Origin of the sequence: Mycolicibacterium canariasense (assembly GCF_002101555.1) — a bacterium.
Lineage (GTDB): Bacteria > Actinomycetota > Actinomycetes > Mycobacteriales > Mycobacteriaceae > Mycobacterium > Mycobacterium canariasense.
The window spans coordinates 53,892-96,017 of the sequence record NZ_LQOL01000036.1 but is presented as its reverse complement, the minus strand read 5'-3'; the positions used below and the strand labels follow the sequence as shown (position 1 = coordinate 96,017).

Sequence of the window (42,126 nt, the reverse complement as noted above, 5' to 3'; positions counted from 1 at the left end):
GTTGTTGATTCTTCCTTGCCCGCAGACCGGGCAACAGAGTCGCACAACGACTGGACCACTACGAAGGGCTCACCTCAACCATGCCAGCGTCTGTGCCGTCACCGACGACCTCGTGAGTCCACGCCTGGCGGCGTCTGGGCTGTGGTGTCGGCCGCGAAGAATGTCGTGGTGCGGGGAGCGCCGGTCACCGGGTGTGGCCGGTGCTCGACGTGAAGCTGTTGTCGCAGCCTCACACCCTCGGCGGACCATTCGACGTTGAGCGCGGGTTCCCGAGACTGCACCGGTACCACGCAGCCAGCGGCATCCAGATGGCCGGCGCAGTGTCGGTCGTCAGCGCCCCGCCTACAGTTCCACCAATGAGGTGGTTCCCGTGGCGCAGAAGCGACCGTCCCGCGCCCGCGCCCGAACCGCCACCGCCGAGCCCCGCGGCCGTCCGCATCCTCGACCAACTCGTCGACCACCATCACGACGGCCCGCCGACGGCGATCGGGTGGTCCCTGCGTCACGAGGGGCCGCCGTGGGAGGCGTTGGAGGAACTTCGCCGGCTCGGCTACTGCGAGGTGACGCGCGACCAAGACATGGTCGAGGTGGATTTCACCGAGCTGGGGCGGCGTCTCTACGTGTGAAAATCGCGCCGCCCCGCACCTACTGATTCGTCGTCGGCGCCAGCACCTGCAGCCCAGTCAGGAGCAGGCCGGCGTCGCGCTGGTAGGTGGGGTTGTCGGGGTCTTTGGTCTGCACGGTGGCGGTGACGAGGTAGGGCTGGGTGCCGCTGGTGGTGAGGATCTGCAGTGCCTGGACGTGCTGGTCGGGTCCGGGTGCGCCCATGCTCGGGGTACGGAACTGGAGCTTCTCAGCGGGCAGGCCGCAGACGGTGACTGCTTCGGTGCTCATGTCTTTGGCGCCGGCGATGCGGGTGAGGTTCTGTTGGGCCTGGCCGTAGACGGTCTGCGCATCACCCGGCGGCGCGGCCTCGATGGTGATGACGATGTTGGGCGCGAACTGCTCGGCGATCAAAGATCGGTTGACCAGGGCGTATCGGATCAGTTCGCTGTCGAGCTGGGTGAACCGTGTCCAGCCTTGCGGCTCGGGCAGCCGCAGCTGCGGCTCAAGGGCGCTGCGGGCAGGCACGTCGACCATCGCCGATTCCGATGTGGCGCATGCGCTGTCGTCGCCGACGGGCGCCATGTTCGACCACGGTGACGCCGGGGCGGGCAGGGTCTTGTCGGCGAAAATGTTGCGCATCTCGTCGATGGTGAGCGGCTTCTCCTCGGTGCCGCACGCCACGGCTGTCGTCGCGGCGAGCGTCAGAATGGCAGCGGTGACCAGTTGGCGGAGAAGAGTTTTCGGACGGTTCATGGTGTCGGAACTCCATCTGCTTTCGTGGTGGGTTTGGACCGCAGCGCGGGTGGCGCGCCACAGGGACGCCCGGTCGGGAGGCGTGACGCTCGCGGGACGTGCTGCGAGTCTGCCTGGTTCCGAGCCTATGCCCGCCGGATGTGGGCGCTGTGCGCCAATTCGACGCCCGGCCGACCTGGCGGCTCAGGACGCTTGAACCCTCGGTTGTCGAGCAAGCGCGAAAGCGTCAGTGCGCGGGGCTGGCGGGCATGGCGCCGTCCTCGGACAGGCAGCCCGCTGTGGACTTGCGGGGACGGGGTTCTGGAACTGGGCGGCTGGCTGCTGGCGCAGCGGGTCGACACGCCCTTTCCGCGGACACCGCCGTGAAGGCCGATGAGAGAATCGAGAGCCATGACCTACCGTGACTTTGCAGGCGGAACAAAAGTGTTCGACAGGCGTGGACGCCGGGGGCTTCTCATCTTCGACGAAGAGCCGGGCAACCCGACAATCGGTGATTGCCGGGGTTGGATCGCCTACCAGATGTTCGGCGGCGGCGAATTCGAGCGCGTGAGCGAGATGACCACGTGGAAACATGCAGAGGCAGTCCTTGGACCCTTACATGCAAGCACATATCGGGGACCGAACATCCCTGCAAGCTACAAAGGTTCTGCGGCCGACCTTGATCTGATCATGGCCCGGCTGTCGAGTGCCGGCCTGGCGGGGTGAGTGACGTCGAAGTCGTCGGTGTCCCGTCTGATTTGCGCGAAGCAGCGCCGGGAACCCGCGTGCTGCCCAGCAGTACGGCTGTGCGCCGCGGCGTCCTCAGCCGTCGAACGCCAGCGCCAGCGTGAACAGTGTCATCGGCGCGAACGGCACCGAGGCGAGCACCACCAGCAGCACCGGGATCACCCGCCGGCTGGTGATCGCGGCTGTCCACGCACCGAGCGCGGCGATGATTCCGCCGATCACCGCGACCCGGTTGCCGACCACGGCAGTACCCGGTGGCGCGATGCCGTTCATGAGCTTGTCGGTCATGTCGGGGTCGCGCAGCACCGCCCAGATCAGCAGGTAGGCGATGGCCATCGCGGCGAGAGCGGTGATCGACAGCAGCACGGCGCGGTCTCGGGCCTGTTCCTGACTCATGGTTCCATCGTCAGTCAAAGCAGCGGCGTCACGAATCGGTAGAACTACTTGGATCCGTGCGAGCGGGGTCGATGTGGCGATGGCTCCCGATCGCCGCGGCGGCATGGCGGGCACAGTCCGGCGTAGACGATGAGCTGCTGGTCTTCGTCGGATGCCCAGGAGACGTGAACGTCGGGTTGATGTTGTCCGCACGCGTCGCAGAGTGTGGCGCTGTCGAACCGCTCCACCCGCAGCGCCTGTCGTTCGGCGCACTCCCAGCACGCGCGTGTGTGGTCCGGGTCCCAGCCGATCACCATCAGCGGGCGCGGGCCAAACGCCGCGTGAAGACAGGTGGATGGATCGATCTGTGTGGCGATGATGCGCGCATAGAGCCGGTATCCGAGGTCGGCTGCGGGGGGCTGGGTTTGGCTGATTGCGGTGCGCCATCGTGTGAATTCGGCGCGGGCTGTTCTCAGCTCCCAGTTGGGGTGTTCGCGGTTGGCAAGATGCTCGCGCAGCGTGCTGCGGTATCCCCGGAAGATTGTCTCGCCGTCGATCGGCTGCACACGAATTCCACCAGCGCCTCCAGCGCGTTCGGTGGGCGTGAGGCCCGAGAAGGGGCCTATGTAGAACCCTTGGCGCCGATACCAGTTGATGGATTCGCGGCGGTGGTTCTCGACGTTGCCGTAGAGGCCTACGTGTCGGCGCGGGAGGCGCCGCACCGTTTCTGCCAGTAGGGATCGCGCGATCCCGGCGCGGCGGTGCTTTTCGGCGACGGCGAGGGCGTGGATCTTCCACCACGGCACGATTGACGGGTCGAACGCTTGCCCGCGTTGCTCGCGCAGGACGCGCAGAGTCGTGGCGGTGGGCTGGCCGGCGCCGAGCACGCCGCAGACCTCCCCGTCGGGTGTGACGGCGACGAGAGTGCTGCGATCCTCTGCGATCCTCTGTGCCGCCGGCTGGCTGAGTCCTGTGTGCGCGGAGATCAGGAGGGCGGCGTCGGTGGTGTCGGCAGGTTGCACCTCATGCACCAAATATGTCTTCCCCACGGGTTCAGCTTTATCACGTGTTGCTGACATCCCGCCTCGGTCAGGCGTTGCCACCGCGGAGTGCGTCGCGTCGACTACGCACGAATTCGGTGAACCGAAACCTGCTTCCGCTGCGTCCAATCAAGCCAGCGTTCGTGGTGAGGTGCTCAGGAGTTGTTCGCCGCCGGTGGCTCAGCGGTTTTGGGCGTGCCGGCGGGACGGACGAGGACGGCTCCGGCGAGCAGGATCCCACCAATGATCAGTGCGGGGGTGCCCCACGCTTTCCGGAACGTGGCTGCGGACTTGCACTCACCCACGTGATCGGTCGGAGTCCGGTTACGCCAGCTCTCGGCGCTCTCTTTGTCCAGGAGCCGCGCATGGCTGAGTTCGATGGAGAACGGTTGGCTGCACCGCACCTCGCTGGATGTGGCTTCGTCATGGAGGTTGATCGGGAGCAGGAGGGCCAGCGCTCCGGCGATGAGGCCGACGGCACCCACCAGTCCGAGAAACGTCCGTAGCGGCATGTACTGCTCCTGTTCGGTTGGCTCAGCGGCGGCGTGAAGTATATGCAAGTGCGTCAGCACGGATCGCCGGTGCCTGGGCACCCGCGAGTTCGATCCACAGCGGCGCAGCCGCCAGCGACTGTCACGTCCGTTGTGCAGCAGCTCGGCCACGGCTTCGGCCCGCCGGGAATCGGTGCCCCACACTGTGGACACGGCCTGGCTGGCAGCGACGGCGACAGCAGCAGATCCACGAGCGCGAGTCCGAGCTGACCGATCCCGCCGAGTGTCGGACCAGTCGCGGTGGCTCGGCGCGGCGTGGCTATATGCATAGTGATCAGCTGGCCTGGCTGGCGGCGGCGCCGGCCGCCTGGATCTCGGTGGCCTCTTTGATCAGCGTCTGAGGTGACAGCCGCAGAGCCCGCGCAATGCTGACCATTTCCGGCACCCGGCAGGGCCGCTGACCCAGTTCGATGCGTGACATGACTTTGAGGTTCACCCCGGCTTTGTCGGCGAGCTTGTCGAGCTGCATCCGTGCGCCGGTACGCCGCCGGCGGATGGCTGCGCCGATCGCGACGTCGGTGACGGTGCTGCTGTAGCGCAGTGGCTCGGCAATGGTGCCGTTGGTGTTGTCGCCCATGACTCCTCCTCACATAGTTCTCTAAAATGGAGAATAGCAGGAGAAGTTGTGTGACGGTCTGGCGCTGCATCGCGCAAGCCGGATTCGGCGTGCCGGTGTTCATGCGTCTGGGTGCCGGTGACGCGGCCTTGCGTTGACTGGCCGGCCATGGCTGAATACCGTCGGCTGGCCTGTGTCAGTCGCGCGCTGCTGCCTGCGCCTCTGGGACGGACCGGCACCGTTCGTCACGGAGCACCACGTGCCACGCGTGTGCACGCCCAGCCGCGGCCTCGAATTGCGCCGTCGGGGCGCTGTACACGGCGGCCAGCGCCCGCGAGTACGCCTGCAACGCCTCGGTGTGGGATGCCGGAAGCTCCTCGATCGCCCGCAACGTCGCGAGGTATTCCGCGGTGAACTCCTGCAGTTCCTCGGGGACGTCGCTGTCGACGGTGTCGGTCCAGCGAGACAGCGCCGGTGCCGCATCGAACTCGGGGGCGTACCCGACCACGCCCAGGAAGTTGCCCATGCAGGCATGGATCTCGTCGGCTGCGACCTTGTCGTAGGTCGGGTTCTGGTCGCTGTAGCCGGCGCTATAAGCGAATCCGTGCTCGCGGATCAATCTGTGCTCGGTGAGCACCGCGCCGCGGTGGGCTCGCCGTTCCTCTCTGGCCGCAGCGAATTCGAAGAACCGGTAACTGCCCACCACCGCGCACACCCGTGGCCGCACGTCCGGGTCAACGTCGACGGCGGTCGCCCCGGGGAACAGCACCACCCGCAGATCGAACTCCGCGATCAGCCATGCCAACGCATCCGCCCGCAGAGTCTGACCGGCGGCACGCGCGTTGCGCTCGTGGCCGCTCAGCCAGTCGGTGTCCGGGCCGGCGTCACCGAACCCGACGGTGGAATCGGCGCCGATCACCGCAGGGGCGCAGCTGAACCGGCGGCTGCTGCTATTCATGCGCGCACCGTATCGATCGCAGACGACTCTCCGGACAGCTGCGGCAGACACGCCGAGGGACGCCGGCGCAGGCCGGGGCCCAGTCGCGCCCCAGCGGCGTGTTCTTTTGCCGATTGGCCACCCTCGGAGCCGACAAGGTCCCGCGAGCAGCTGCGGGCCGGACAAGCAAGGAGACATCAGGTGCCGTGGTATCTGACAACCCCACGCCAGATCAAGGGGTTCAAGCGCGAACTCAATCGCGTGGACGAGGCGCTCTCACGCCAGGACGTGCGCGGGCTCGGTTCGCCGCTGACCCGGCTTCGCGGCGGCATGAGCGTCGGCATGGTGTTCGGGGTGCTGATCCTGGTCGCAGCATTCGTCGCGTCGTTGATCAGTCCCAAGCCTGATGCCGGTGTCGCGTCGATCATGACCACCCGAAGCGGAGGCATGTTCGTTCAGTTCAACGGCCGCCTGCACCCGGTGACCAACCTCGCATCCGCGAGGTTGATCGTCGGCAACCCCGACGAAGCCAAAGTTGTCACCGACACCGCGCTACGCAGCATGCCGACCGGGCCCCTCATGGGGATTCCGAACGCGCCCAACCTGCTCACGCCGCGCACCGACGACACCGCGACATGGACGGTGTGCGACTGGCGCGACACCGCCGTCCCGCTGTCGCTGCTGCGTTCCGGCGACATCACCACCGCGGTGATCGCCGGCTCGGACATGCTCGACGGCGGAACCGATCTCGGTGACAACCGCGCAGTGTTGGTCAAGCCGGTGACCGACCCGTCCAAGCTGTGGTTGCTCTACCGCGACACGCGAGCCGAGGTTGGCCGCACCGACTACGCCGCGCAGGCAGCGCTCGGTCTGACCCCGGCGCTGATCGATACGGCGGTGACCGTCTCCTCGGCGCTGCTTGGAGCGATCAGCCCGTCACCGGTGCTCACCGCGCCGGCGCTCGTCGACCGCGGACAGCCCAGCCCCGTGGTAACCGGGTCGGCGATCGGAGACGTGCTGACCGTGGCCACTGCCTCCGGCGCTCGCTCGTTCTATCTGGTCGGATCCTCCGGGGTGCAGCAGGTCTCCCCGGTGCTGGCCCAGATGATGATCAACACCGGCTCGGCACAGCGGCTCGTCGACGATCCGGCCACGGTACAGGCTCAGCCGCACGTGACCATCGTCGATGATTCCCGTTTCCCGTCGGCGGTGCCGACCATGATCGCCGAGCCGGCACTGTGCTGGAGCTGGGCGAAATCCCGTGGCGAACTGACTGCTTCGACGCGGATCTTCACCAACGCGCGGATGCCGCTGACCGAAGCGGGACGCGCGTCGGCGGTGAACCTGCTTCCCAACGACGGAACCGCTGAACAGGCCTCAGATTCGATCACGTTGCCCGGGTTCGGCTGGTATGCCCGCACCACCGGTGATGCCACCGATTCCGTGGCAGCCGAGCAGCTGATGTGGATCGATCCGAACGGCACCCGGTACCCGATAGATGCGGTGGTCGGATCTTCGGCCGGTGAGGTGTCCTATGACCCCACGGTCAAGGCGCTGGGATTCGACACCATCGCACCAACCCCGATCCCGTGGGCAGTGGCCAAGCTTTACGCACCGGGAGCCACCTTGTCGATCAAGAACGCACAGGTGATGCAGGGAACGCTTGTACCGCACTCACAGGTGCCCAATCCTCCGACCAGTAAAGGTCAGCGGCCACCCGAGCCCGACTCGCAACCGAGCGACGAGCCGGTCACCGAAGCCGACCCCGAAGCCGACCCCGAAGCCGATCTCGCCGCCGAGCCCGGCGCCTGATCCCCACTGAAAGGACTCATCTGATGTTTTCGATTTTCCGGGCGCCGCCCCGGCCGGCGGTGTCGCTGGCGCCGACCGGTGTGCAGATCAAAGAACCGCTGGCCGCGCCGCAGCCGGACCGCCGGCCGTTGTGGATGAAGGCGTTGCCGTTCGTGATGATCCTGGCGATGCTCGGCATGTTCGTCATGTTCGCGCTTCTGGGCGCCCGCGCGCTCACCTCGATGCTGTTCACGATGCCGATGATGTTGATGATGCTGGTCATGATGCTCACGCAGATGCGCGGGCAGAATTCCACCAACAACGACATCGAGCAGGAGATCGAAGAGTACGACCTGGAGCTGCGGGAGCAGCGCGCCGAGGTCTACGAGCAGGGCCGGGCAATGCACGATCTGCGTACCGCCTGTTTCCCGCATCCGGGGGATCTTCTGTCACTGGTGGGCACCGACGACATGTGGCAGGCCGACCCGAACCCGGAAATCGGCAGAGTGGTTGCCCCCGAAGACGAAACCGACCCCGACGTCCGGAATCTGACGTCCAACCCGTATCTGCGGGCGCGAATCGGCATCGGGATGGCGCCGCTGTATCCGAAGCTGATCCCCGCTCCCGATGTGGTTCCCGAAATGCTGGAACCCACCACGATGGTGCGCTACGAGCGGGCGATGCAGACGCTGTCGGTGGTGGCCAACCTGCCGATCGACGTCCGCCTCAACGAGTTCCCGGCCTATGCGCTGCGCGGCGAGGAATCCGCCGACCGCGGTGGTCTGGTCCGGGCAATGCTGATGTCATTGGCGTTCAACCACAAGCCAAGCGACCTGAACATCGGGGTGGTCACCGAGGATCCGCAGGAGTGGGAATGGTTGAAGTGGCTGGCCCACAACGAGGATGTGACCAAAGTCGAGAAGGGACTGGGCGCGCGGCAGCTGAGTTGGCGCAGCCTCGATGAGTTCGCGGTACGCCATGCCGCCCAGATCGAGCGGATGCGGGACCCCGCCGAGGGCGCCAAGCCCCCGCATCTGCTGCTGATCATTGACACCCCCAACGCGGTCGTGTCATGGCCGGCGAACATGGCCGGCGGTGTGACGGGAATGACCTGGCTGGTGGTTCGGTACGGCACCGATCTGGTCTCTGATCTCAAGAGCCGCATCCTGCTGCGCGACGGTCGGGTCTCCACGGTGGAGGACTTCGATGCCGCTGCAGCCGATTCGGTGTCGGTCGTCGCAGCGGAGACGTTCGCCCGGGCGATGTACATGTTCCGGCCGCGCAACTACGGTGTCGGCGGCGCGGTGGTCGATGACACACCTGAGCACATCGCGGACTTCTTCGAGGCGCTGCAGATCGGTGACATCGAGACTCACGACGTCATCGAGGTCTGGAAGCGCAACGCCTTCACTGATGAGATCAAAGTGCCGTTCGGCTATCAGCGTGCCGGGGATGTGCTGACCCCGGAGCTGAGCTACGTGAACTTCTATGAGGAGAACCGCAGCGGCAACGGTCCCCACGGCGCCGTGGCTGGGCGCACCGGTTCGGGTAAGTCGTATTTCCTGCGCGCCATCGTGCTGGCGCTGGTGGCCATCTACGGTCCGGACAAGGTGGCGCTGATCCTGGCCGACTTCAAAGGTGGTGCGACGTTCCTGGGGATGGAGAACCTGCCACACACGGTGGCGTCGATCTCCAATCTGGAGAACGCCATGGAGCTGGTGGACCGGCTCGGCGCGGTGATCAACGGTGAGGTGGACCGTCGCGAAGAGTTCATCACGACCCAGAGGCGGTGCAAGGACATCTTCGAGTATCGCGAACAGCAGCAGAAGCACCCCAACGATCCGGACTGGCCTTCACTGCCTGATCTGATCGTCATCATCGACGAGTTCGGCGAATTTCTCAAAGACCGGCCGGGCTACCTCGAGCTGCTGACCCGCGTCGGTCGCGTCGGCCGCTCGCTGGGCATGCACCTGGTGATGTGCAGCCAGTTCATCGACAAGTCGGTGCTCGGTGATCTTTTCGAACACCTGAGCTTCCGGTACTCGCTTTCGGTCAACTCCCCGCAGCACTCGATCGCGATGATCGGCACCGACGCAGCGGCCACGATGGTCGGCGGCAAGCTCAAAGGCAAGATCCTGCGCAAGTTTTCCTCCGACCACGGCCCAGTGGAAGTGGCCGCGTTCCACCACGAAGCTCCCTACATCCGGCGCACCGTGATCGAACGGGCCCGGACCGTCAACGACAGCCACGACGTGGTGGCGGATCCGGTGGTTCCGTTCACGCTGTTCACCGAGCGCGGCTTCACCCCCGTGATCGAGGGCGAGGTAGTCGAGACGCGTGAGGAGCAGCTGGGCGAGAAGATGGCCGATGTGCTCCTGGAGAAGGTGTCGCGGCTGCGTGACATGCGGACTCTGGATCTGTGGAAGCCTTCACTGCGGGAACCGCTGAGCCTTCCGACGCTGGGTGGACTGCAGCGCCAGCAGCAGGGGCTGCGTATCCGTATCGGCGACCTCGACGCCCCCGAGAAGCACACCCGCCTTCCGTGGATGATCGACTTCGGTGGCAGCGTGGCGCATCAGGTGATCGCCGGGGCCGGCAAGTCCGGGCGCACCACGCTGCTGCAGACGCTGGTGATCTGCGGCTGTGTTCAGCACGGCCCGTCGCGGCTGGCGTTCATGCTGGCGGACTACGGCACCGGCAAACTGGGGGAGGTCCGCAACAGCCCGAACGTGGCGGCATACGCTCGTCCCGGTGACGGCGAAACGGTGGCGCGGATCCTTGGCGAATCGCAGCGGCTGATCGATCTGCGCCGCGAGGTCATGGTGGACCGCGAAGTCCCGTCCATGGACGCGTATCTGGCGTCCAAAGATCAGGACCCGGTGCCTGGCGATCCGTACGGCTACGTGATTGTTGCCATCGACGGCATCGGCGAGTTCCTCGGCGAGGATCGCCAGGAACGGGCCAAGCTGCTGCGCCCGATTCTCGACGGCGGTGGCGCGGTCGGGGTGCATCTGGTCTACACCGCCGACTCACAGGGCTCGGCCAACGCCGGCAACGTGACGCATTACTCGGTGGAGGTCAAAGGCGGAGTGCAGCTCCCCTCAACCGATTACTCCGGCGCCAAGGTGCCGCCGGAGGTGCGCATGACACTGGCCGACCGTATCCCGCTGGATCAGCCGGGGCGGTCGTTCGATGCGGCCACTTCGCTGCAGGCGCGCACGGTTGTCCCGATCAACCGGGCGATCGAGCCGGACCGCGAGGACAAAGGCATGCCGGTGTTCGATGTGGTCGATCACGGTGAGGAGATCCGCATGCTGTGCGGGGACCTCGCAGCCGTTTACGCCGAGGAGAAGGTGCCCGCGGTGCTGCCGGCGGATGCGGTGATCGATTACGAGACGATCTGGTCGGTGTTCGAGCCGATGGTCGATTTCGGTCGGCATCCGGCACGCACCATCATGCCGTTGGGTAGCCGCATGGACACCTTGGCCTTGGCGCCGGTGCCGAATTTCTCTCAGAACCTGCTGGTGTACGGAGAGAAGGAGTCGGGCAAGAGCAATGTGCTGCGCTCGGTCATGGAATCCGTGATGCGTCAGTTCGCTCCCAAGGATGCGGTGATCATCGTCATCGATCCCCTGCGTCAGATGCTCGGCGAACGCGACCGCCTCTACGAGCGCGGGTACATGCAACGCGCCAAGTTCGTCGACAAGGTGGATTCCAGCGGCGCAACGGTTCTCGACGCCGACGGTAAGCCGGTGCAGGTGCGCAAGCGTCCGCCCGGGTATGTCGCCAGCCGCGAGGACATTGATGCAGTCGCCGAGATGCTGGTGCGGTTGATGGTTTCGCGCCGTCCCGGTGACGACGCGACCTCCGATCAGCTGCGCAACCGGACGTACTTCACCGGTCCGGAGGTCTACGTGTTCATCGACAACTTCGCCTCCATCGCCAGCGGCTACGCGGCCAAGACGGCGTTCGACGAAGTGGAGGTCGGCGGAGAATCGGTGAGCAGGCTGCTGGCGACCGGCACCGATCTCGGTGTTCACTTCATCCTCTCGGACGGCACCGGGTTCGCCGATCGGGTGAAAGCCTCGGCACTGCTGCTCGCGCTGCGGGAGTCGCTGATGGCGCCGATCCTGCAGCTGGCCGGCGCTCCGGCCTCGGGTCTGCCCGTCGCGCAGGCATTTCACCTCAAACCGGCACGGTGGCGCGCCGGTCAGGGCCGCCTGATTGTGGACGCCGAAGACCACGTGATGGTGCAGACCGCACACATTGATGTCGATGCGGTCGCCGCCCGGTTCAACGACGTGCCCGCGGCGGGATAGGGATCCACGCCACCCGCAAAGACTCAGCGCCCGTCCCGGAGTCCGGGGCGGGCGCTGATCGTTGTGGTCTCAGAAACTCAGCACTGACCGTGAAAGCGCTCCATCACAGCTTTCTCCGGGGCCGTGACGCTGAGGCGGTATTTGTTCTTCACCATGACCTGACGTTTGACGTAGGTGCACTGGAACGCGGGGTTGGGCGGCAGCCACTCGTCAGCTGCTTTGGCACCCTTGCCCATGTTGGCTGGCCCGTCGACCGCCAAGAGGTTGAGCGGGTCGTTGGCGATCTGCTTGAGCGCGGGCAGGTCCCACGTCCACGCCCCGGACACCCAGCTGTTGGCCAGGGCCACGATGTGATCGACCTGTACCGCCGCTGAGGTGTCTTTCCCGCGCATGAAGCCGATGATCTCCGCGGTGTAGGGATCGACCAATGTTCCAGAGGCGACCTTGCACCCGTCGAGTGTGGTCACCGCGGTCAAGTCGCGGGCGAGGATGTCGTTCCTCGTGTCGCAGTTGTTATTCCCGCCCTCGACATCGACGTCATCGGTCCACGCCTGACCGAACCGTACGCGGGCGTAGCCGTTCATGGATGCCTGCGGGGCGACCACGAGGGTGGACGGGTCGGGGCTGGGGGTACTTGTTCCGCCTAAAGCCATCGGCGCGCCGGCGGAGCCGGGCGGAACTGCGTTGCCGGCCGGTTCCTGTTCATCTCCACTGCCTGCGATCCATTCGCGGGTTGCTGAGATGGCCGGCCCGATCACCGGAACCGCAGTGCCGGCCAGTGATCCGAGCAGCACGACGGCGGTCACGACCATGATCAACCCGATCAACGCCAGCTGCAGCAGGGTAGAGACGATGCCGGAGGTCTTATTCGTTGTTCCCATGGCCGCGCAGTGTGGCCGCCGCTGCCGTTGCGGCCCTTCCGCGGCGCGACAGCGGCCGCGCTCGGGAACTGTCACGTCCCCGTCATTCGGCATCCAGCCGCGGCACCGTTTTCGGGTCGTGCGCGCAGCACGTTCGCCGGGCGGCCGCTCCCCGGTGGTGGGTCTGTATACCGCCGGGGATGCCCGTCTGCGCATTCGGAAGCGTCACCGGGGCACGGCGGTGAGCTGCTTGTATGCGCTGTACGGCGGCACTGATAGCGATTTTGAGGACTACTTTGAGGCACTGATTTAGTACGGTTTTGAGTGCCTGTTTGAGCGAAGTTCTGAGTGCCGGTTGGAGCGCGGGTTGGAGCATCGCGGCGCCGGCAGGTGTCGGGCCCGTACGCACGCACGTTGGCGACGCAAGGCCCGGTGACGGAGCCCGGCGGGAACCGGTCGGTGGATAGCGGCTCGTGTGGGGTGCTCTTGAGCTCGCTTTTGACTGCTGCACACCGTGTGAGGGCGCCGGCGCGGGGGCAGTCGCGCCGCAGACCCGCGGCGGTCCCGCGCCGGTCCTAGATTGCGCGCACCGCGGGCACACGAGCACCGCGGCGTCGGCGGTCTCGCGCAGTGCAGCCGCCGCACACTCCGCAGCAACCGAAAGGTGGTCCGGCGATGACAGCCGTGATCGACAACAAGGCGTTCGTCAAAGGTCTGTCAGCAGCGAAAGTGATGGCCTTCGCCGGCAAGGACGACCCCACGCACGCCGCCGTGCTGCTCGGCACCGCACGCGTGGAGACAGCCGAGGTCGGCTCACAGAACTCGTTGGCGTTCCTCGCTTCTGACGGCATCAGTCCGGGACAGGCGATATTCGAATGCGACGGCGACCTGCCGCTGGTGAAGTTCTCACTCGACCAGGCCAACCAGTTGCTGTCGGCGGCCCGGGGTGCGGCTTCCGCCGTGAAGAAAAAGGACAAGGAGGCCTCCACCGAGGTGGAGCTGTCGGTGGTCGATGAGGGATCGACGCTGCTGATGCGCACCCTGACCGACGGCGCACTGGGCGAGGCGGACTCCCGCCACTACATCCCGCTGCAGGATGCCGACGACTTCCCGATCCGTTCGGTGCTCAAGACGTTGCAGGCCAAAGGTGCCCGCGAGATTCTGGGTGCGCGCGGCGCTGGGGACGATATGAGCAATGCCCCGCTCAAGGTGGGGAAGGTGCAGGCGTTCACCGCCGAGACCATCAAGAAAGTCGGTGCGATCGCGGCGGTCTTCAAGGAGCCCGTGGAGATCTACACCCGCGCGCATCCGGCCTCGATCGTGACCGTCACATGTGCGGGTGTGTTCCGCGCGGTGCTTGCGGCGCACGCCTACCACCCGGATCTCGACGTCGAGGACCCCGAGGTCGCGGTGGCCACCACGCTCGGGGACAGCGGCGGAGCAGGCGCTGGCGCGGACCTCGCCGACGACGAGGACGAGGGACCGACCGTCGGTGCGACCGGGGGTGAGGGCGGCACAGATGGCGACGCGCTGTCCGAGAACGGCGCGGCGTGAGTATCACCGCGCTGCAGCATGCGTTGGACCAGTACAGCGTCGCTTGCTGGTTTGACCGGCTCCCCAGCCATGAGCGGTTCTGGGAGAACCGTACCGGCCACGAGGCGGTGCGATTGCAGGCGAGGGACCGAGCGATCGCCGCGGGCGCCAGCACGGACCAGCTGACAGACTGCGACCGCTACGCCGCCGAACTGATCGCCGATCACCGGTCACCGCTGGGGCTGGCCGGGCGCTCCTGGGATCAGTTCACCGCGGACCAGAGGGCACAGCTGTGATGGGCCTGGACGTCAATGCCACCAGTGTCGGCGACCGGATCCGCGACGACCGGGGCAAGGTGCTCACCGTGCACGAGATCCGGCCGGCTGACACACGCGACGATCCGTCCGCCGGACCGATTGTCTGCGCCGAGTTCGACCACGGACACGGCGTATGCATCGACGCTGCGACCGCACACCGCTACGAACCGGCCTGACCGGTGCGTCCCCGTCGCGGTGTCACGTCCTGATCCGCGGCCGGCTACCACCCCCCGCACACATCAACCACTGCTGGCCTCAACGTCGAAACTTCGAACGTTGCATAGACACTAAGGACCGCACATGAGCTTCACCCATGAGATCGGCGACCTCTTCGCCCACCCGGCTGAGGCCATCGCGCACGGCGTCAACTGCAAAGGCGTCGCCGGTGCTGGCGTGGCAGCTGTGATGAAGTTGCAACACCCCAACGCAATTCACCAGTACCAGGTACTCGCCCGGCGCGGTGACTTACCGCCGGGCGGAGCGATGATCTGCACGCAAGGGCCGGGGGACAAGACGATTATCCACTGCGCCAGCCAGGATCATCCCGGGCCCAACGCGACCGAGGAGTGGCTGCGGTCGTCACTGACTGTTGGCCTGGAACTGGCTGTCGGGCACGGCATCCGGTCGGTGGCGGTTCCGCTGATAGGCGGAGGTATCGGTGGACTGGACCCCGCAAGGGCGGTCGCGATCATCCGCGAGGTGTCCGAGGAGTCACCGGTGGCCGTGACGCTGGTGACGCTGGCCTAGTCGCCGCGACACGCCGAAGCGCAGCCTGTTGCATGCGCCGTTGCTTGTCGGGGATGCCGAGTACAACTTCACCCATCCGGTGCGGGTGAGTTCCGCAGCCTGTGAGCGGGGAAGCTCACCGGTTACGCATCCGCACCGGATCAGCAACAGCAACTGAAACAGCAACAGCAACAGCAACAGAAACGAGACTGACATGACCGCCCCCGCTCCCGTCGCACCCGCCCCGGTCCCCGTGGCTGCTCCCGCTCCCGTGGCCGCTCCCGCTCCGGTTGCCGCTCCCGCTCCCGCTCCCGTGGCGGCTCCGGCTCCGGTTGCCGCTCCCGCGCCGGCCGCGCAGTTCCCGGTCGCACAGGCCCCGGTCGCACAGTTCCCGGTGGCCCAGCCCGCCGCAGCGCCCGTCGCCCAGGCGCCGGTCGCCAACGGGAATCTGGTCCCGTCGGCGGCGCCGGCCATCGGCACCATCCCGACCGGCTCCGGCGGAGGCATCCCCGACGAGCACTTCAACAAGCCGATTCTGTTCCGCTTGCTGTCCCTCGCCTCCCGCGCCAGCAAGTACGAGAAGGTCGACGTGCTCGCCCCGACGGTCGACTACATCGTGCTCGACCCGGCCACCGGCACCTTCGAGCAGGTGCAGAACGTGACCATCATGCAGAAGAACATCCGCAACGAGCTGGTTACCTGCTTCCAGCGCGGTGAGAGCGCGGTGACCGGTGTCGCCATTCAGGTGCCCGGTTCCAACGACAACGCCGCCAAGGTGCTGCGCGCCCTCGACGACACCAACTCGGGCTACGGTGCGCAGCAGGCGACCGCCTACCTGCGCGACGCGGCGATCACTCAGTTCGGTTGGTGGACCGCCGGCTGAGCGCTCCAGCGTCAGACTGCCCAACAACGGCCCGCACCGGTAACGGTGTGGGCCGTTGTGCTGTGCGGCTTGTGTTTCGCGCCGCCGTGGTGAAGTCGCCATGTGGAGCGAGGATTGACGAGCGAGCGCCATCGGTGCATGCAGTGATGCCGATAGTGTTGCGTGCCGCGACTCGTGCCTCGGCGTTCTAGCATCCCGGGGATCATCCGCCAAGGAAAGGCACACCCGACCATGAGCGCTCCGCAGAGCCCCACCTACTTCCGACCGGTCAATGCTGACACCGGAGAACTGACCCTGGCGGTGTACTTCACCGCACCGCTGTTCGATCTGCTGAGCGCCTACGAGAACGACCCCAACAAGCAGACCGATGAGCTGGCCGCCGACGTCCGAGACGAGCTGGACCGCCGCGGAATCCCCATCCGTCCCACCATCGCTCACGGCCGTCTGCGCATCCTGCAGGAGACCGAGCCCGACGAGTTTGGTTTCAAGCGCAAGCCGATGGTGCACTCCACCGTGATCGCCTACCTGACCGATGCCGAGCCTGACGATCCGCGGCTGGCCGAGCTGGCGGCAGGATTCCGGGGTGAGCGTCTCGGGGCCACGGTCAGCTTCGAGATCCCCACGACCGACAGCGAAGCCGCTGCCGCCGAACGTGCGCGTGCCGAAGCCGAGGCTGCCAGCCAGTACCGGGCCCGGGCAGATACCGAACGCGCGGCTGCCGCCGAGAAAGATGCGCGCACCGCAGCCGATCCGTTCGCCGACGATATGAGCGACCTGTTCGATTGAATACGTCACTTGGACAACCCATCCAGCGACAGTGGCCGCACTCCCGACCAGATCGCTGCTGACACACTGCTGCACCGGGCCCAGGAACTGGAACGGGCCGGTCGCAACAATGAGGCTCAGGATCTTCGCGCGTCGGTGCGCCGGCTGCGGACACCGCCGCCATCACGGTCATCCATGACCAGGACGTGACACCGCGGCGCATGGCGACCACAACACCATCGAAAGAGAGAGCACCCATGCGGCTGTCGAAAGCCCGAATCGAACGCCTTGCGCTGGCAGCGGCGATGTCAGCCGGCGCCGGCGGTGCCGCCACCACAGTCGTACCGGGTCTGCACCACTGGCCGCCGAGCGCGGTAGCCGCGGCCGTCGCAGTGGCGGTGGCCGCCGCCGGGGCGCTGCGCAAGCTGCTCACCGTCGCTTTGGTCGCCGTGGCGTCGACCGTGGTGATCGTCGCAGCTGACGCCGCACTCGGCGGCAAGCTCCGCAGCATGCTCGACATCAGCTCCCTGCTGGGCTGACGGCACACGCACCGCGGAACAAGTCAGTGTGCGCCCACCGCGCCCGGCAAGCGGATGCAGTCACCGAGAAGCCGCCGCGTCGATGCTGGAGCGCCCATTGTCAGTAGCAGATCCCCGACTGCGCGTAACTTGCGCACCTGCACAAGCTCCACGGTGTGCGCGTCGGCCGCAATCTGGCCCCGGTGCGCGGTAATGCCGCAGCGCCGCAGATAGGCAACAAGCCAGCGTGCCGTGGATGGTCCGGGGCACGCCAACGACACTCGCATGCGGACGTCACTGCGACCGTCATCGGCGGCGGTCACGCTGACCTGCCCGCGGGCCAGAAACGCCGCGCGTAGAACCGCTGCGCCCTCGGAGTAGGTGCAGGTGTTCGGATCCAGGTTCAGATCTGGGATCGTCTTGCCGGCGGCGTCCAAGAGACCGACCCGGCGCGCCAGGTACGCCCCGCCGCGCACCACCTGTACGCGCGACAGGTGGGAACCGGCCACCACCACCGCTGTCCCGTGGAGACCGTGCAGGGCAACGATTTCCCCGCGCAAGCGGACTGCGGCGGTGTGGGTCCCGAACACCGCGGTCACTGCGGTGAGGCCGGACCACGACTGCACGCCGCCGCCGAAGCGCAACATCGCCGATGTCTCGGCGTGGCGGGCCGCCAGCGGTACAGTCGAGTTGATCGGCACGGCTGCCAACTCGTTGGCGACCATCCGCGTGACCGCACTCATCAGGGCGCCCCGGCCGTGACCAGGTTGATGTCCTTGAGGCATCCCCGCGCCGGCGCGTCGGTATCGGCGCTCACTTTGTCGGCCAGCGCCAGGAGTCGGCGCAACCGTCCGGCCACCGCGTCCTTGGTCATTGGCGGGTCGGCCAGCTGGCCAAGCTCTTCCAATGAGGCGGTGCGGTGACTGGTGCGCAACCGGCCGGTGTAGATGAGATGCTGCGGCGCGTCGGGACCGAGCACCTGCAGCGCTGCTAGCACACGGTCGACGGTGACAGCCGCGGCCCGCGCCGAGCGGCGCATGTTTGCCTCGTCGAGATTGGCCATCCGCGCTGCGGTCGCGTACATCTCGCGCTGGCTGACCCGGCGCTCCCAGCTGATGCGAGCCTCGTTGGCACCGACGAGGGTGAGCATCCGACCGATGTCGCCCTCATCGCGCAGCGTCACATGCGACATGCCGCGGGATTCGCGGACCAGGGGCTGCAACCCGATCCGGCGGGCACAGCTGGCCAGGGCGTAGGCGGCCTCGGGGCTGGGGCATGTGATGTCCAGTGCGGTGTTGCGGCCGGGGCTGTGCAAGGTTCCGGCAGCCAGGATGGCGCCACGCCATACAGCGATGACCTCGCTGATCGAGCCGCCGACCACCGCCGGGGCGAGCCCGGCCACCAGCCGCCCACGCCGGTCGACCATGCCGCACTGGTGTGCCAGCAGCGTTCCACCGTCTTCAACGCGGACGCGGTAGAACGCGGAGCGGCGCAGCCCGCTCCCGCTGTGCATGGTGACACCAGCGAGGTGGCCGTGCACAGCTGCAATCTCGCGGCGCAGGTGGCGGGCCAGTGCGCTTGTGGTGGTGACGGCTTCGACGACGAGACCGTCGCGGGCGACGCGCAGGTCAGCGGACAGCCGCAGAATGGCGGCAAGCTGAGCGGCGCGGCTGCCCGGCAAAGTGACCGGTACGCGGGCCAGCTCGTCATGGAGTTCACTCGTCAGAGACATATCGGACTCCTTCTGCTAGGCCACGGACCGGCTGAGCCGGCCGTTGGAGGTGAGGGGGAGGTCGACGCGAGCGCGCCCTGTGACAGCAGAGTGTGCGGGCGTTATCGGTGTCGGGGGCATCGGTGCAATCGGGTATTCCGGCATGCGTGCAGCTGGGCTCGCACCGCTTTCGACCTCATCGAGTGAGCGCCACAGGGCGGTGTCGGCTTCCCGCGGCTCGGCGTGCAGGGCGACGCGGTGCGCGGCAATGGCACGTGCAAGTACCGCCGCGGCGGCGTTGCCGAGGTTGTCGGAGCGGTGCTGATGGTGCAGGTCCAGCGCGATCTGGCAGGACAGCATCACCGCCTCCGACGACGAGATCCTCTTGCGCATGGTGGTCAGGTCGTCGCTGCCGTCGGCCAGAAGTGCAGCGCGCGAACGCAGCTCGGTGTTGACTCCGCGAGCGGCGATCAGCACCTTCTGGGCGACCTGCGGATCGGTGCAGAACCCGTCCACGGTGTCACGCTGTATCCGCCAGCACAGGGCGTGCAGAGCATGTCGCAGTTCGGCGGCACTGCAACTGCGGATCCAGTCCAGGTCGGTGAGCTTGGCGCGGAATGCGTCCCCGCCGTTGTCACGCCGGGTGCGAGCAGGTTCTGGGAGTTCGGTCATGTGTCGGTCTTTCTGTGAGATGTCAGCGGGTCAGCGGTGAAAGGGGAAGCGGTACAGCGGTTGAGCGGTTGTGTAGTGGGTCAGGAAACAGCGTCGGCAGTGGGGAAGTGGGGGAACCAGTGATCGGCCTGGGCGAGCGCGAGCATGTCGGACAGGTCGCGGCGGTCCAGAGTGTCTGCGTCGGGAACACCGAGCGCGCGAGCCAGCGACACCTGTGCCGGGCTGGGTTCGCTTCGAGCGGCATCGCGCAGGGCGCCGGGAAACAGCGTCTGGGACAGTTTGTCGGCGCTGGCCAGGTCGAACCCCTGCAGGTAGCACCGCGGTCCTGGTTCGGCCCACTGCCCATCGACACCGATCCAGAACATGCGCCGCGCCGTGGTGTCGTAGAACCCGCACGCCCAGTCTTTGCCAGGCACCGTGCCCTGCACGCCGCGCATGTCGGCAAGGATCAACACACCTTTGGAGCCGTCGCTGTGATACACCGGGCGGACCATGCCGCGCGGGTGTGCGGTCCACCGGATCGTCGCGGTGCGCACCGACCACGTCGAATCAGTGTGCCGACGCTTTGGAAGGTCCTGCGGCACACCGGAGACCGGATCGAAGGTCCGCAGCGGGTCCACCCGGTGGGTGTCGCACTGGCAGCCGCACCGGCACAACCCGAATGCCAGCGTGCATTCACAGGTGCACGGCACCGAGGAAACTTCGGGTTCGATCGGTGACCCGCCGGTCGGCTCGTCACCGCAGGCGCACTGGCAGGCGCATCCCTGCCCGGTGCACGACAGCACACAGCTGGTGCCCGCGCACGGCTGGGCGCACCCACAACCCAGGCCCCGATCCGTTTCCTCGCGGACCTCAGCGTCGAGCCTGGTCTTGACGATCAGCCCGAGCGATCCGGCACCGACCAGATCGATCACGAGGGCGTTCTCTTTGACAGTGCCTTCTTCGAACGTGTGCGGCCGCAGCGCACGGCCCACGCACTGCACCAGGCGAGGCTGGCTGCGTGTGGGCCGCGCCAGTACGACGACCTCGCACCGGGGGAAGTCCGCGCCCTCGGTGAGCACATCGACGGTCACCAGAACCTGTGTGGCCCCGGCGCGGAACCGCCGGTAGATGCCTTCACGGGCGCGCACCGATGTCGGGCCCACCACCACTTCGGCGGTCAGCCCCTGGGCTACCAGCGACTGCGCGAGCTGCTCGCAGTGCAACATCGACGCGCCGAACACAATGGTGGAGCGACCCCCGGTGCGGGTGAGGACAGCTTCGACCGTCGCATTGAGCGTGGTGTCACGCAGCATTGCCTCTTCGGCGGATTCATCGGTGATCTCACCGCTACGGCCAGTCGTCAGCGTCGAGGAGTCCAGCCCGACATCGACGGTCACGCCTTCGGGACGAAGCAGGAAACCGTTCTCGATGGCCCATGCCAGATCTCGTTCGAACACCACCTCCTGCCACACCATCCGCAGCGGTGGTTCGCCTTTACCGGGATCGTTGCGTGTCATCGTCGCGGTGAACCCGGCCCGGCGCCCACCCATCGCGGCGAAGTGGTCGAGCACATTGCGGTAGGTGCGTGCCACGGCGTGATGGCATTCATCGACAATCACGAGGTCGCGCGTGCCCAGCCGCGTCAGTGCCGTGGCGCTCTGCAGGGACTGCACTGTCGCCGAGACGATCTGGGCATCCGCATCACCGCGGTGTGGGCCGCCGATCTTGGCCGGCACGGGACCGGACGGGTTGACGGCGCACACTGCATCGGCCATCTGCTCGATCAGCTCGTTGCGGTGTGCCACCAGCAGCACCCGTCCACCGAGCACGACATCGCGACGGGTCAGCTCGGCGATCACAGTGGTCTTCCCCGACCCGGTGGGCAGGACAACGGCCGGACCGGGAACCCGGCGGCCGAACGCCTCCCACACCGCATCGGCGGCTTCGATCTGGTAGTGCCGCAGGGCCCGCGGGGTGGCCGCTGATGGGGGCGCCAGTGGATAATTCGACGGCACCTGCAGCGTGGAGGTCATGGGCGCCCCCACGATCCGCAGCTGAGCACGTAATCGCCGCCGGTGAGGTAGAGCCCGTCAGTCGCGGCGACCGTGAGGCCGCCGGGCGCGGACCGATCCACCGCCGCTGCAGCGGTGATGCCGCGACGGACGCCGAAGCGCGCAGCTGCGTGAGTGCCGGATCCGGCGGGCTCGACCACGGGGAGACCGCCGAGCGAGCGGACCAGTGAGGCGTACGCATCTCGAGCCATTTCCGGCGCCGACGCCGGCAATGTCCGCCGTACACCGTGCAGGCCATCCAACACTGCTCGCCGAACCTGGATCGTGCCCAGCAGGTAGGGCAGCAGCTCAGACTCCGATTCGACCAGCCCGTTGCGCAGCGCCTGACCAAACGTCAGCGGATCGGCCGTGGTCGGTCCCGTGTCGGGGTAGGCGACCGGACCAGCCGTGCGTACCGCCCAGCGTGCGGTGCCATCGGGCATCGCCAGGTTGGTGGCGATGTCGATGCTGCGGTAGTAGTCCTCGGTCGCGGTTGCCGCGTCGAAGGCCAGCCACAGCTGCTCGGCGCTGGCCAACGTCGTTGCACCGTCGGAGAACCCGAACTCGATGGCCGTCCCGGTGCTGGATTCGGCAGTACCGAATACAGCGGTGGGGTGGCCGTCGGAGCCGAACACCAGGTCGCCTGTACTCAGCGACGACAGCGCGACGAATCCGCGGGGAGTGGGTACCGCCGTGATGGTCGATCCGGAAGAGTCCGGGGCGCACACGGCGGCAGGTGCCATCGCGGTCACAGAACAGGTGCAGGCAGATGGTCCAGCCAGGCTGGCGGTTCACCGATAGCCACCGCGGCTGTCGCGACCGCCAACCGGATCCCGACTGAGCCGCGCAGCATCGGAGTGACGGTCCCTCCCCCGCGGGAAGTCCACGGGCAGACGACGGTCGCCAGATGATAGGCGGACAGCGACTGCCGCGTGTGCACGGTCAGAACCCGGCTGGTGTTGTGCTGGCGCACCAGGTGGTGCAGCAGCCGGAAGTCCGCGGCTTCGATGCGCAGGCACGTCAGCATGACCTCACCCCACCGCGGCCCGTACAGCTCCTCGAACACCGCGGCGCTGACAGCCAGGCGGCGCAGGCGCGAAATGATGCGGGTATCCGTGCAATCCGAGGAGCAGTTCCATTCCTCGTCGGCGTTGGTCAGCGTCAGGATCTCCAGCAGTGCGTTGGCCACCGTCAGATCCCGCGAGGTACCCAGTACGGCGCAGCGCAGGCACGTCACGCCACTGGTCGGGTGCTGATGGGGGTGCTCGATGTAGTCGACATGGCCGCGCTGGATACGCGCAGCAGTGCGCCGTGCCAGCGCGAGGGTGTAGTCGATGATGAGCTGCATGTCCAGGACGGTCTCGGTGACGGTCTCGGTCAAGCCGGCCAGTGCAAGCGGTCCCGGCTCGATGAGGGGAGCGATGCGGACCTGGACCATGCCGAGCGCGTTGTCGTCGCTGTCGGGCGGCGAGAGCTGCGGCGGCAGCTGGGGGAAGTGTGCGGTCATGTCGATGTCCGCCAGCGTCGGGATGCTCACAAGGCCACCGTCGCGATCGCGGAGACGGTGACCAGCAGAACGGCGCCGTCACCGGTGAGTTTGAGCGACGCGTTCAGCACGGCCAAGTTGGGCAGCACGTTCTGGGCCATTCCGACGAGGTCGTCGGTGGATTCGATGAGGAGCGCGTGACCGCCGCGCAGGTCGATCGGCACCTGCAGCTCCACACTGGCACCTGCCGGTGCGGGTGACGGGATCGGCGTCGCCCGCGGAGCGACGGTTTCGGTGACCGGAGCAGGAGCAGGCACCGGCGCCGGAACGGGAGCCGGTGCGGGAGCCGGAGCGGGACCAGGAGCCTCAGCGCTCGGGGCAACCGTTTCGGCCGCAGCGGCAGGTTCCGGTGCGGGGGCGACCGGAGCAACCGGGGCGACCGGAGCAACCGGGGCGACCGGAGCAACCGGGGCGACCGGAGCAACCGGGGCGACCGGAGCAACCGGAGCAACCGGGGCGGCCGGGGCAACCGAATTCGGCTGCGAGACAGGGCTCTCGGTCACCGCCACGGCCTCTGGAGCCGGTGCCGGTGCTGTGGCCGCCTCGGTGTGCGTGGGCTCCGGTGCAGCCGTCGCCTGGACGTCAGCGGCGCGTGCGGCGATCGCCGCCTCGACGTCGCGGCGAACGATGCGCCCACCACGGCTGGTGCCGGTGATCTGGGACAGGTCGATGTTGTGCCGCTTGGCGTAGGCGATGACGGTGTCCGAGGCGTTGGGGGCCGCCGCAGCTGCAGCTGCAGCTGCTTCGCCGGTGACGGGCGCAGGAGCGGCAGCGGGGACAGGAGCGGCAGCGGGGACAGGAGCGGTCGGTGCGACCGGGAGCGGGTGCGCACCGGGGACTACGCCGGCGACGACCTCGCCGACAAACACCTGCGGGGCAACCGGCAGGGCCACCGCGGGCGTGACCGGGGCGGGAGCCGGGACGGACGACACCGGCGGCGCGTCAGGGGATGCGGGCAAAGACACCGCGGGAGCCGCGGGAGCCGGTGTGCTGGCGGCGATCTCAGCCACCGGAGACAGGGCGGTGTCGTGGATCTGCGGCGCGACCGTCAGAGGTGTGCGATCCGGAGCAACCGGCGCAGGAATCGGTGCCGGTGCAGAGGCCGTGACCGGCGCCGGGACCGGAGCGGGGACAGACGCGGTCACCGGTGCGGCCAGTGCCACGGCAGGCACGACGGGAGCCGCCACTGCAGGCGCTACTGCGGGCGCGACGGGGGCCGCCACTACGGGCGCGATGGGAGCGATCGGCGTGACCGGCGCAAGTGCCGGCGGATGGGAGACGTCGGCCAGAGGAGGCGGGGCGACGGGGTGGACAGCGGTCATGGTGTACGGGCTCCTTGGGTTACTGGTGGGTGTGTCAGCGGTGAGAAAGCGGTAGAGCAGCGGTTTTTGAGCGGATGCGGCGGTGGTCAGCCGGTGTAGGTCAAGACGATCGACGGCTTTCCGACACTGACCATCTCGGCGTAAACATCGGGGTAGTTCTCCTCGAGGTCGGTGTAGGACAGTGAGCGCGACCCTGCCTTCGTCGCGACGGTGAAGCCGTCGTAGACGCCGGGGCGTCCGCCGGGGTGAGCAGTGTCGGCGACCGCTGCCAACAGCGCGGCCCGGATCTGCTTGAGCGTCTGCTTGCACGCGGCCTCAACGGTCGCCAGGGTCAGGCCCTGCTGCGCCGCTGTGCGCGACCTCGCGGCGACGGCCGTCACCAGCGCTGCCAGCTCACCGCCGGGATCAGCGGATGCGGCGAAGGCATCGGCCAGTGCCGCGGTATCCGGTACCGCGGATGGTGCGCTGGCGGGAACCTGGGCGACCGGTGCGTTCGAAGAGACAGCCGGGGAGTTCGACGCCATGTGAAACGGCGGCGGCGGCGGCAGCGTGACGGTCGGTGCGACCGTATTCAGCGGTGCCGCTGTGGTGAGAGTCATTGGTGCTCCTGTCGGGGTGTCAGCGGACGGTGCCGTCGGACCGGGGGCGCGTCCGCGGCTGCGTGAAAACTCATCAACATCCACGGTTACGACACCGGCATCTTGCGCCGTCGTTCAGAGGCTAATGCCATTACCGATGCACGTGCAACAGCACATGCATTGCGTTCTTTGTACCCCCGGCGTGCGACACCTTCGATCACTTCGCGCGTGAGCTGCGAAGAACGCCAGAACATGTTGAGGATAACGGGCGTAAACCCAGGCAAATGTCACTTCTTTCGGCGCCGCCGGAGAGGTGCGTCTGCGTGTGAGCGCCCGTGCGGCCTATCTAGCTGCGAAAATAGTTGACTGTCACGTCCTTGTATCGCTGGATTGCTGCGGCAACCAGCGCCTACGGTCACGGTGCCGGCGTCTAGGGTCCGCTACCGCGGCGCCAACCAGGTGCGGAGCGCGTACCTCGCTCGGGGTGTATCGCGTCCCGCGCACGAGCCGGCTGAGCAACATGCATCGGCGTGCATCAATCGCGTGCATTCCGCGTGTCGTGCACAACCAACCGTCGACGTCGGTGCCCGGTGTTTAACTGCCGCGGTGTCCGTCGAACCCGCCGTTCCCACCGTGAATCTGCCCCGCGTCAACGCCGCGCAGTTTCAGCTCTTCGACTACAGCGTGTTCGCGTTCCTGGTGACCGACGACGATGCAATGGCCCGCTGGATCGATCACCTTTGCTCGGCTGCTCCCGGCACGGTGGCCGCGGACATCGAGACGCGGGGCCTCGACGCGAACAAGTTCTCCATCACCTGCGTATCTGTCGCATTCCAGCTCGGCGCCGACACCGTGGCGCTGCTGCTGGACCCCTTGCGGCGGTCGCATCATCGCAAGCTGCTGGCCCGAGTATTCGATCACGCCGCCCGCCTGGTGTTTCACGGTGCCAGCTTCGACATCGCACCCCTCTACGCGCACCGGTTGATGACGCGCGAACATATCCGCAAGCTCGGCGACACGCTGGTTGCCTCGCGGATGGTCGACACCAACGCGAAAGCTGGTCGTGCGCTGGAAGACCTGGCGACGGTGTTTCAGCTTCTCGACGACAGCCGCATCACCATGGACAAGGTCTTCGACGCGCGCGGGTTGAAGAAGGCCGATGGCTGGTGGAGCACCGACATCGACACGCCCACCTACGCCATGGGCGCAATGAGTGACACCGTGGCCACCCTGCGTCTGTGGGGTGAGCCGGGTGTGCACGGCCACGGGATCATGGCCCACGCCGCGCGATACCTCACGACGGCACAAGCCGGTTTCGGTGGCAAAGGCCGACTCAACTCCGCCGACGCCGAACAGCTGGTAGAAGACATCCAGCGCGTCAATGCCATTGTGCTGGAACGCAGTGCACGCGGCTACGCCGTCGACACCGAATTTCCTCAGCGCTACCGCGAGCAGACCGAAGCCACGGCCATCGCAGCCGCGCACACGCTCAAACAGGCGGGCATCCGTGCGGGCAACGGACGCGACTTGGTGAATGTGCTGGCCGCCCGCGGCGAGATCGACGCCACCATCTGGCCCCGCACCGACACCGGTCAGCTTAAGTCCGACAAGGAAGCGCTCAAGCACATCACCGACGAAGACTCCGTCCTGCACTCGGAGCTAGCCACAGCCCACCGCATCGTGGCCAACAGCGAGAAGGTGCGCGGCTACGTCGATAAAGTGGTCGCCAACGCCCCCCCGACCGGACGACTGCACCCCGAGATCAAGATTCTGGGCGCCAGCGCCACCGGGCGCATGTGCCTGCCCACCGACCAGCGGCTGCTCACTCGCCGCGGCATCATCGGCGCCGACGACATCCGGGAAGGCGACCACACCCTCGACCACCTGGGCCAGTGGGTGAAAGTCCGTGCGGTGCACCGCTACACCGAAGCGCCGATCGACAGGCACACCCTCAGCGACGGTACACAGCTGTCATCGACACCTGAGCACCGCTGGCTGTTGCACCCGCCCCGCGGATCACTGGTGTTGGCCCCGATGGACGCCGCCGGCGCCCACCACGGAGTGCAGCTGCGCCCTGATACCACCGCACCCGCGGCGTTGGCCCACCACGTCAACCCGGCGGCCTGTCCGGCATGCGATCACGCCTACCGCTTCGGCGAAGTCATCTCGGTGGAAGGCCGGGCCGAATCTCTTCTGCGCCGGGCTGGTTTCACGCCGATACTGGCCGCTGTCGGCGCAGCGGCGGTGCCGTGTGTCGATCCCCACCCCACGGCAGCATGGCTCTACGCTGCGGGGGAGCCGGAAGCGGCGCCACTGCTGGAGGTTCTGTCGTTCGACCTGACCCACTGCTACGCGTTCCTGTGTGGGATCACCAGCCATGTCGGTCCCGATGATCATGACGTTCCCGTGCGCGTTCCGGGCGGAGCATTCCTGGATGCGGTGAAGCTGGCGGCATACCGCCTCGGCATTTCGATCGGGGTCACGGCGGATCAGGAGAGCTGGATGGTGCGCATGAGCACACCCTCCCCGGCGACGCGCACATCCACCGAGTCCATCGCACGTGATGACGTCTGGTGCGTGACAACGACTTCTGGGACGTTCACAGCGTGGGGAGCGCACGGCCCGTACCTGACCGGAAACTCTGCCAGCAAGCCTGAGATTCAGCAGTTCCCCTCCGAAGCGCGTGGTGTGATCCTGGCCGACCCGGGTGCACAGTGGATCTCGGCGGACTGGAAGTCGATTGAACCGGTAGTGCTGGCCACAGCGTCAGGGGACCGCGGGTTCCTGGCAGATATGCGCGCCGGCAAAGATCCGTACGAGCCGGTCGGCGTCATGGCCGGCATCGACCGCAAGATGGCAAAACGCAAGATGCTGGCCGACATGTACAGCCAGGGACACAAGGCAGCGGCGCTGCAGTTCGGCTGGACGCTGGAGCGTGCGAAAGAGGTCGCCTCGGCGATCCGCAACAGCCTGCCGATCCTGTACGCACTCATCGACGCGCTCAAAAAGCAGTCCGAATACACCGGGTCGGTGACCACACTGAGCGGCCGTGTCGTCGACCAGCGGTTCCGCTTCTGGGAGAACGGCCAGATGATGCAGGACATCGCCAAACGCATTGCGCCCAACCACTTCTGTCAGGGATCAGCGCTGGACGTGATGCACTACTCGATTCTGGAGCTGGATCGCCGCGGCTTGTCCGACCATGTGCATCTGTGGATGCACGACGAAATCGTGGCCGACGCTGAGATCCAGCAGGAGCTGATCGAGGTCATGTCCACACCTCCGCCGTTCCTGGAGGCCGTTGCGCAGCAGTACGGCATGGAGGCGTTCCTGGCCGTCGACGTCAACCCGCTGGGGTCTCGGTGGCAGTACGTGTGATGCACCCGCCGGCAAACCGATCAACGGAGACGAGGAGCTGAACATGCAATACATCCTGGACGCCGAGAATCACGTGAAGCAGCTGCAGGAGCTGCAGCTGCGGTGGGCGGATTCGAGCCCGGAAGCCACCGCCGCGCTGGAGCGTGCGCGCACCGCCGCAGTGCTGCGGGTGCTGTCCCGACTGGGCGCCGCTGCTGACGTGCAGCACGACATACGGGTCTGGGTGCAGGAACGTTGGACAGTCGACCGCGAGCGTGCCGCTGAATTCTATGTGGAGGCAGATGAGTCCGGCTGGTTGGACGCCGTGACCTGCGGCGACGGAGAGCACAAAAGCGCACTCGAGACTGCGCTCATCCTGCTGGAAGAACTGTGGCTCGATGTCGTGCTCGAGACAGCCACGTGGGCGCAGCGAGTGCTGGCGTCACGCAGGGGGGACAACGATGCTCGGGTGTGACCCACTCACCGCACTGCTGGGTGCTGGCCTGGATCCACGGTCACCGCAGGTGGTGTGGAAGCGCTACCTTCGGGCCCTGGCCGAATACGGTGCCGCCGTGCGGATGCTGGGCCCAGATGTGATGCTCGCCGACGGTATCGACCCGGTAAGTGCGTCCGCATTGGTCGAGCTGGCGAAGCGTTACCCGCCGGGGGAGCCCATGCCGGTCGAATCGGCCGGCGTGCTGGCGGCGATGGGCCAGCTCGACGTGACCGGAGAGCGGATCAATGCTCGAGTCGCGGCGTACTTCCGCCATATCACCAAGGTCGTTGGAAAGGAACTGGCGGAGCCGCTGTTGAGCAGCGGGGCGATCACGGCCTCGGCGGGAATCCATGTTGCGGGTTCGCATCTGGTCGCGGTGATGGTGCACGACGCCGAGCAGTTGACACTGTGGCGCACGTGGGCCACTCAGGTCAGTGGCGACCTGCGCGAGATGCACACCGCGCCAACCCTGGTCCTGTCCACGATGCCCGGGGGAGGCATCTATCTGTTCCGTACACCGGCGACTGCCGGTCCGGACAAGGGTGCCGATACACGGTTCGAACCCCTACCGGAGCTGCAGATGATGGTCGGGGGCTGCCTGGTCACCGCCGGTGACGTCACGGTGCCGATCCCGCCGACACGGATGTTCGGTCATCACGTGATGCGGTTGGGCTCCTGCCGCGCATTGCCCGCCTGGCTGGAGTCGATGCTGCGCACTCACGGCGCGCCGGCCGAAACCGCGGCGTAGGGCCGCACGGACGCAGCGCAAACCGGTCCGGTGTACCGTTCGCCGGTGACCAGCACCGCCCGCCTCCTCGCCCAGCATCCCGTTCCCGTCTGGCAGATCGACACCGAGAACGAGTTCAAGATCAGCGCAAACGCCGCCCTCTCCGCGCTCGAAACGTGGTCCATCGCGGTGATGATCGACTCAGCTCCGGACGAAGGGGATCACTGGGTCACCTTTCGCGGGGTGCCGCTGGCGCGGCTCGCGGACGTGCTGCGCAACGGAATCGATGTGACCCCGACCGATGCTCCCATCTTCTGCACCGACGGGGTCGACAAGGCATTCGAGTACGCGCGGCCGGTCGGAGGCGGGACCGGTCCGGGGCTGATTCTGGCGCTGCGTGGTCCCCACCTCGAGCGCACCTTCCGGGACCTGGACGCCGATGCCTCACCGGCCGAGATCGCCGAGACCCGCGAAACCTACCCGCACCCGGCCGGTAACCCGGGTGGGCGCATCCGGTTATCTCGGCTGGCCGACCAGACCACCCCGGGCTACGAAGAGGCCTACGGCTACTGGATCCCCGGCAACGCATGCGAAGCGTTGATCAGCGTCTGCGTGCTGGGACAGGGCACGGGGGTCGACGAAGCGGTGGCCGCCGCGTTGGCGGCGGGCCAGGCGGATCCGATCGCGGCGGACTGATCCTGGCCGCTGTTGTCACGTCTCGGCGCTGGCTGCACCGCTCTCGTCGGCGGCGACCACCCGGTGAAACCACTTCGCGATGTCGGAGATCAGGCGGACACGGCCGGGGGCGTTGGTGAAGAAATAATCGCTCATCTTCTCGTGGGCGCCCTGGTTGTCGGCCACCGCACCGGTCACCGCATCGTCGAAGTCCGGTGACTCCACAAACTGCTTGGTGGAGTTCACTTTCGCCTGCTGCACCAGCGCGGCATCGTCGAGCAGCGACCGCAGCAACGCCTCCAGGAACGACACCTTTTGGGATTGGGTGAAGTCTTCGGAACCGAACAGGTCGTTGAGCCGGTCGAGCACCTGCTGGAACGCCACCATCGTCGGGTCGCGTGTCTCGCCGGACCCGACGCCGGTCATGCCGGTCAGGCCGATGCGTGAGCCGAGGCTGATGTCGGTCTTGCCGCGGTCGATCTGCTTGACCTGCTTGAGGACCACATCGGACAGGTCGATCGCCGCGGTGTAATTTTCCGGCCGAATCTTGGGCTCTAGCAGACGCAGATAGATCTGTTTCTTCTCCAGCGCAGGGTCACCGTAATTGATGATCTGGCTCATGAAGTCATACAGGCGCACGAACGAACCGACATCCTTGCGAAACAGGTCCAGCTCAGCCAGCGCCGCCTTATCGCCCTCGCCGCCGTTGTCGATCAACGCCGACTGATACAGGTCCGCGAATCGTTTGCGGCCAGGCTCTACCGCCGCCGACAGCTTGCCGTGCTGGCCGCGGAAGTGTGCATCTACGCAAGCGTCGATCTCATCGGGGGTGTAGATGGCGGCGGTGTCGAGCTTGGCTGACAGGTCGTGCACCAGGTTCGGGTCGGTGGTGGTCTCCAGGTAGGCGTCGGTGTAGTACGGCTCGAAGGCCTCGCGGATCGCGGCGGGCTCGTTGACGAAATCAACAACCTGAGTCAGCGCAGCGGTCTTCTGGATCCCCGACGGGGTGCGGTAGGTGCGGTTCAGCCGTGACAGAGTCTGCACCGCGGTGACACTGGGCAGTCGACGGTCGACGTACATCGCGCACAGCAGCGGCTGATCGAATCCGGTCTGAAACTTGTTGGCCACGATCATCACCCGGTACTGATCGCCGCGAAACGCTGTCCGCAGATCGTGTACGCCCGGGTTCATCGACGCCTCAGTGAAGTCCTCGGACCCCGACTCGGGATCCTGCACGGACCCCGAGAACGCCACCAGGGTGCCGTATCCATAACCCTTGCTCTTGACGAACTTGTCGATCGCCAGCTTGTAGCGCACCGCGGCTTTACGGGAGTCGGTGACCACCATCGCCTTGGCATGCCCGTCGAGCAGGTGCGCGACATTGACGCGGAAATGCTCCACGATGATCGCGGCCTTCTGCGCGATCGTCTGCGGGTTCAGCTTCACCCACCGCATCACCTCTTTGGTGGCCTGGGACTGGTCGACTTCGGTGTCGATGCCGGCGTTCTGTGCGATCTGGAACGCCAGCTTGAACGAGTGGTAGCCGGTCAGCACGTCGAGGATGTAGCCCTCAGCGATGGCCTGTTTCATCGTGTAGACGTGAAAAGGAGCCGGGTTGCCGCCACCGGCCGGCTCGCGGCCGAACAGCTCCAGTGTCTTCGCTTTCGGCGTCGCGGTGAACGCGAAGTAGGAGATGTTGGCCGACTCCGCACGTTCGGTCGCCTCCACTGCGAGCACCGCTTCGATGTCGATCTCGCCGCCGTCGCCGATGTCGTCGATCTCCTCCGACGTGAGCACCGATTTCAGCTTGCTCGCGATCTGCCCGGACTGCGACGAGTGCGCTTCATCGGCGATGACAGCGAACGTCTTTCCTTTGAGCCCTTTGTTCTTCCGGATTGCGTCCATCGCGAACGGGAACGTCTGAATGGTCACGACGACGATCAGCTTGCCGCCGGTCAGCGCCTGCGCCAGCAGGCCTGCCTTCGACTTGACATCGTCGCCGGCCTTGGCGATCGCGGATCGGTCAATGGCAACCACGATGCCGGCGTCGTTGTCGATCTGCTTGATCGCGTCCTGCAGTTGCGCATCGAGGACGTTGCGGTCGGTGATGACGATGACCGAGTCGAACACTTTCTTGTTGTCGACTTGCAGGCGCGCCATCCGGTGCGCTGTCCAGGCAATCGAGTCGGTCTTGCCCGATCCGGCCGAATGCTGAATCAGGTACCGCTTGCCGACACCTTCGGTGGTGACCGCGTTGGTGAGTTTGGTGACGACCTCCCACTGGTGGAAACGCGGGAATCGCAGCGATGCGGACCGGGTGGTCTTGCCGCTGATCGGGTCGGTGTGCGACTCGTGCTTGATGTACATGAGCCGGCCGAAAATGTTGAGCCAGGCGTCGCGCTGCAGCACCCGCTCCCAAAGGTAGGAGCTGCGGGGACCGGCGGGGTTGATCGGGTTGCCGGCCCCGCCGTCTTCGGCGCCACGGTTGAACGGCAGGAAGTGTGTTCTCTCGCCGGCTAGGGCGGTGGTCATCCACACTTCGGCTTCGGTCACCGCGAAGTGCACCAGTGCGCGGGCACCGGAGACGAACAGCGGCTGAATCTTGCCGGTCGCCGCGTCTTTTGGCTGCCGCGTTGTCCGGTACTGGTTGATGGCGTCGGTGATGGTCTGAGTGAAGTCGGTCTTCAGCTCGGCTGTCGCGACTGGGAGCCCGTTGATGAAGAACACCAGATCCACCGACCGCTCATCAGCCGTGGAGAAACGCACCTGGCGCATCACCCGCACCCGCACCGCGTCGTAATCGGTGTTGCGTTTCGTGTTCAGCGTGGACTCGGGTTTGAACACGCACATCTGAAACTTCGCGGACAGGTGTGAGAACCCTTTGCGCAGCAGATTCAGTGTCCCGCCGCCGTTGTCCATTGGTGTGTCAAGGACTTTGACGATCCGGTCAAGCAGCTGTGCCTGCTGCTTGGCGGCGTCCCCGGATCCGGGTTTGACGACCTTGGCCAGCTGCTCGGGCTGGGTGTCAGTTAGCCAGCCCACGATGTCTTCTGGGAACAGAGCACGTTCGCGGTCGTAGCCCTTGGTGGCGCCGGGGGAGTACAGCCAGCCGCGGGCGGCCAGGTACTCGGCGAATTCCTTCTCGAACTCGATCTCGTTGTGCACCGCCATGTCTCAGGCCACCTCGGCTCGGACGTCGATCTGACCGGTCACCGCGGCGGTGATCAACGCCGACCGGCGCTCCCGGGACAGTTCGATGAACTGCTCCGTCTCAGCGATCAGCGTGTCTATTGCCCGTGACCGATAAAGCCACTGCTCTACGTAGTCGCGCTGCTCAGCGATGCCCAGCACAGGAAAGGACAGTTCCCTAAGTGCTGCCACGTTGAAGTGGCCTTGGATGGCTCCGACTGAACCTTCGGTTATCCGCGTTTTGGTTGACGGGGCGTTCAGATACGCGACAAGAAAATTTGGGTCTACCTTGGGCCCAGGTCGAATTATCAGCAGGTCAATCGCGTTCGATTCGTCGAGGTCGGGCGGAACCACTGCGGCCGCGCCTGCTTGGCCGGTCCGAACGACAACCACGTCGCCGGTACGAAGGCGTGACTTCTCGTGCCGTGCGTCGCCCTCGGCTGATAGGTATACAAGATCGGTCGGATTGATGTATCCCGGGCGCACATTCAGACCTCGCAGCGCAGGCACACCACGCTCCACGTACCACGCTGCTGGATTAACCACGATTCCGACCGTTACATCGGCTGTTACGCGTTTGAGGGGGCACACAGCAGACGTACGACGAAGCAACTCATCTGCCACAGACCGGCGACGTTCCAGCAGCAGTTCGATCAGGTGTTGCTGCTCCTCGATGAGCGTCTCGATGCGGGCCGTTTCGCGGTCTAGGTAGGCGGCGATGGCACGCTGCTCTCCCGGCGGTGGGAGCAGCACCGGCAGCAGTCGGTAATCGTCGTTGTCGATCTCCACCTGGCCGATCCGAACACCGCGCGACAAGAGGGCGTAAGCGTGCGCGTACGGGGGAGATCGGAACAACCAGTTCAGATAGTCGGGGTCTTCGCTGTGGCGCGGCGCGAAGCAGATGTAGTGACCCGACACGATGCCCCGCAGCGAGGAGATTCCGACTGATCCTTGCCAGGCTTTCATTCTGTTGGTGACTAGCCACCCCGGGTGGACGAGCTGGTAGATGCTGCGGTTATCGGCGGTCTTGTTGAGGTTGTCTCGTGAGTCTTTGGCCACCACTCCGTAGTCACGGAACACTGACAGCATCTGTTCTTCCGGGTGGTCGATGTCTTTGATGCGCTCAAACATCGACCACAGCGGTCGCAGTGTCCAGCCGGGCTTGAGGGTCGGCAGCCAGTCGACAGCACTCGTCTCTACTAGCGTCACCCCTCCACCTCCCGCAGCAGTTCCAGGATCTTGGCGACCTGCTTCTCGAGGTCGGCGTCGATCTCGGCGAGAGGGCGCGGTGGCACGTACTTGTAGAAGTGGCGGGTGAACGGGATCTCGTAGCCGACTTTGGTTTTCTTCGTATCCACCCACGCGTCGGGTACATGCGGCAGCACCTCGGCCGCGACATACGCCTTTATCGTCGCGGCTCGGGCGGCGTCGCCGTCGGCGTTGCCGCCGTAGGTGAACGGAATGTTCTCAGTGTCACGTCTCTTCGGATCGGGTTTCGGATTGCCCTTGCTGTCTGTGACCAGGTTGCCAGCCTCGTCGAGCAGCGGCCGCTCGACGGTGATCGTCCAGTAGGCGAAGTCGTTGGCGGTGAACACTTTCGAGTAGTCGGGGTCGGCTTCGTCGAACGCGTCGTAGAGGCCCAGGATGCGGTCGCGGGCGTCGGCGTCGACCTCGCGGTTCTTCGACCCGAGGTTCTTTCGAATCTTGGTCCAGAACGCGGTGGCGTCGATCAACTGGACTTTGCCTTGTCGCTCAGCTCGTTTGGTGTTGTCGAGCAGCCAGATGTAGGTGGCGATGCCGGTGTTGAAGAACATGTTGGTCGGCAACGCGACGATCGCCTCCACCAGATCGGTCTCCAGCAGCCACTGCCGGATCTTCGACGGCCCGGATTCGGCCGCGCCGTTGAACAGTGGTGAGCCGTTGAGGACGATGCCGGCGCGGCCCCCGCCCTCGTGGGATGGGCGCATCTTGTGCGCGAGATGGGTCAGGAAGAGCATCTGCCCGTCGCCGACTGACGGCAGGCCGTGCGAAAACCGGGAACCCTGCGCGAGCGACTCTTTCTCGACTGTTTCTTTCGATGCCTTCCAGTCAAATCCGTACGGAGGTTCCGTACAGGCTTTCAGCGTGTTGCCGCAAAGCCCGACTCCTCATCGTTCCGACGCCCGCAGAGCAGCGGTCTGCGTTCCAAGGACAGGGATCGATCCGTTGGCTGTCGGCCCGCTCGGATAGCGTTTCAAGCATGTGGGTCTACACGCTGATCGGCACCATTCTTGGCGTCCTCGGATTCTTCATCAGCCTCTACAACCTCTGGCGTTCGCATCGGGAGCCGGTTCGGACTCTCCAACGGGATCGTCGGAAGTTCCTCAAGCAGTACTGCGAGGCGCTGTACCACAACACAAAGGCAGGTGAAGCCCAAGTTGCCAGGGGGCGGTGGCCAAGCGAGACAATGATCGATCAGCTGACGGCAGCGAAGGACGGTTTTGAAAAGCTAAGCAAGGAGCTGGTCGTCCCGACATCTGATTACCTGCTGGGTCTTCGTGACCGTGTAGTGACCGTGGAACAGGCAATCGAGTCACACATCATTCCCACCGACGACAGCGCGTTCGATGGGGTCATCCCAGAGGTCGTGCAGACTGCGCTCGCGCAGCTCAACCGAGACCTGGAGAGCACGATGGATGGTTTACGCAGAATCGAGCAGGGAGCCCTCTTGTATAGAAGGCAGTTCAAGGCGCTGGGGCCGGCAACATGAAAGTTCCAAGCGATTCAACGAGTCGCCGGCTGATCCGACTCACATCGATCTCGATGTGCAGCCGGACGCGGACTCTGTTCACTGTGTGCTGCTGAAGGTCTGCAGCACTTTGTGCTGCGCCGCCAGCCGTGCGGATTTCCCGGTCCAGGAGGCGTGTGTGGCATTCAGCGCGGCGTCGATCTCTGCGCAGGCCAGCTCGACATGGGTACGCATGTGCGGGCCCTCCGCGGCTGCGGCGAGAATGCGGTCGATACCGTCGGCGGCGGCATTAAACCGATGTAGGTGCAGATTCGCGATGATCTCGAAGTTGTCGAACATGACCTTCTGATACGCGGTTGGGTTAGCGCCGCGTGTCATCTGAATCAGTGCGAGCGCCTGTAGGTATTGGCCAGTCCTGAGAAACTGATCGATCTGATTGATTTTGTCGATCTCTTGCGGAGCCGGCAGCTGTTGTTGGTTGGCGATGCCAGCCAGCTCCTCGGCTACCGCGCGAGTCTCAGCGGTACCGAATCGGTTAATCGCCTGCGCAGCCTGTACGGCTAACCGGTAGATGATCTCCCCGCGCCGTGGTGCGTCGGTGAAATGCTCAATCTTCGCAATTTCATTGATCGCTTGCCGCGCGAAGCGCAACGCCCGCTGTTCTCCGAGTCCGCCAAGCTCGACGTCAGCAATTGCGTCGCACGCCGCCTTGGCTAAGGCGCACTGCGGATGGATAGTCGGTGTCACGTCGGCGAACTCGTCGAGCGCCTGCTCGATCAGTTCAACCCCGCGCTCATAGTTCCCGCGGGACGAATGGCAATTTGCGACCTCATACCGCAGATACAGGATGGCACAACGAAATACGTATGCATCGTGCTCGTCGGCGTCAGCGGGAATGTTGATGGTGTCGACAAAGTCGAGGATCCACTGAGCATGCACAAGTAACTGCTCGACCGGGAAGAACGCACCCGATGGCCGCAGCGCGATGATCCACCCGTATAGGTGCCCCATGAACAGGGTCACCAAATTCATGACCGATCCGTCGCGAGGTGCGGCCTTCACATGGATCGCGCGAAGGATCTCGTGCACCAGAGGGTGCATGCTGATCGTGTCGCTGGCCGGATTCGCGGACCCAGAAGCGTCTAGATAGGTGCGGCGCCGCGCAATGGTTTGGGTACGCAGGTTCGTCAAGAGGCGATTTCGGACATGGGGATCGGCCTCTACCGGACTCGGCGGCGAAGTCAGATCGAGCGTCGCCACCGTGCTATCGACAGTCTGCAGCACTAAGTTGACCGGTATAAGTTCCGGGGCAAAGAACGCCGAATGATAGATGAGCAGCTGCGTCGCCCGCCTGAAGTTCTCATCGCCACCGGTCTCGGACCCAATCTGCGTTACTGTAAATTGGACCGCCGCGAATGCTGTCCTGTCGAAACCCTCAGGAACCGCTGTTGAGTCCTCGAGGGCCTCGAGACTCTCGAAATACCTATCCGACAACAGCGCGACATCTTCATCGGCGTTGCGAAAGTATGACGCCGCCATAGCGATTGCGAGCGGCACGTGCCCCAGGCGCCGCACGACCCCGGCGACAGCGTCTGCATGTAGACCGGGCTCTATGCCGGCGTATGCCTCAAAGCATGCAGTCGCCTGATCGACGGTAAACGAGCCAACCGGCAAGGGCCGGGCGGTGTGCCACCAGCCCGTGCTGTTGGTCGTTGTGACGATCACGAACCCGCATCCGCTGGAGGGTATGAACGGTTCGATGTCTTGTCGCCGGCGAGCCCCGTCGAACACCACAACGAAAGGGCCGCCGCTGACCGCCAACTCCGCGCGGAAAGCAGCACCGACGTCACTACCGGTGTCGACATCGATACCCATCTGTGCCACGAGATCCTTGATCCGGGCGGCGAGCAGTTCAGGTGAGCGAGAATCGATCCAGCAGACGTGCTCGTAGAGGTGCCGATTGAGATGGCAAAAGTCTGCGGCAATGGTGCTCTTTCCGAACCCGGTCGTCCCAGAGAGTACGGCGACCTGAGGAATCCGCCCGGCGACGGATTGGTTGAAAAGATCTGTAAGAGTGGCTAGTTCATTTGTACGCGCCACGGCTGATGCCAGTCGAGGAACTTCAACGCCCAGCGGCACGCCCCAGTCGAATCGTCGCCTAGCGTGCGCTATCTGGTTATCGGGTAGACACAGCAAGTCGACAATTTCACTAGCCGACCATCTGCGCGAGGACAAATCGGCTGCGGCCTCGAACATGGAGTCGAGCATCATGGCCGTAAGCAAGGCAGCCGATTGTTCGCCTGGGCCGACGGCGTTGTCTCGCCGTATCTGGCGGACAAGGTCCAACACTGATTGCTTGACGTCCTCGACGCGACGATCATCACGCACAATCAGCCTGGCCGGTGTGGACTGGCCGGACGTAATCGACTGCCCAGTAACGGAGTACATCTCACCGTCGCCAGCAATCCGAGTAGGTGAGGCGCAGGCATTCACCAACTTCTTTGCTAGCGGCTTGTTCGTCAAGATGACGGCTTCATGTGCACCAGCACCCATTCGTTTGAATATCGCGGCAGCGTCTGAGTACCTCAGCGGGTTCATCCTTGAAGGCGCACGGGAGGACTTCACCTGGACGCGACGGACAATCTCTTCGCCCGCCGCAATCGCGAAATCGACCACATCATCGTCGGCCACGTCACTGCCGACGAGGTCGGTACGTGTCGGCTCGATTATGACTGCCAACTCGGCAGAGTCCTCGCCGCGCGCAGCGATGAGGCGAAGGATCTCCTCAGCTGTAGCAAGATACTGGCGCCGAAATCCATAGGACGCGACGGCGCCGCCGTCGCTCGTCATCGATATGGCCAATCATCCGGCATACGGACACTCGGCCCAAGGGTTGCCCAGCGCCCCACCTACACTCGCTTCCTTCGACGTTGGCGCGTCGGCTGGGCAGATGTAGCCGTGAGTGCTAAGTACCGGCTGAACAGTGCATCCTGTCGGTCCAGTTCGGTATCGAATTGGTCGGGAGCGTAGGCCTGATCAATTACCGCATCGATGCTCAGATGAGCTTCGACGACATCTTCGGGAATCGCGTCGACCGTGTAAAGGTCGGCCAGCGATGCACCTCCGTGTGCGGCACGAACTGTGAGGAGATGTTGCGCGGCGGCGCATGCGGCTTCGTATTGCGTATCGGAGAGCCGTGGGAGGGGGAAGGTGTAGTAAGTGTAGGTTTTTGAGAACCGTAGGTCGTTACGGATGCGTCCGCCGATTGCTTTCTGCCAGACGATGAACATGCTGGAGGAGATGACGGCAAGGGCAAATCCATCCGGGTCAGGGATGAGGAAATTGGCATTCCCGCAGATCACGTCGGCGTCGAACCGTGCGGCCGGGTAGAAACGGCGTCGCTCGCTTACGTGAGCGGGGACTGCGAGGTACGAAGTGGATGGTTGGGCAATCTGACCAAATAAGTGTGACGGGTGATTGCGCGTACTCGTCGTGGGGCTGTCACTGCCGCTACGGTGCGCCTGCACGGCTGCAAGACGGTCGGTTAGAACTGGGCTGATGGCCAGGTCTTCCGGCGTAGCGTCACGTAGCCAGAGGCACCATCGTTTCCGGTTGTGGATCAGCTCGCCGGCGCCGATAAAGCGCCGCAGATACTTCGCAGCGACGGGGTCCGCGGCCACTACATCATATTCTTCGGTTTCGACCAGGAGGTTTCCTCCGTCGTTGGGCATGCTGCCGAAACTGGCAGCAGGCAACTGCGCGCACAATGGGGTCCGGCGTGAGTCGACGAAAATGGTTGGCCCGTCGAATAAATAGGGGTTGATGTTGGCGGTATCGCGTCTCTCGGGCTGGCCATGACCACCGTCCGGGTATGTCCACAGCACCGGTTGAGGCGAGGTAGCGCGGTCGAATCCGACGATGGACACATGGACCCCGGCGCCCCCGGACGCTTCCGATTCCCACAGCAACGACTTGTAGGCAAAGCGGCATCGCCACCCTGCGTTAAGGATGGGGCGCCAGAGTCGAGCTACCGGCTCGCCCTGGCTGATTGAGCTTGTCGCCACGAACGCCCATCGTCCGTTGATCTTGCCGAAGTATTCGACCGTCTTCACGAACCATGCGGTGACATAGTCGAGATTGATTTGATAATCGTCTCCCCACACGGTTCGCAGGTCATTGGTTTGCTCGGCGCTGCGTTCACCGCGGCCACCGTAAGGCGGGTTGCCTGCGAGGATCACCGCCTCAGAGGTGGTGCACACGTCTTGCCACTGCACTCGAAGTGCATTCCCTACGGTTATGTTCGCCTGGGTCTGAATCGGTAGTCGTTGTGGTGCCTCGCCGAAACGTTCCTTGAGCTTGAGGTCGCATTGTCGGTCCACTAGGAACATCGCGGTTTCCGCGATTCGTGCTGGCCACTCATCGATTTCGATTCCGTAGAAGTGGTCGAGCGTGACCTTCAGTGCGAGGGTTGGGTCGAAGGCAAGCTGGGAGGCTCCAGTCAGTTCCTGCAGCCGTTCCATGATGCGCAGCTCAAGGTCGCGCAGTTCACGGAAGGCAACGATGATGAAGTTTCCGCAGCCACAGGCGGGATCCATGTACCGGATGTCACCAAGTCGTTTCCAAAGCCTTGTGAGAACACCCTTTTCGTCTTTCATGGTTCGGGCCCGGTCGAACTCAGCGCGGAGCTCGTCGAGGAATAGCGGGTTGAGGGTCTTGAGGATGTTTTCCTCGGACGTGTAGTGCTCGCCGAGTTCGCGCCGAGTCTGTGCGTCGCGAACCGATTGGAACATCGATCCGAAGATCGCTGGGCTGATTGTGGACCAGTCGACCACACAGGCATCGAGCACCGCTTCGCGGAAGTCCTTGCTGAGCACCGGCAGTGTGATCTTCTCTCGGAAGAGACCGCCGTTGATATAGGGCAGGACCGCGTCTATTCCACTCGACGCGGCGCCACCGGGCTTGTCGAGGGCTTCAAACAGATCGGTGAGTTGTTCTCCAAGTGTGGATCCGTCTGTGGGGGTCTGCATGTGAATGAACTCAAGGAAGGCGTCGGGTGCCGGTTCCCCCTGCTGGTTCTCCCACATTTCGGTGTCATCGCCGAACATCAAGAACAGAATTCGGGCGAGGATGACAGAGATCTCGTGGTCGCGCTTTGCGGCATCATATGAAGCCGGGTAAGCAGCTTCGAGCGCAGAGTACATGCGTGCCATGAGTTTTGAAGCTCGCTTGCTTTCGTTGCGTGCTTCGACATCGAACGCCTCTCGGACCTTCGTCAGTACGGTATTGGCGTCGAGCACGATATCGATCGGCAAGCGGATGACGTCGAGTCTGGCAGCGAAGTTGGGGTTGGCTCGGCCGTTGCGGTGCCGATGGCTCGTCAGCCTGGTTGATGTCGTGTTGTCCTTGGTGCGACGAGCCGGCCACCGCCAGACCTGCTCGTCGTCGTTGTGGAAGATGACCACTCGGTCTGTGGTCGTCTTCGCGATCAAGCGGTCGAGTTCAGCTTCGATCTTGGAACCGGGCTTGTCGTTGCAAACCCAGACGCGAAGGCCTTTGTAGGACGAGATATTGGTGGCGGTGTAGGTCTGCCCATCTTCGGCGGTGTACCTGATCGGCGGGGAATCTGGCGCACTCCAGTTCAGCTGGTGCAAGAAGAGTTCTTGGTAGAGGTGCTCCTCTACAAGGCTCAATGGGCTGTCGGTCATGCTTCACGTACTCCGATCGAGCAGACTAGTTTGATGTTGTCGGTCTCCGATGACTTGATGACCAGGCGGTCTTCTTCATGGAGCTGGTTGAGTAGGTCAGCGATGTCGTCGACGCTGTAGCGGTTTCGGCG

At 65.3% G+C, this 42,126-nt stretch carries 36 protein-coding genes and 1 pseudogene (1 of these 37 cut by a window edge); 16 read left to right on the top strand and 21 right to left on the bottom strand.

The window, feature by feature from the left end; all coding sequences use genetic code 11:
* Window positions 1-437 precede the first annotated feature (437 nt).
* Window positions 438-626: a hypothetical protein gene (locus tag AWB94_RS07415; protein WP_036376916.1), complete on the top strand. Its 189-nt coding sequence runs from the start codon at window positions 438-440 to the stop codon at window positions 624-626.
* Window positions 627-645: 19 nt separating this feature from the next.
* Here AWB94_RS07415 and AWB94_RS07410 read toward each other — a convergent pair whose 3' ends face one another.
* Window positions 646-1,359, bottom strand: coding sequence for a hypothetical protein (locus tag AWB94_RS07410; RefSeq protein WP_051579169.1), 714 nt, complete (start codon window positions 1,357-1,359; stop codon window positions 646-648).
* Between the two features lie 390 nt (window positions 1,360-1,749).
* On the opposite strand from AWB94_RS07410, the gene AWB94_RS07405 reads away from it, so the two are divergent.
* Complete coding sequence (locus tag AWB94_RS07405; protein ID WP_036439621.1) at window positions 1,750-2,064, top strand: hypothetical protein; 315 nt, start codon at window positions 1,750-1,752, stop codon at window positions 2,062-2,064.
* A gap of 96 nt (window positions 2,065-2,160) precedes the next feature.
* Here the strand turns inward: AWB94_RS07405 and AWB94_RS07400 are convergent, their stop codons facing one another.
* The 5 genes from AWB94_RS07400 to AWB94_RS35720 form a co-directional block, all read right to left on the bottom strand.
* Entirely contained in the window at window positions 2,161-2,481 is a 321-nt protein-coding gene (locus AWB94_RS07400) for a hypothetical protein (protein ID WP_036439623.1), read from the bottom strand.
* Window positions 2,482-2,525: 44 nt separating this feature from the next.
* Complete coding sequence (locus AWB94_RS07395; RefSeq protein WP_163642402.1) at window positions 2,526-3,482, bottom strand: GNAT family N-acetyltransferase; 957 nt, start codon at window positions 3,480-3,482, stop codon at window positions 2,526-2,528.
* Window positions 3,483-3,655: 173 nt separating this feature from the next.
* A complete protein-coding gene (locus AWB94_RS07390) occupies window positions 3,656-4,012 on the bottom strand; it encodes a hypothetical protein (RefSeq protein WP_131524832.1) in 357 nt (118 codons plus the stop codon).
* 313 nt (window positions 4,013-4,325) lie between these two features.
* Complete coding sequence (locus AWB94_RS07385) at window positions 4,326-4,628, bottom strand: helix-turn-helix domain-containing protein (protein WP_051579170.1); 303 nt, start codon at window positions 4,626-4,628, stop codon at window positions 4,326-4,328.
* 175 nt (window positions 4,629-4,803) lie between these two features.
* Window positions 4,804-5,565: a hypothetical protein gene (locus AWB94_RS35720; protein WP_036439629.1), complete on the bottom strand. Its 762-nt coding sequence runs from the start codon at window positions 5,563-5,565 to the stop codon at window positions 4,804-4,806.
* 180 nt (window positions 5,566-5,745) lie between these two features.
* Here AWB94_RS35720 and eccB point away from each other — a divergent pair, with 180 nt between their 5' ends.
* Both eccB and AWB94_RS07370 read left to right on the top strand, forming a co-directional pair.
* Window positions 5,746-7,356, top strand: coding sequence for a type VII secretion protein EccB (gene eccB / locus AWB94_RS07375; RefSeq protein WP_230022553.1), 1,611 nt, complete (start codon window positions 5,746-5,748; stop codon window positions 7,354-7,356).
* 23 nt (window positions 7,357-7,379) lie between these two features.
* Complete coding sequence (locus tag AWB94_RS07370) at window positions 7,380-11,654, top strand: FtsK/SpoIIIE domain-containing protein (protein ID WP_036439631.1); 4,275 nt, start codon at window positions 7,380-7,382, stop codon at window positions 11,652-11,654.
* A gap of 77 nt (window positions 11,655-11,731) precedes the next feature.
* Here the strand turns inward: AWB94_RS07370 and AWB94_RS07365 are convergent, their stop codons facing one another.
* Complete coding sequence (locus AWB94_RS07365; protein ID WP_036439633.1) at window positions 11,732-12,535, bottom strand: HNH endonuclease family protein; 804 nt, start codon at window positions 12,533-12,535, stop codon at window positions 11,732-11,734.
* A 654-nt stretch (window positions 12,536-13,189) separates the two neighbouring features.
* Here AWB94_RS07365 and AWB94_RS07360 point away from each other — a divergent pair.
* From AWB94_RS07360 to AWB94_RS07330, 7 genes are all read left to right on the top strand, one after another.
* Window positions 13,190-14,068 (top strand): hypothetical protein, encoded by an 879-nt coding sequence (locus AWB94_RS07360; RefSeq protein ID WP_230022551.1) that lies wholly within the window; start codon window positions 13,190-13,192, stop codon window positions 14,066-14,068.
* Window positions 14,065-14,343, top strand: coding sequence for a hypothetical protein (locus AWB94_RS07355; RefSeq protein ID WP_036439635.1), 279 nt, complete (start codon window positions 14,065-14,067; stop codon window positions 14,341-14,343). Before AWB94_RS07360 ends, AWB94_RS07355 begins: the two co-directional genes overlap by 4 nt.
* Window positions 14,343-14,540, top strand: coding sequence for a hypothetical protein (locus tag AWB94_RS07350; protein ID WP_036439637.1), 198 nt, complete (start codon window positions 14,343-14,345; stop codon window positions 14,538-14,540). The genes AWB94_RS07355 and AWB94_RS07350 overlap by 1 nt, the downstream gene beginning before the upstream one ends.
* A gap of 124 nt (window positions 14,541-14,664) precedes the next feature.
* The gene (locus tag AWB94_RS07345) at window positions 14,665-15,111 is read left to right on the top strand and encodes a macro domain-containing protein (protein ID WP_036439639.1); all 447 of its coding nucleotides are present in this window, start codon (window positions 14,665-14,667) and stop codon (window positions 15,109-15,111) included.
* 193 nt (window positions 15,112-15,304) lie between these two features.
* Window positions 15,305-15,973, top strand: a complete 669-nt coding sequence (locus AWB94_RS07340) for a hypothetical protein (RefSeq protein WP_230022549.1) — start codon at window positions 15,305-15,307, stop codon at window positions 15,971-15,973.
* A 231-nt stretch (window positions 15,974-16,204) separates the two neighbouring features.
* Window positions 16,205-16,759: a hypothetical protein gene (locus AWB94_RS07335; protein ID WP_062656864.1), complete on the top strand. Its 555-nt coding sequence runs from the start codon at window positions 16,205-16,207 to the stop codon at window positions 16,757-16,759.
* Window positions 16,760-16,995: 236 nt separating this feature from the next.
* Window positions 16,996-17,277: a hypothetical protein gene (locus tag AWB94_RS07330; protein WP_036372443.1), complete on the top strand. Its 282-nt coding sequence runs from the start codon at window positions 16,996-16,998 to the stop codon at window positions 17,275-17,277.
* 23 nt (window positions 17,278-17,300) lie between these two features.
* Here the strand turns inward: AWB94_RS07330 and AWB94_RS07325 are convergent, their stop codons facing one another.
* From AWB94_RS07325 to AWB94_RS07290, 8 genes are all read right to left on the bottom strand, one after another.
* Window positions 17,301-17,999: a hypothetical protein gene (locus AWB94_RS07325; RefSeq protein ID WP_062656863.1), complete on the bottom strand. Its 699-nt coding sequence runs from the start codon at window positions 17,997-17,999 to the stop codon at window positions 17,301-17,303.
* Window positions 17,999-18,988, bottom strand: a complete 990-nt coding sequence (whiA, locus tag AWB94_RS07320) for a DNA-binding protein WhiA (RefSeq protein ID WP_036372448.1) — start codon at window positions 18,986-18,988, stop codon at window positions 17,999-18,001. The genes AWB94_RS07325 and whiA overlap by 1 nt, the downstream gene beginning before the upstream one ends.
* A 15-nt stretch (window positions 18,989-19,003) precedes the next feature.
* Entirely contained in the window at window positions 19,004-19,639 is a 636-nt protein-coding gene (locus AWB94_RS07315; protein WP_036372449.1) for a hypothetical protein, read from the bottom strand.
* A gap of 80 nt (window positions 19,640-19,719) precedes the next feature.
* Window positions 19,720-21,654 carry a DEAD/DEAH box helicase gene (locus tag AWB94_RS07310; RefSeq protein ID WP_062656871.1) on the bottom strand — a complete coding sequence of 645 codons (1,935 nt, stop codon included), beginning with the start codon at window positions 21,652-21,654 and terminating at the stop codon, window positions 19,720-19,722.
* Window positions 21,651-22,415: a hypothetical protein gene (locus AWB94_RS07305; RefSeq protein ID WP_064961298.1), complete on the bottom strand. Its 765-nt coding sequence runs from the start codon at window positions 22,413-22,415 to the stop codon at window positions 21,651-21,653. Before AWB94_RS07305 ends, AWB94_RS07310 begins: the two co-directional genes overlap by 4 nt.
* A gap of 5 nt (window positions 22,416-22,420) precedes the next feature.
* Window positions 22,421-23,209 (bottom strand): hypothetical protein, encoded by a 789-nt coding sequence (locus tag AWB94_RS07300; protein WP_062656861.1) that lies wholly within the window; start codon window positions 23,207-23,209, stop codon window positions 22,421-22,423.
* Window positions 23,206-24,540 carry an E3 binding domain-containing protein gene (locus AWB94_RS07295; RefSeq protein ID WP_085122408.1) on the bottom strand — a complete coding sequence of 445 codons (1,335 nt, stop codon included), beginning with the start codon at window positions 24,538-24,540 and terminating at the stop codon, window positions 23,206-23,208. Before AWB94_RS07295 ends, AWB94_RS07300 begins: the two co-directional genes overlap by 4 nt.
* 86 nt (window positions 24,541-24,626) lie before the next feature.
* Complete coding sequence (locus AWB94_RS07290) at window positions 24,627-25,139, bottom strand: hypothetical protein (protein ID WP_230022543.1); 513 nt, start codon at window positions 25,137-25,139, stop codon at window positions 24,627-24,629.
* A 585-nt stretch (window positions 25,140-25,724) separates the two neighbouring features.
* Here AWB94_RS07290 and AWB94_RS07285 point away from each other — a divergent pair.
* The 4 genes from AWB94_RS07285 to AWB94_RS07270 are packed head-to-tail and all read left to right on the top strand — an operon-like array spanning window position 25,725 to window position 30,394.
* Window positions 25,725-28,496 carry a DNA polymerase gene (locus tag AWB94_RS07285; RefSeq protein ID WP_062656859.1) on the top strand — a complete coding sequence of 924 codons (2,772 nt, stop codon included), beginning with the start codon at window positions 25,725-25,727 and terminating at the stop codon, window positions 28,494-28,496.
* Window positions 28,497-28,539: 43 nt separating this feature from the next.
* A complete protein-coding gene (locus AWB94_RS07280; RefSeq protein WP_062656858.1) occupies window positions 28,540-28,950 on the top strand; it encodes a hypothetical protein in 411 nt (136 codons plus the stop codon).
* On the top strand, window positions 28,937-29,719 hold the full coding sequence (locus AWB94_RS07275; RefSeq protein ID WP_062656857.1) for a hypothetical protein: 783 nt from the start codon (window positions 28,937-28,939) through the stop codon (window positions 29,717-29,719). The genes AWB94_RS07280 and AWB94_RS07275 overlap by 14 nt, the downstream gene beginning before the upstream one ends.
* Before the next feature lie 45 nt (window positions 29,720-29,764).
* Complete coding sequence (locus AWB94_RS07270; RefSeq protein WP_131805294.1) at window positions 29,765-30,394, top strand: hypothetical protein; 630 nt, start codon at window positions 29,765-29,767, stop codon at window positions 30,392-30,394.
* A 15-nt stretch (window positions 30,395-30,409) separates the two neighbouring features.
* On the opposite strand, the gene AWB94_RS07265 is transcribed toward AWB94_RS07270, so the two are convergent.
* The 3 genes and pseudogenes from AWB94_RS07265 to AWB94_RS07255 all read right to left on the bottom strand — a co-directional run.
* The gene (locus AWB94_RS07265; RefSeq protein WP_062656856.1) at window positions 30,410-33,544 is read right to left on the bottom strand and encodes a type I restriction endonuclease subunit R; all 3,135 of its coding nucleotides are present in this window, start codon (window positions 33,542-33,544) and stop codon (window positions 30,410-30,412) included.
* Between the two features lie 3 nt (window positions 33,545-33,547).
* Entirely contained in the window at window positions 33,548-34,771 is a 1,224-nt protein-coding gene (locus AWB94_RS07260; protein WP_062656855.1) for a restriction endonuclease subunit S domain-containing protein, read from the bottom strand.
* A pseudogene (locus AWB94_RS07255) lies at window positions 34,768-35,673 on the bottom strand (HsdM family class I SAM-dependent methyltransferase); the annotation flags it as partial. The gene AWB94_RS07260 and the pseudogene AWB94_RS07255, both read right to left, overlap by 4 nt.
* Before the next feature lie 128 nt (window positions 35,674-35,801).
* On the opposite strand from AWB94_RS07255, the gene AWB94_RS07250 reads away from it, so the two are divergent.
* The gene (locus tag AWB94_RS07250; RefSeq protein ID WP_062656854.1) at window positions 35,802-36,311 is read left to right on the top strand and encodes a hypothetical protein; all 510 of its coding nucleotides are present in this window, start codon (window positions 35,802-35,804) and stop codon (window positions 36,309-36,311) included.
* Window positions 36,312-36,389: 78 nt separating this feature from the next.
* Here AWB94_RS07250 and AWB94_RS07245 read toward each other — a convergent pair whose 3' ends face one another.
* The 3 genes in view from AWB94_RS07245 to AWB94_RS07235 are tightly spaced (at most 59 nt apart) and all read right to left on the bottom strand, a layout consistent with a single transcriptional unit that may run on beyond the window.
* Window positions 36,390-39,140: a tetratricopeptide repeat-containing protein gene (locus AWB94_RS07245; protein ID WP_062656853.1), complete on the bottom strand. Its 2,751-nt coding sequence runs from the start codon at window positions 39,138-39,140 to the stop codon at window positions 36,390-36,392.
* 59 nt (window positions 39,141-39,199) lie between these two features.
* Window positions 39,200-41,995, bottom strand: a complete 2,796-nt coding sequence (locus AWB94_RS07240) for a class I SAM-dependent DNA methyltransferase (RefSeq protein WP_062656852.1) — start codon at window positions 41,993-41,995, stop codon at window positions 39,200-39,202.
* Window positions 41,992-42,126, bottom strand: partial view of a helicase-related protein gene (locus AWB94_RS07235; RefSeq protein WP_062656851.1) — the end only. The gene runs 3,168 nt beyond the window's last position; the window shows 135 of its 3,303 coding nt (coding positions 3,169-3,303); the start codon falls outside the window, past its right edge; it ends in the stop codon at window positions 41,992-41,994. The genes AWB94_RS07240 and AWB94_RS07235 overlap by 4 nt, the downstream gene beginning before the upstream one ends.

Coding starts and splice junctions, on each gene's coding strand:
- AWB94_RS07350 (WP_036439637.1), top strand. CDS start 14,343: ATGGGCCTGGACGTCAATGCCACCAGTGTCGGCGACCGGATCCGCGAC.
- AWB94_RS07360 (WP_230022551.1), top strand. CDS start 13,190: ATGACAGCCGTGATCGACAACAAGGCGTTCGTCAAAGGTCTGTCAGCA.
- AWB94_RS07390 (WP_131524832.1), bottom strand. CDS start 4,012: ATGCCGCTACGGACGTTTCTCGGACTGGTGGGTGCCGTCGGCCTCATC.
- AWB94_RS07385 (WP_051579170.1), bottom strand. CDS start 4,628: ATGGGCGACAACACCAACGGCACCATTGCCGAGCCACTGCGCTACAGC.
- AWB94_RS07265 (WP_062656856.1), bottom strand. CDS start 33,544: ATGGCGGTGCACAACGAGATCGAGTTCGAGAAGGAATTCGCCGAGTAC.
- AWB94_RS07295 (WP_085122408.1), bottom strand. CDS start 24,540: ATGACCGCTGTCCACCCCGTCGCCCCGCCTCCTCTGGCCGACGTCTCC.
- AWB94_RS07315 (WP_036372449.1), bottom strand. CDS start 19,639: ATGACCGAACTCCCAGAACCTGCTCGCACCCGGCGTGACAACGGCGGG.
- AWB94_RS07290 (WP_230022543.1), bottom strand. CDS start 25,139: ATGACTCTCACCACAGCGGCACCGCTGAATACGGTCGCACCGACCGTC.
- AWB94_RS07275 (WP_062656857.1), top strand. CDS start 28,937: ATGCTCGGGTGTGACCCACTCACCGCACTGCTGGGTGCTGGCCTGGAT.
- AWB94_RS07345 (WP_036439639.1), top strand. CDS start 14,665: ATGAGCTTCACCCATGAGATCGGCGACCTCTTCGCCCACCCGGCTGAG.
- AWB94_RS07310 (WP_062656871.1), bottom strand. CDS start 21,654: ATGACCTCCACGCTGCAGGTGCCGTCGAATTATCCACTGGCGCCCCCA.
- AWB94_RS07325 (WP_062656863.1), bottom strand. CDS start 17,999: ATGAGTGCGGTCACGCGGATGGTCGCCAACGAGTTGGCAGCCGTGCCG.
- AWB94_RS07365 (WP_036439633.1), bottom strand. CDS start 12,535: ATGGGAACAACGAATAAGACCTCCGGCATCGTCTCTACCCTGCTGCAG.
- AWB94_RS07370 (WP_036439631.1), top strand. CDS start 7,380: ATGTTTTCGATTTTCCGGGCGCCGCCCCGGCCGGCGGTGTCGCTGGCG.
- AWB94_RS07280 (WP_062656858.1), top strand. CDS start 28,540: ATGCAATACATCCTGGACGCCGAGAATCACGTGAAGCAGCTGCAGGAG.
- AWB94_RS07400 (WP_036439623.1), bottom strand. CDS start 2,481: ATGAGTCAGGAACAGGCCCGAGACCGCGCCGTGCTGCTGTCGATCACC.
- AWB94_RS07335 (WP_062656864.1), top strand. CDS start 16,205: ATGAGCGCTCCGCAGAGCCCCACCTACTTCCGACCGGTCAATGCTGAC.
- AWB94_RS07330 (WP_036372443.1), top strand. CDS start 16,996: ATGCGGCTGTCGAAAGCCCGAATCGAACGCCTTGCGCTGGCAGCGGCG.
- AWB94_RS07245 (WP_062656853.1), bottom strand. CDS start 39,140: ATGACGAGCGACGGCGGCGCCGTCGCGTCCTATGGATTTCGGCGCCAG.
- whiA (WP_036372448.1), bottom strand. CDS start 18,988: ATGTCTCTGACGAGTGAACTCCATGACGAGCTGGCCCGCGTACCGGTC.
- AWB94_RS07250 (WP_062656854.1), top strand. CDS start 35,802: ATGTGGGTCTACACGCTGATCGGCACCATTCTTGGCGTCCTCGGATTC.
- AWB94_RS07305 (WP_064961298.1), bottom strand. CDS start 22,415: ATGGCACCTGCCGCCGTGTGCGCCCCGGACTCTTCCGGATCGACCATC.
- AWB94_RS35720 (WP_036439629.1), bottom strand. CDS start 5,565: ATGAATAGCAGCAGCCGCCGGTTCAGCTGCGCCCCTGCGGTGATCGGC.
- AWB94_RS07405 (WP_036439621.1), top strand. CDS start 1,750: ATGACCTACCGTGACTTTGCAGGCGGAACAAAAGTGTTCGACAGGCGT.
- AWB94_RS07340 (WP_230022549.1), top strand. CDS start 15,305: ATGACCGCCCCCGCTCCCGTCGCACCCGCCCCGGTCCCCGTGGCTGCT.
- AWB94_RS07410 (WP_051579169.1), bottom strand. CDS start 1,359: ATGAACCGTCCGAAAACTCTTCTCCGCCAACTGGTCACCGCTGCCATT.
- AWB94_RS07240 (WP_062656852.1), bottom strand. CDS start 41,995: ATGACCGACAGCCCATTGAGCCTTGTAGAGGAGCACCTCTACCAAGAA.